The following is a 57,671-nucleotide window of genomic DNA, read 5'->3' on the forward strand; positions in this document are numbered from 1 at the left end:
TGGCTATCAAATTTGACGACAGCCAGTCCCCCAACAGGCTACTGAGCCTGACATGATGTATTCATCCGAGAAATAACCCCCTAATTGCTGCTTTGTTCCATCCATAACCTTGCTGAATATTTGTCATGCTAGACAGCAATTTTTTATTTCCTAATTATCTGATATGGGAACGCTTACGCTGAACAGGAAAACCTGCTGTGGCTGAAGATAGCGACGCGGAAAAGAGCGAGGAACCCACAGCCCACAAGCTGGAGAAGGCTCGCGAAAAAGGCCAAATACCGCGTTCGCGCGAACTGACCTCGATGCTGATGCTCGGGGCCGGTTTGGCGATCCTGTGGGTATCTGGGGAGTCGATGGCTCGCCAACTGGCGGCGATGATTGCCCAAGGACTGCATTTTGACCATGGCATTATCAGCGATGATAAGCAAATGTTGCGCCAAATAGGGACACTGCTGAGTCAAACGATGATGGCATTACTGCCCATCTTTGCCGGATTGGTGATCGTGGCGCTAGCAGTACCGATGCTGTTAGGTGGGGTGCTGTTCAGCGGAGAATCCATCAAGTTCGATTTTCAGCGGATGAGTCTGATTGCGGGCTTAAAGCGTATGTTTTCTTCTCAGGCACTGGCCGAATTGCTGAAAGCCATCCTCAAGGCCACGCTGGTCGGTTGGGTCACGGGAATATTCCTCTGGCATAACTGGCCAGATATGATGCGGTTGATGGCAGCCCCGCCAGTGGCGGCTTTAAGTGATGCTGTCCACTTGATTATTTTCTGCGGACTGGTGGTGGTATTAGGCCTGACCCCGATGGTCGGATTCGACGTGTTTTTCCAAATAACCAGCCACATTAAAAAATTACGTATGACCAAACAAGAGATACGTGATGAATTCAAAGATCAAGAAGGTGATCCACATGTGAAAGGGCGCATTCGTCAGCAGCAACGGGCTATGGCTCGTCGCCGAATGATGGCTGATGTCCCTAAAGCTGATGTAATAGTGACCAACCCAACCCACTATGCTGTTGCCTTGCAATACAACGAAGCAAAAATGAGTGCACCCAAGGTGCTGGCGAAAGGTGCTGGCGCAGTGGCACTGCGTATCCGCGAGTTAGGTGCAGAGCATCGTATTCCGTTATTAGAAGCGCCGCCGCTGGCCAGGGCACTGTTTCGGCACAGCGAGGTAGGCCAACATATTCCAGCCACCCTTTATGCCGCGGTGGCAGAAGTTCTTGCCTGGGTATACCAGTTGAAGCGTTGGAAACGGGAAGGCGGGCTAATCCCGAAAAAACCTGAACATCTGCCAGTGCCGGAAGCACTGGATTTTGCAACAGAGAGTGAGACTGACTAATGGCTAATTTGGCCGCCCTGCTACGTTTACCGGGCAATTTTAAAGATACGCAGTGGCAAATCCTTGCCGGGCCAATTCTTATCCTGATGATCTTGTCGATGATGGTGCTGCCGCTGCCGCCCTTCATCCTTGATTTGCTGTTTACCTTTAATATCGCGCTGTCCATTATGGTGCTGTTGGTTGCCATGTTTACCCAACGCACGCTGGATTTTGCCGCCTTCCCAACCATTCTGTTGTTCTCAACGCTGTTGCGTTTATCGCTAAACGTCGCCTCCACCCGTATCATTCTGATGGATGGGCATACCGGTGCGGCGGCTGCGGGCCGTGTGGTGGAAGCGTTTGGTCACTTTCTGGTTGGTGGCAACTTTGCCATCGGCATCGTGGTCTTTATTATTTTGGTCATAATCAACTTTATGGTTATCACCAAAGGGGCGGGGCGTATTGCCGAAGTGGGGGCGCGCTTTGTTCTGGATGGTATGCCCGGTAAGCAGATGGCGATCGATGCCGACTTAAATGCCGGCTTGATTGGTGAAGACGAAGCCAAAAAACGCCGTTCCGATGTTACGCAAGAAGCTGACTTCTACGGTTCAATGGATGGGGCCAGTAAATTTGTTCGTGGTGATGCGGTTGCCGGGTTACTGATCATGGTGATTAACGTGGTCGGCGGCTTACTGGTCGGGGTGCTTCAGCACGACATGGCGGTGGGCCATGCAGCAGAAACCTATACCTTGCTGACGATTGGTGACGGCTTGGTAGCACAAATCCCGGCATTGGTTATCTCGACGGCGGCGGGCGTTATCGTGACCCGCGTCAGTACCGACCAGGATGTTGGCCAGCAAATGGTCACCCAGCTATTTAATAACCCACGCGTGATGGTGCTGAGTGCCAGTGTCCTCGGGTTACTGGGGATGGTGCCTGGCATGCCTAACTTTGTCTTCCTGCTATTCACCAGCGCACTGTTGGCATTAGCCTGGCGCTTACGTGGTAAGCAAATGAAGCAACCGATGGTGGCAGAATCACCGGTGGTGCAAGACCAGCAACAAGCCACTGAAGCGACCTGGTCAGATGTTCAACTGGAAGATCCGCTGGGTATGGAGGTGGGGTATCGCCTGATTCCGATGGTGGATTTCCAGCAAAATGGTGAGCTGTTGGGGCGGATTCGCAGTATTCGTAAAAAGTTTGCTCAAGAGATGGGATACCTGCCACCGGTGGTGCATATCAGAGATAATCTGGAACTGCCGCCAGCAAACTATCGGATATTAATGAAAGGGGTCGAGATTGGCAGTGGCGAAGCTCATCCCGGCCGTTGGTTAGCCATTAACCCCGGCAATGCGGTTGGCTCGTTACCCGGTGAGGCCACCCATGATCCCGCCTTCGGATTGGCGGCGGTTTGGATTGAAAGTGCATTACGTGAGCAGGCGCAGATTCAAGGTTTTACCGTGGTTGAGGCCAGCACCGTCGTGGCGACCCATCTAAACCATCTGATTAGCCAATTTGCTAGCGAACTGTTTGGCCGCCAGGAAACCCAGCAATTGCTGGACAGAGTTGCGCAAGAGATGCCGAAGCTGACGGAAGACTTCATTCCCGGCGTCGTCACCTTAACCACGCTGCATAAAGTACTGCAAAATCTACTAATGGAGCGGGTATCCATTCGCGATATGCGCACCATTATTGAGACACTGGCTGAACATGCGCCAAACCAGACCGACCCTTACGAATTAACAGCGGTAGTTCGAGTGGCGTTAGGGCGCTCCATTGCGCAACAATGGTTCCCAGGAACCGGCGAGATTCAGGTCATCGGGCTGGATGCGGCATTAGAGCGTTTGTTACTACAGGCGCTGCAAGGTGGGGGTGGTCTGGAGCCAGGTCTGGCTGACCGTTTGTTGGATCAATCTAAACAAGCGCTGCAACGTCAGGAGATGCTGGGTGCACCGCCGGTGTTGCTGGTTAACCATGCACTGCGGGCACTTTTAGCCCGTTTCTTGCGCCGCAGTTTGCCGCAGATGGTGGTGCTGTCTAATCTGGAAATTGGCGATAATCGCCAGATCCGTATGACATCAACGATAGGAGCTGCTTGATGCTAACTCGTCTCTCCCTAATGTTGGCTACACTACTTCCGGTATGTGTATTGCCGTTGAATGCTGTCGCTTCAGGCACTTGGGTGGCGGACGATATTGGGGTTACGCAGGGTTTGCGCGGGGTAGCTACCTCGTCGGCGGTACTGCAACCACCGGTAGCGCTGGCGCAGGAAAATGCGCGCATCGTGTCGGTTGGCTGGCGCTACCAATTAATGTCGACAGCGCCAGAGGGGTTACAGGTTAAATTATGCACCCCGACCCGTTGTATGCCACTTGAGGGTGGCAGCGGACAGAGCCGGGGACTGGCGGGAGAGGCGGCAGCAACTCAACTGAGGTTTGTTTACTTTATTGCCGGTAAAGGCCGAGTCAACCCGCCGTTGCAAGTGATCAGCAATCAGGTGCTGGTCAATTATCGCTAAAACCAGACGAAGGGGTAATAGCAAGTCATACAGAAATAGACCGGATGTTCGAGCTGATTGTTGGTCTCAACGGCCTGCACTGCCTGACTCATTGACAGTGCTGCCGCCCCGCAAAAAAAACACCCCAGTAGCAGACTTACATACCTTTTTTTCATATCTCCTCCTTGAAACTAAGCACATTTGCTCAGTTTCAGCAGACTAAAACATCGGAGAAAAACAGGAAAACTCATTTTTTAAGTAGGTAGAAAGCATTGAGGGCACGAGTCAATTAACGCGGAGGAACGGTACGGATATAAGCCTCGACTGAGCGGCGGTTTATATCCGTAGGGATGAGGTTTTAAATACCGATCTTGCGGCCCAGTAGACTGGCACCTTTAGAATGACCATCTGGCCCGTATAGTGACTGGCCGTGGCGGGTATTCAATACTGCCAGCGCCTGAGTATTATGCTCAATATGCTGTTGTAGCAATAATCCATTGTGCAAATTACTGTACTGAAGGTTCTCAGCCAACTGCAAGATACGTTGCCAACGTATTGCCAACTCTTGAATCTCGCTATAAGGCGCCTGTATATTGGCCGCAATTTCGGTGGTGAGCCGGGTTTGATCCAGATAAGCCAAGGTGGCCAGTATTGAACTTTTTTGTTCCGTCACACCTTGCAGCACGACACCTTGAATCCGACCGGAGCAGAGTAATTGCTGCTCTTGTGCTACCACAGTCGTCAGTGACTCGAGAAGTTCCAGTTGCTGGTCCAAATTGGTCTGTAGTCTTTCCACCACCACGTATCCTTTTACGGTTAACGACTGTTTTGCGGTTAACGATTGTTCTAGGGTTAATGACTTTTGTTATGTTTAGCTATTTCTCAGATCATCCGCGACATTCTTTAACAGAGCATCGGCAATTTTACCGGTGTCCATCGTTAGTTGACCTGAACGGATAGCCTGTTTTAAGGTTTCTACACGTTCTACGTTGATGTCCTGGCTGCCCGGTTGCATCAGTTTTGCCTGCGCATCACTTAATTTAACCTCAGTACCACTCACCTGTGCTTTTGTTTGGGCAGAAGGCTTACGCATCTGCTGCGCAATGTCACTGGTTTCCCGTGGCTGCACTTGCGATACCGGTAATAACGGTTGAGTGCGATCAATACTCATGTTGTGTTGCTCCCTCTATAGCGGGATTGACGTTTATCGACCCGCGAGACTTTTATCTTTTAACAAAAAGAAAGGCGGGATTGTCACTGTGCTACCCGCAAATAACTGCATACCAGAGTTATCGGCAAAGGTTAAAAAAACTTTAATCACTATAACATAATCCGAATTGTGCCATCTTCGGCCACGGTGCCACTGACGATTTGGCCAGATGCCATGCGCACCCGAACGTTATCCTGTATGGCGGCGTTGTTCATCGCTTTACCATTGCTGTTAACATTAAATCCTTCTCCCTGTGCCAAAACTTGCACCTCTTGCCCTGCTTTAATGACCCATAATCGACGCAGCATATTGCGCGTCAGCGGCTGGCCGGCACTGATTTGCCGCAAGCTGACGGCACCTTGAGCAAAATGTGAATCCAGCAAGGCGCCGGGGGGGAGGGTATCCAACCGGCCTTGTTTCATCTGAATATCAGACACGGCAATTTTCTCACCAGCTGCCAGTTGGCGGCCAGCCACAGCATATTGTCCACTAACCTGCACTTGTGTCTGAATAAAACGGCGAACCCCCTCACAGCGTACGGACAAACTGATATTGCCCCACGGGCGCGCATTGGCAGGCAGCGTAATTTCTGGCACTTCGCATTGTGGCCATTGGTTCTGTGGCGTTTTGATAACCACCTTAACCTGACTCTCTTTATCCGGGTATTGCTGTTGGAAGAATTGATTTACCTGCGTTGATAAATCTGCCGCTATCGCTGAATGAGTGACGGTCTGACTCAGCAATAGCACCCCCCAAGCCAACTTTATGACGCCATTTTTATTCATTGTCATCAATCTCCTTTCTGCCGGTGTAACCAGGTAATACCAGGGCACACCTCTTTTGCACACTAGTGTACCTGTAGCGCGATGAGGTTAAGGGGACAAATAGCGACGCATTTTGCTCTTATTCTGGCGATAGGCTTTCCTATACGGCGTTTATGCTGTCGACTCCAAATTCTAACCTTGCGGGGGGACTATGCTCGACAAACTGGACGGTGCTCTGCGTTTTCAACAAGAGGCGCTTAACTTGCGTGCGCAACGACAGGAGATCCTGTCGTCCAATATTGCAAATGCGGATACACCCGGCTTTCAGGCACGTGATATTGATTTCTCCAGCCAACTGAAAAAAGTGATGGAGCAAGGCCGTGCCACAGGTACAGGGGTGTCGCTCAGTTTAACGTCAGCCCGTCATATCCCGGCAAGCACCGTTGCGCCACCTGACCTTGACCTTTTATTCCGGGTTCCAGACCAGCCGGCGATGGACGGTAACACGGTTGATATGGATCGTGAACGTACTAATTTTGCCGATAACAGCCTGAAATATCAGACCGATTTGACCGTTCTTGGCGGCCAGATCAAAGGGATGATGTCAGTGTTACAACAAGGATAAGACGTATGTCTTTACTGAATATTTTTGATATTGCCGGTTCGGCATTATCAGCCCAATCGCAACGGTTGAACGTCAGCGCCAGTAACATGGCCAACGCCGATAGCGTTACCGGCCCGGATGGTCAGCCTTATCGTGCCAAGCAAGTGGTGTTTCAGGTAGCGGCTCAACCAGGGCAGGAAACCGGCGGGGTACGTGTATCACAAATCGTTGACGATCCCGCACCGGATCGTTTGGTGTATCAGCCGGGTAATCCGCTGGCTGATGCCAAGGGTTATGTCCGCATGCCCAACGTTGATGTAACAGGGGAAATGATTAACACCATTTCGGCCTCGCGTAGCTATCAAGCCAACGTTGAAGTGCTTAATACCACTAAATCTCTGATGCTCAAGACGCTAACACTGGGTCAATAACAGGAGCTTGTATACATGGCCATTACCAATTCCCTGACCGATAGCGATTACGGTATTACCAGCACTAGCGGGACCAATTCCACCACCGGTAGCGGTAGCACCAGTCAGGATTTGCAGAACAGTTTCCTGACGTTGCTGGTTGCCCAGTTAAAGAATCAGGACCCGACTAACCCAATGCAAAACAACGAGTTGACAACGCAATTGGCGCAAATCAACACCGTAAGCGGCATTGAAAAGTTGAATACTACGCTGGGTTCCATCTCCGGGCAGATTGATAGCAGCCAGTCGCTGCAAGCCAGTAGCCTGATTGGCCACGGCGTGATGATCCCTGGCACCACGGTGTTGGCAGGCAGTAAAGATGGCACCGTCACTACTACGCCATTTGGTGTTGAGTTAGAACGTTCAGCAGACAAAGTGACGGCAACCATCAGCGACAGCAATGGTCTGGCAGTACGCACCATTGAAATCGGTGGCCTGTCAGCAGGTGTCCACTCCTTTACCTGGGATGGTTCACTGGAAGCGGGCGGTAATGCGCCAGATGGTGCTTACACCGTGACGATCGCCGCCAGCAGTGGTAGCGAATCACTGGTTGCTACTCCGCTGAGCTATGCGGTTGTTAATGGTGTGACCCGTGGCAGTGACGGTTCCAAGCTGGATCTGGGCCTGGCGGGGACTATCACCATGGATAAAGTCCGTCAGATTTTGTAGGTCAGAGATCAGTCTTAAGCAGTAACCAAACAAACACCACGGTGAGTTAACTAATTGAAAAAACTTACCTTAATTTTTAAATAGCGTTTGATATGTCATCAATGCTCAAGGTCTTTAACGGACCCCGAATCTAACGGAGAAGAAAATGGGCTTTTCTCAAGCAGTCAGCGGTTTGAACGCAGCATCCAGCAATCTGGATGTGATCGGTAACAATATCGCCAACTCGGCGACATCAGGTTTTAAAGCCGGCTCAGTTTCTTTTGCCGATATGTTCGCAGGTTCACAGACCGGTATGGGGGTTAAAGTCGCCGGGATTACTCAAGACTTTAACGACGGTACGCCAACCACCACCAACCGCCGTTTGGATTTAGCCATCAGCCAGAGTGGTTTCTTCCGCATGCAAGATAGCAGCGGCGGTGTGTACTTTGCCCGTAACGGCCAGTTCAAACTTGATGAAAACCGTAACATCGTTAACATGCAAGGGCTGAGTCTGACCGGTTATCCGGCAACAGGAACTCCTCCTACCATACAGCAAGGGGCAAACCCGGTACCCCTGTCGATTCCTCAGGATATGATTGCCGCGAAAGCCACCACCTCGGGCAATATGGTCGCTAACCTGACCTCAACCCATGATGTTATTAGCGCAACCTTTGATCCGCAAAAGCCAGATACTTACAGCTTTGTGAATAACATGACCACCTACGATAGCCTGGGTAACCGCCACGTTATCAATGTGTATTATGTGAAAACCGCTGAAGATGCCGTCAATGGTAATAGCTGGAATGTCTATACCAAGGACAGCAGCGGGACATTGGCCGATGCGACTAAACCTTTTGACCCTGCTGACCCTGCCGCTGCCTCTCTGCGCGGAACGATGGTATTTGATACCAATGGCGCACTGAAAAGCGTGAAAAATGGCGCGGGTGCTGCCAGTACCACTGACTTCAATCTGACTGTCCCTATGGCGGTGGTGAATGGTGCCCCGGCGCAAACCTTCGCGCTGAATGTGGCGGGCAGCAAGCAGCAAAATACCGGTACTGACGGTATTGTGACTCAAAACCAAACCGGCTATGCCGCAGGTGAGTTCACCGGCTTCCAGATCAACAACGATGGCTCAGTTGTCGGCACTTATTCAAACCAGCAGACCCAACTGCTTGGCCAAATTGTGCTGGTTAACTTCTCTAACCCTGAAGGTTTGTCTCCTGAAGGCGATAACGTTTGGAAAGAAACCAAATCTTCCGGTAACCCGATCCTCGGTACCGCCGGTGGTGGTGGTTTCGGCACCTTGACCAGTGGCGCGTTGGAGTCTTCTAACGTGGATTTGAGTAAAGAACTGGTGAATATGATTGTGGCGCAACGTAACTATCAGTCCAATGCGCAGACCATCAAAACTCAGGATCAGATCTTACAAACTCTGGTTAACCTGCGTTAATCGAACTGACGGGATAAGCTCATGGATCACGCAATATATACCGCGATGGGGGCTGCCAGGCAGTCGCTGGAGCAGCAAGCGGTTACGGCTAACAATCTGGCTAACGCCTCGACGCCGGGTTTCCGCGCGCAGTTGTCAGCGATGCGTGCCGTACCTATCGACGGGCCGAGCATGGCAACCCGTACCATGGTGACGGCATCGACCCCCGGTGTGGATATCAGTCAGGGGACGATGAATTATAGCGGCCGCCCATTGGATGTTGCCTTACAGCAAGATGGTTATCTGGCGGTACAACTGCCTGATGGTACCGAGGCTTATACTCGCAATGGGAATATTCAGGTTGCGGCTAACGGTCAAATGACCGTGCAGGGCTACCCGCTGATGGGCGATAACGGCCAGATTGAAGTGCCACCGCAGGCCGCAGTGACTATTGCGGCTGATGGCACCATTTCGGCGCTGAACGCCGGTGACTCACCGAATACGATTGCTCAGCTCGGCCAAATCAAACGGGTTAGGGCCAATGCGGGTGAAGTGATGCACGGTGATGACGGTTTGTTCCATTTGACTCCCGCGACGCAACAGGCGCGTGGTGCTCAGTTGGCCAATGACCCGCTGATTAAAATTATGCCGGGTGTACTGGAGGGCAGCAACGTGAAAGCGGTTGAAGCCATGACAGACATGATTGCCAATGCCCGCAGTTTCGAAATGCAGATGAAAGTCATTCACAGTGTGGATGAAAATGAACAGCGCGCTAATCAGCTGTTAGCAATGGGCTAAGCGCGCAGGCGCAGAGGAATAAACTGATGATCCGATCATTATGGATTGCCAAAACTGGTTTGGATGCACAGCAGACCAATATGGATGTCATCGCCAACAACCTGGCGAACGTCAGCACCAATGGCTTTAAGCGCCAGCGGGCGGTATTTGAAGATTTGCTCTACCAGACGATGCGCCAGCCGGGTGCGCAATCCTCCGAGCAGACAACCTTGCCATCGGGTTTACAGATTGGTACTGGTGTTCGCCCGGTAGCGACAGAGCGTTTACACAGTCAAGGCAACCTGTCCAAGACCGACAATACCAAAGATATCGCCATTAAAGGTGAAGGGTTCTTTCAGGTGCAAATGCCTGATGGTACCAACGCTTATACTCGCGATGGGTCTTTTCAGGTGGACCAAAACGGCCAGTTAGTAACATCCGGCGGTTTTCAGGTACAACCGGCAATTACCATTCCGGCCAATGCCCTGAGCATGACGGTGGGGCGCGACGGGATAGTCAGTGTCACCTTGCAGGGGCAAACTGCCACGCAGCAAGTCGGGCAACTGACATTGACCACATTTATCAATAACAGTGGCTTGGAAAGTATTGGCGAAAACCTGTATCAGGAGACCGCCAGTTCCGGTGCACCAAACGAAACCACGCCAGGTCTGAACGGCGGGGGCTTGCTGTATCAGGGCTATGTTGAAACCTCTAACGTCAATGTGGCGGAAGAGTTGGTCAATATGATCCAGACGCAACGAGCCTATGAAATCAACAGTAAAGCGGTTTCAACTTCAGACCAGATGTTGCAAAAACTGACCCAATTGTAAATCCGCTTTCAGGGGGTAATTTAGCCCCCTGACTGCAACAGAATAATGAGTAGATGAGGCCGACCGCGTGGCCTCTTACCGGTTACAGGACTGATAATCAGAGATGGACAGAAAGCCGCTGCGCAAATCAGGTGGATTGAAATGGGTCTGTATGCCGTTGACGGCGATGCTGCTCAATGGCTGCGCGTATATTCCGCATAAACCACTGGTGGATGGTACCACCTCGGCACAACCGGCACCGGCCAGTGCGCCGTTGCCGAATGGCTCTATTTTCCAGGCTGCTCAGCCAATGAACTATGGTTATCAACCTTTGTTCGAAGACCGTCGCCCACGTAATGTCGGTGACACGCTGACCATTACCTTGCAGGAAAATGTCAGTGCCAGCAAAAGCTCCTCTGCCAACGCTAGCCGTAATGGTTCAAGCAAATTTGGTGTCGCCACCGCGCCGCGTTATCTGGAAGGATTATTGGGCAATGCGCGGGCTGATATGGATATCTCAGGTGACAATACCTTTGGCGGTAAGGGCGGGGCGAATGCCAACAACACCTTCAGCGGCACGATCACCGTTACCGTCGATCGCGTGCTCGCTAACGGCAACTTGCATGTGGTCGGTGAGAAACAGATTGCAATCAACCAGGGGACTGAATTTATCCGCTTCTCTGGGGTAGTAAACCCACGCACCATCAGCGGCAGCAACACCGTGACCTCAACGCAGGTTGCAGATGCGCGCATCGAGTATGTGGGTAATGGTTATATCAATGAAGCGCAGACCATGGGCTGGTTGCAGCGGTTCTTCCTTAATATCTCACCGTACTAAGAGGCCGTCGATGCGTAAACAGTCACTTGTCACTCTATTTGTTATACAGCTTATTGCGCTGCTCACACTGGTGTCATTACCTGCCACCGCAGAGCGTATCCGTGATTTGGTGACCGTTCAGGGAGTACGTGATAACGCGTTAATCGGTTATGGCCTGGTGGTCGGCCTGGATGGTTCCGGTGACCAGACCATGCAAACGCCGTTTACCACGCAAAGCCTGAGTAACATGCTGTCGCAGTTGGGGATTACCGTACCGCCAGGTACCAATATGCAGCTCAAAAACGTAGCAGCAGTGATGGTCACGGCCAAGTTACCGGCATTCTCCCGTGCCGGGCAAACCATTGATATTGTGGTTTCTTCAATGGGTAATGCCAAAAGTATTCGCGGCGGCACCCTGCTGATGACCCCATTGAAAGGGGTGGATAATCAGGTTTATGCCCTGGCACAAGGTAACGTGCTGGTCGGCGGTGCGGGTGCGGCATCGGGTGGCAGTAGTGTACAGGTCAACCAACTGACCGGTGGGCGAATCAGCAATGGTGCCACTATCGAACGTGAGCTGCCGACGACCTTTGGTACCGATGGTGTGATTAATCTTCAATTGAATACCGAGGATTTCACCATGGCACAACAGGTGAGTGATGCCATTAACCGCCAGCGCGGTTTTGGTTCTGCCACAGCGATTGATGCTCGCACCATTCAGGTTTTGGTCCCGCGCGGCAGCAGCTCGCAAGTGCGTTTCCTGGCAGATATTCAAAATATCCCAGTGAATGTCGATGCGGGTGATGCCAAGGTGATTATCAACTCTCGTACCGGCTCGGTGGTGATGAACCGCAATGTAATGCTGGATTCTTGTGCTGTGGCGCAAGGGAATCTATCGGTGGTGATTGATAAGCAAAATACCGTCAGCCAGCCTGATACCCCATTTGGTGGTGGGCAGACCGTAGTTACCCCGAATACTCAGATTTCCGTTCAGCAACAAGGTGGGGTATTGCAACGCGTCAATGCCAGCCCGAATCTGAATAATGTGGTCCGCGCCCTGAACTCGCTGGGGGCAACCCCGATCGATTTGATGTCTATCTTGCAGGCAATGCAAAGTGCTGGCTGCTTGCGGGCTAAATTGGAAATTATCTGATGAGTGATTTGATGGCGATGTCTGGGGCGGCGTATGACGCCCAATCACTGAATACCTTAAAACGTGATGCGGCAAGAGATCCACAGGGTAACTTGAGGCAGGTTGCCCAGCAGGTAGAGGGGATGTTTGTGCAGATGATGCTGAAAAGTATGCGTTCTGCCTTGCCGCAAGATGGCGTGATGAACAGTGATCAGACCCGGCTTTATACCTCGATGTATGACCAACAAGTCGCGCAGCAAATGTCGGTCAAGGGGTTGGGTCTGGCCGATATGATGGTGGAGCAGCTTTCAGGCTCTACCTCGCCAAGTGAAACGGCAGGAACGGTGCCGATGCTGCTGGATAATGAAGTGCTGCAAACATTGCCAGCACAGGCATTGGCACAAATGGTACGTCGCGCCATGCCAACACCGCCAGCCAACAACTCAGCGTCATTGCCACAGGGCACCGGTAATTTCGTGGCGCGGATGTCTATTCCGGCGCAAATTGCCAGTCAGCAAAGTGGCATTCCTCATCAGCTGATTGTGGCTCAGGCGGCACTGGAGTCGGGCTGGGGTCAGCGCGAAATTCCGACGGCCGACGGCAAAACCAGTTACAACGTATTTGGCATCAAAGCGGGTAGCAACTGGGATGGTCCAGTCAGTGAAATTACGACTACCGAATATGAGCAAGGTGTGGCGAAGAAAACCAAAGCTCGCTTCCGGGTATATGGCTCATATGTCGAGGCCGTCAGTGATTATGTCAAATTACTGACACAAAACCCGCGCTACGCCAATGTTGCCGCAGCACAAAGCCCTGAGCAGGGGGCACATGCGCTGCAACAAGCCGGTTATGCCACCGACCCGCAATATGCGCAAAAATTAGTCAGCGTGATCCAGCAAATGAAAAATAGCGGCGAACAAGCAGTAAAGGCATACAGCAGCGACCTAAGTCAGTTGTTCTAAATAGGCTATTTTATTTTCCATTTTGGGATTGGACAGTGCTCGGTACCGTTACGTAGCCATAATTTACAAAGTCATGGTGTGCGCTGGCTGCACCCAAACTGTCTGCGACAATAACGCCTATTGGATTGGTGAGGATCGAGATTTACACCCATATTTTGACTCAAGTTTTCCAAAGTCGAGCCGATAATAATCACAGGCTGTGCGGAGGCTTAGGTCTCCTCAGGCAGTATCCCAATATTAATTAATGCAGGCGCTGCGATGCTCGTCGTCTGTGGTAAAAGGATTTCTTCATGTCCAATAGTTTAATGAATACTGCGATGAGTGGTCTGAGCGCAGCGCAATATGCCCTGAGCACCGTCAGTAATAACATCACTAATTTTCAGGTGGCGGGCTATAACCGTCAGAATACTATTTTTGCCCAAAATGGTGGAACCTTAAGTCCCGCCGGCTTTATTGGTAATGGCGTTGCAGTAACCGGTGTTAACCGCGAATATAACTCGTTTATTACCAACCAATTACGTTCTTCACAAACGCAAAGCAGTGGCTTAACTACCTACTATCAGCAAATTTCGCAAATTGATAATTTGCTCTCTAATTCGTCCAATAACCTCTCCAGCACCATGCAGGACTTTTTCAGTAACCTGCAAAATTTGGTGAGTAATGCCGGTGATGATGCGGCCCGTAAAACGGTATTGGGCAAGGCTGAAGGGTTGGTTAACCAGTTCCAGAATGCGGATAAATATCTGCGTGATATGGATACCGGCGTAAACCAGAAGATCACCGAAAGCGTTACGCAAATCAATAACTATGCTGACCAAATTGCCAAGTTAAACGATCAAATTACCCGTTTGCGCGGCAGCAGTGGCAGCGAGCCAAATGCGTTACTCGATCAGCGCGACCAATTGGTCACCGAATTGAACCAGATTGTTGGCGTGACCGTGACCCAGCAAGACGGCGATGCTTACAACGTTTCTTTTGCCAGCGGTCTGCCATTGGTGCAAGGACCGGATTCTTATAAAGTCGAAGCCATACCTTCCAGCAGTGATGCTACCCGATTAACCATTGGCTACAAATATGGTAGTGGCGATGTGCTTGAAGTGGACGAAAGCCGCCTGACCACCGGTAGCCTGGGGGGTACGCTGAAATTCCGCAGTGAGGCACTCGACAGTGCACGTAACCAACTGGGGCAATTGGCCCTGGTCATGGCAGACAGCTTCAATACTCAGCATAAAGCCGGATTTGATACCAGCGGTGATCCGGGCGTTGATTTCTTCAGCTTTGCACAACCAAATGTGTTGAAAAATGCAAGAAATCAGGGTGATGCCAGCTTGACGGTGTCCTACACCGATACTTCAAAAGTCAAAGCCAGTGATTATAGTGTGGAGTTTGATGGAACTGACTGGCAGGTGACACGGCTGTCTGATAACACCAAAGTGCCGGCTAACCCGGTAAAAGACGGCAGTGGTAACACCACTGGGCTGAGCTTTGATGGTGTCGCCGTCAGTGTTGATAACGGCACTGCCGGCGCGCAAGCCAGAGATAAATTCATCGTCAAAACCGTCTCTAACGTGGCTGCTAATTTACAGGTCGATATCACCGACTCAAGTAAGATTGCTGCTGCCGGTACCGCTGATGGTGGCGCGAGTGACAACGTTAACGCCCAGGCATTGTTAGACCTGCAAACCAAAAAACTGGTTGATGGCAAAGCCACGCTGTCTGGTGCTTATGCCGGTTTGGTCAGTAACGTCGGTAACCAAACCAGCACCGCGAAAACCAACAGCACGGCGCAAGCCAATATCGTCAAACAGTTGACCGCCGAGCAGCAGTCTATTTCCGGCGTGAACCTGGATGAAGAGTACGGCGATTTACAGCGTTTCCAGCAATATTATCTGGCGAATGCCCAGGTCATTCAGACGGCTTCGACGCTGTTTAATGCGTTGCTGAGTCTGCGCGGTTAATTTTTTGTCAGCGGCAGAGAGTCCCTGTCGCTACTTATCTTATTTAGCGGTTAGTCAGTATCCCTGTTAAGACAGATTGATTGTTGAAACGGGGTTGGCGGGCTGAACGATTACTAAAAGGAACTGGCATCATGCGCTTAAGTACCAGCATGCTGTATCAGCAAAATATGCAGGGCGTGACTAACGCCCAATCACTGTGGATGCAGTCGGGCCAACAACTCTCCACCGGCAAGCGGGTGGTTAACCCTTCCGATGACCCGATGGCCGCATCTCAAGCGGTGATGGTGTCGCAAGCCCAATCGGAAAATAGCCAATATACTTTAGCGCGCAGTTTCGCTCGCCAAAGTTCTTCGCTGGAAACCACGGTTTTGGCGCAGGCGACCAGTACCATTCAATCAATTCAGACCTTAGTCATTAGCGCGAAGAGCGATATGTTGAGTGATGATGACCGTGCCTCTTACGCCACTCAGTTACAGGGTTTGAAAGACCAACTGGTCAATCAGGCTAACACCACTGATGGTAACGGTCGTTACATCTTTGCTGGCTTCAAAAGTGACAAAGCGCCGTTTGCGGTTAGTGCTACCGGTGATGTGACTTATCAGGGCGGCGATGTCGCTATTGAGCAGAAAGTCGATGCTAACCGTTCGATTACAGTTGGACATACCGGTTCCAGTGTCTTTATGGCATTGACCAGTAATGCGAAACCTGAACCTGATGATGCCGGTGGTAATCCGGTTGCATCAGAAAGCAATATTTTCAATACCATCGATACCGTGCTGAACTCACTGAAAGTCCCGTTACAAGGGGCGACTGATGCGGTTAAAGATCAAGCTAATGCCGATATGGATAAAGGTATCCGTGGGATGTCCAACTCATTGAATAATGTGTTGTCGGTTCAAGCCGAAATCGGTACCCAACTGCAAGAGCTAGACAACCTGGATAGTTTGGGCAGTGACCGTAATTTGATTAATAAACAGCGTTTGAGTGATTTGCAGGATGTGGATTGGACCGCGGCTATCTCGTCATATGTGATGCAGCAGGCTGCGCTACAGGCTTCATATACCACATTTACCAATATGCAGGGTTTGTCCCTGTTCCAGCTTAATAAGTAATCCGTCTTCTGCCTGTGGGTCTACCCCACAGGTTCCCTCTTAAGTGTACTTAAACCGGGTGCACTTTTTGGTGTGTCATCTTTTCCCACTAAGGTTTGGGGTGACATACCATTTTTTTGCAGCGACTCAGTTTGCCAATCCGCTCAATACACCTGCTAATCGGTCAAAAACTTCCCCGAACAGATGCTCAGCAAAGGGGGGCAATAATGGCATTATCAATCCGATTGAGATGATCCCAACGGTCAAGGTCAGTGGAAAACCGATAACGAACACCGAAAGCTGTGGGGTCATTCGGTTTAGCATGCCTAATGCCATATTCAGAGTTAACAACAGCGTGATCAGCGGCAATGCCAACATCAGCCCATTCATAAAGATTAATGAGCCGGCCTGCGTCAAGGCCAGAAAGCCATTACCATTGAGCGGTTCGAACTGAATGGGTAAGGTATGAAAACTGTCGGCCAACAATGAAATCAGCCATAAATGACCATCAAAAGTGAGGAATAACAGCAGGGCCAGCAAGTTAAGTAACCGGGCTAAAACCGGCATATTCGGCCCCCCCGAGGGGTCAAAGAAGGTCGCGAACGATAATCCCATCTGTAAACCAATCACTTCACCGGCCAGCCGGATGGCAGCAAAAGCAAATTGCATGGTCAAGCCGATGGCTACCCCAATCAACACTTGTTGGGCGGCGACCCAGACTGCACCGGTTGAGACTAAGGGAATATTGACCGGGGGCAGCGAAGGGGCAATCAGAAAAGTAATTAACAGCGCCAAACCGACTTTAACTTTGCGGTTTATCTGTTTCTCACTTAACACCGGCGCGGTGGTAATCAGCGCCAGCACCCGAATTAACGGCCAGAAATACTGGCTGACCCAGAGGCTAAGTTGAGTGGTATCGAGGGAAAGCACCGTTAGCCAATCAACGTGGGCAGGCTGGTGAACAGATTACGCATATAGTCCAGTATCAGGTTCAGCATCCATGGGCCTGCGATCACCATCGTGGCGAACACGGCCAGTATTTTTGGGATGAATGACAATGTCATTTCGTTAATTTGCGTTGCTGCCTGCAACAGGCTCACGATCAGGCCGCTTATCAGGGCGGCTAATAACAAGGGAGCAGCCAGAGCAAGTGCAATCTTCATTGCCTCAACGCCGAGGGCCATTACCGATTCAGGTGTCATGATGAGTCTACCTTAGCTATAAAAACTCTGTGCCAGGGAACCCAGTAGTAGCTGCCAACCATCAACCAAGACAAATAGCATCAGCTTGAAGGGCAGTGAGATACTGGCTGGGGGAACCATCATCATCCCCAATGCCATCAGCACACTGGCTACCACCAGATCGATAATCAGGAAGGGAATAAACACGGTAAAACCGATTTGGAAGGCGGTTTTCAGCTCGCTGGTGACATAGGCAGGTAGCAGAATGCGCATCGGTACCACTTCGGGACCTTCCAATGGCGGCAGATTGGCCAGCCGGGCATACAGTGCCAGATCTGATTCTCGGGTTTGGCGCAGCATAAATTCACGTAAAGGTTGTGAGCCTTTATCCATTGCCACTTCCATGCTTATCTTGTCCTGACTGAAAGGCAGATAAGCGTCCTGATACACCTTGTCAAATACCGGCGACATAATAAAAAATGTCAGAAACAGCGCCAGACCCAACATCACCTGATTGGGTGGTGCAGAGGGGGTACCCAATGCGTTGCGCAGCAACCCGAGCACAATAATAATACGGGTAAAACTGGTCATCATCAGTAAGGCGGCTGGCAGGAAACTTAGGGTGGTGATGAAAACCAAGGTCTGAACCGGTAAAGACCAGCTCTGCCCACCATTAGCCAATGGCTGGCTGATGATACCGGGTAGTTGAGCCAGTACCGCCGGAGAGCAGAGTAAGCCTAATAGCAGTAGGGTGGTTTTATTGATGAGTGCAGCCAGAAGACGGCGCAGCAGCAACCGATAAGTGAAATCAGTGTTGGCCGCTGCGGTTGTTACGCTATTTGCTGCGGTAAGCACGGGGCGAAGAGACATCATGCCGATTTTTCCGGGTGTTTCGATTTCTTGTTAAATAGATGGTTGTTCAGTAGCTGGCGAAAATCGGCCGGTTTCGCACGGTCGGGCGACGAAGCCGCTGTGGCTTCATCAATCGCAGGACGTGTCAGAGTGTGGAGTTGTGTCACCTGCTGTGCAGTTACGCCTAACACCAGCCAGGTATTGTCTACTTCAACAATGACCACCCGTTCGCGCTGACCAACCTGACAACTGGCCTTCACATTCAATAATTTGTTGTTACGTGCCTGCGGGGCAAAACCTAAACGGCGTACCAGCCAGGCACCACATAAAATCAGCAGTAAAATACCGCCTAACACGCTGCCAACCTGCGTTAACACCGAGCCGGCAGGTATCGCTGGTGCCGTCTGTTGCACAGCAGTACCTGGGTGGCTGGCCGCAAAGCCAGTAACCGGTGCCGTAACCGTGGATGCGGCAGTATCAACCTGTGCTGCGGTCATTAGCGGCTCAGACGGCGCATACGTTCTGACGGAGTAATGATGTCAGTGATACGTACGCCATATTTATCAGCGACTACCACCACTTCACCCTGCGCAATCAGATAACCGTTAATCAAAATATCCAATGGCTCACCGGCCAGTCCATCAAGGGAGACGACCGAGCCTTGAGACAAGCGCAGTAACTCTTTGATGGTCATTTTGGTGCGACCCAGTTCAACGGTCAGCTTTACCGGGATATCCAGAATTAAATCGATATCCTGTAGGTTACCCAAGGCATCCGGCGCTTCCAGTGATTTAAATACCCCCTCGGTGGTGGCCGCTGGTTTATCCGCTGCCTGCTGCTCATTAAACGCATCAGCCCACAGATCGTCCACGGATTCCTTTCCATCATCAGACGGAAGCTTAGGGTCACTCATTGGGCTGTTCCTCATTCAGAGCATTCAAAATAGGGTTAATCAAATGTTCAACACGTAGGGCATATTGCCCGTTTAATGTCCCGTACTGACTGGTCAGTACCGGTACGCCGTCGACATGCGCAATCAGTCGATCCGGTTTATCTATGGGTAATACATCCCCTGGTTGCAGCTTGAGTATCTGCGATAGTCTCAGCGGGATATCGACAAAATTAGCCACCAGCTCCAGCTCGGAGTGCTGCACTTGCTTCACCAGTGTTTCGCGCCAGTGGCTATCTTCCTGTCGGGAATTTTCCAACGGTGGGTTGGTTAGCAGCTCACGCAATGGCTCGATCATGGCGAAGGGAATACAGATGTTGAACTCACCGCTCAACGCACCGATCTCCACATGGAAAGGGGTGGTGACCACGATATCGTTGGGGGAGGTGGTGATATTGGTGAATTTTACCTGTATTTCAGAACGGACATATTCCACATCAATTTTATAGATAGGTGCCCAGGCATCACGGTAGGCATCCAGTGCCAGCCGTAACATGCGGTTAATCACACGTTGTTCGGTGTGGGTAAACTCGCGACCTTCTACTTTGGTGGGGAAGCGACCATCACCACCGAACAGATTATCAACCGCAATAAAGACCAGGCTCGGGGCGAAAACGAATAGCGCGGTGCCGCGTAGCGGTTTGAGATGAATCAGGTTGAGATTGGTCGGTACCGGCAGATTACGGGCAAAGTCGTGGTATGGCTGAATTTTTATCGGGCCGACGGTGATATCCGGGCTGCGACGTAACAGGTTAAACAGCCCCATACGGAACTGACGAGCAAAACGTTCATTGATGATCTCCAACGCTTGCAGGCGTTCACGCACCACACGTCGCTGGGTCGTCGGATCGTAAGGTTTAACGTCTGTTTCATTACCGACGACAGCAACTGGCTCATCGCCACCGCTGTCACCGTTTAACAGTGCGTCAATCTCTGCTTGTGAAAGAATGCTATCGCCCATAATGATTATCGCAATATAAATGCGGTAAACAGCACATCGCTGACTACCTGATTAGGTTGGCCTTTAACCATTGGCGGGCTAAGTACGTTTTTAATTTCACCGACTAAACGCTGTTTGCCTTCTTCATTTGACAGGCTATCGGCGGACTGCCGAGAAAGTAGCAACAGCAAGCGGCTGCGAACTTCCGGCAGATAGTCATTGAGTTTAGCGCGAGTCGTATCGTCGGGCAGCCTTAACGTTAATCCGATATAAAGCACGCGATCCAGATTGTTATCTGGCGTGATCAGATTGACCGTAAAGGTCTCCAGCGGCATAAACACCGGAATAACAGGAACGGCTTTCGCAGCGGTAGGTTTACTCTTATGGAGTATCCACCAGCTATAACCGCCACCTGCAGATGCTGCCACAGCAATCAGCACTAGCAGGATCACCCAGATCGAACTCTTACGCTTGGCCGGGAAGGTATTATCAGACATGGAGAAGACAAATTCCTGTTTCGGTATCAAACCGGTGAATCACGACAATAACCTGGGGTATCTCATTGCTGGATGGCACAAACCGCTGACCACCGACAAATAACCCCATGCTATCCGAATTATTACTGATGATTATCCCGCGTATCTTTAATGCCAATAGGCAGAATAGGTGGCGAAAAACGGCCTAACTTGTCCGTTTGTCACCTTTTGCTGAAATTAACACCCGTTTTAGGCGAAAATATCAACACCACCATTACCATTAGCCAGTGATTGCAACGCCGCAGGTGTCACTAGCGGTGTGCTGTTCGGTACATCACCCGATGCGCTGCTACCGTAAGCGGGTTGGCCGTGTGATGCGAAACTCTGCTGATTTTGTTGGCTCTGTTGTTGTGCCTGTTGCCACTGTCCTTCACTGCCGACACTGCTTTGGCCCAACTGGATACCACTTTCAGCCAATGCCGAGCGTAAACTTGGCATCGCCGCTTCAATAGCTGCCCGAACCTGGCTGTGAGCTGAAGCAAAGTGCAACTGAGCTTGGTTATCTTCCATTTTCAGGCTGATTTGCAATGCCCCCAACTCTTGCGGATGTAGCCGCAGTTCAGCATTTTGTTGGCCGTTACGGCTGAACATCACCACTTGCTGACCCAGCGATTGTTGCCATTCCTGGCTACCTAACTGAGCACTTAAATGGCCACTGACTGGCACGCTAACCGCACCACTGGCCGTCGCTGGCAGGACCGGGCTGGAAACCGGAGGGAGTGATGGTGTTACCGTGGCTGAACTCACGGCTATTTTATCCACGGCGGCTGTGGCAATAGTTTTGTCAGCCTGTACTGCTACAGGAACTGCTTTCGCGCTGAGACTGCTATCTGCATCCTGTGCTGCTGTTAGGCGCACCAATTTATCTTGAGCTGTGGTGGTTTTTGTCTTACCGGGGGTGGCCGCTGGCAGTGCGTTGTTGCTGGCATTGTCACTTTTCGCAGTGCCGATTGTGCCGCCGATCAATGCCGCCAAACCTTTATCTTGTGAGGTCAGACTGGTCAGAGTGGCTAAGTCCTGCTTAGCGCTGGTTTTGTCGCTGGTCAGGCCATTGCCGTCAGTCAACTGCGTTTTCTGCCCATTGTTGGCGCTGCCCAGCGTGGTAGCAACCTGGTGGGGTAACATGGCTAATAACGACTGCAACGCACTGGATTCGGCCAACGCGGTGGTTTTATCCAGCGTGCTGTCATCATCTAAGGTGGTTTTCTTCACATTAGCCGCGTCTCCAGTCTGTCCTGCGTGGGTCAGGCCTGCAGGCAACGTGGCACTGATATCACCTAAGGCGGCCAATAACTGATTCAATTTACTGTTACCACTGATTGACTTTCCTCCATCCACATCGGCAGTGATATCAGTGGTTGCAGCCAGCGATGATTTCAGGGTCGAGGCATCCATAACCGTCAGCTCTTTACCCAGTTGGTCACCCAATAATTTGGCAAAATCAGCCGGTAGCCCCGCGTCTGTAAACAGCGCAGCAATCGATGAAGAGGATGATGCGCCCTCAGTTTCACTGGCAGTTGCAGTGGCAGGCAATAGGGACAGATTCATGAATTAAGACTCCTTTGTGAGGCGCGCTGTGCGAACTCATCCATCAATTTTTGATCCAAACGGCTTTCTTGCAGACGCAGGGTGGTTTCAGCCCGCTCATTCAAGGTTTCAAATGCATTTAACCGCTGCTGCTTTTCTTGCCAATGCTTAACTGCCTGTTCAACTTTGACATTCCACTGAGCCAACTGATTACGATGTTGGTCAATAGCTTGCTCCAGCGTCTGAATAAATTGCTGATAGTTTTGCCAACTGGAGGAGGCCATCCCGTTACTCAGTGTGTCATTCAACCGCACCCGGTATTCATCCTGATAAGTCAGCAACATCGTGAGTTGCTGCTCAGCATTCTGATAGGACAGGCGAACCTGACCCAGTTGCGTGCTTGCCTGTTCGACGGCTTTCTGGGCCAGATCGCGCAGGGTGATGAGAGGTGACTGACTTTTCATCGTATTCCTTATACCCTCCGTACTTGAAGCCGCAGGGTTGTTGGCTACGTTCACTTACCCAAATTACTTGACTGTGTAAGCTCATTGGGGTTAATGAGGCTCATCCTACGGGCTAGCATAAATGCTGTTCAAATCGGTTCCCGACCGATTTGTCATTCACTTGCCGCCTACCTGCCACGCCAATTTCTTTGGGTATACGACAGGGGCGGTGGCTTGAGTCACTGGCTATCAACCCGGAAACAGACTCTTCAGATGCTGGCATGCATCGTCGTAACTGCTGCGTTCGAACATGCCTTGCTGTAAGAAGATTTCCATTTGCGGGTAAAGAGCAATGGCCTTATCCAATAGCGGATCACTACCGGCGGCATAGGCACCCACACTGACCAAGTCTCGGTTACGCTGATAACTGGCAAGTAGTTGTTTAAACTGGCGAACTTGACTGTAATGGTTCTCATCGATCAGTGATGTCATGGCACGACTGATCGATGCTTCAATATCGATGGCCGGATAGTGGCCAGATTCAGCCAGACGACGTGATAACACCACATGGCCGTCGAGAATGGCGCGTGCCGAGTCTGCAATCGGGTCTTGCTGGTCATCGCCTTCGGTTAATACGGTATAAAATGCAGTAATCGAGCCACCGCCGGTGACACCGTTACCCGCACGCTCCACCAGCGCCGGTAATTTAGCGAATACGGAGGGTGGATAACCCTTGGTTGCCGGTGGTTCGCCGATGGCCAACGCAATTTCACGTTGCGCCATGGCATAGCGAGTCAGCGAGTCCATAATCAGCAATACGTGCTGACCACGGTCACGGAAATCTTCTGCAATGCGAGTTGCATAAGCGGCACCTTGCATACGCAGTAATGGCGATACGTCGGCAGGAGCGGCTATCACTACCGAACGAGCACGGCCTTCCGGCCCTAAAATATTCTCGATAAAGTCTTTTACTTCACGGCCACGTTCGCCAATCAGACCCACCACAATGACATCTGCTTGGGTATAACGCGCCATCATGCCGAGCAGCACACTTTTACCTACCCCAGAGCCGGCGAACAGACCCATACGTTGTCCACGGCCAACGGTCAGTAGGGCATTAATCGTCCGCACACCGACATCGAGTACCTGCACAATCGCGGTACGTTGCAATGGATTGATTGGCGGGGTGATCAGTGGGGCGCGATAACTGGTTTCTGGTGCAGGTAGACCATCAAGCGGTTTGGCACTGCCATCCAATACTCGCCCCAGGAGTTCCGGGCCGAGTGGCAGTTGTTTACTGGCTGAAGCACCACCGGTGGTCACCCGGGCATAGACTCTGGCTCCTGGCACAATGCCTTCGACTTCTTCCAACGGCATCAGAAACAGGCGATGGCCGTTAAAACCGACCACTTCACTTTCAACTTCCTGCACTTCGCCGTTATCGTGGCGCTCAATCAGACAAGTTGCGCCCAATGGCAGTTGTAACCCTGTGGCTTCCAAGACTAAACCGGTGGCGCGAGTCAACCGTCCGTAGCGGCGGATAGTGGTTGACTGGCTGATGCGCTCTTCGAATTTATCTAAAGAGGCGAGCCAACGACCAAGGCGCGCGGTCATCATAATTCTCCCGGCGCGGCGAGGCGGCACAACTCATGCCAGCGGGTCGCCAAACTGGCATCCAGATCACCTTCTTCGGCGCTGACTTTGCAGCCACCCGGATGAATTTGACTATCACCCAGCAAGCGCCAGCCATGCAGACTTAAGGTGCTGCCTAAGCGTTGCTCGACGACAGCCAGATCATCGGGATTAACCCGCAGTTGTGGCTTACCGGTGAACATCGGTTCCTGCTGAATCAGTTGTTGGATTTGGGCCAATAATGCCGTGCCATCGCAGATTGCAGGTTGCCCGAGAATTTGTTTCGCGGCGGCCAGGGCCATTTGCATTAACCGCGAGGCTATCACGCTGTCGAGTGCATCAAGGGTACTTTGGAAGTCGTTCACCATCAGTTGCCAGTGGGCAGTCATCGGGGCCAATTGCTTTTGAGCATCGGCCAGTGCCTGTTGATGACCTTCCTCCAGACCGGTCTGGTAACCTTTATCCAACCCTTCTTGTAACCCTTTAGCGAACCCTTGTTGGCGGCCCTGCTTCTCGGCTTCGAGTTGCAGATTTACCAGCGCTTGCTGCTCACTGACCCCGGTTGATTCACTATCGCTACCCGTATCCGGTTCATCAGTAAACAGCATACTGATATCCGGCGCAGCCACTGGCGGAGTAGTATCCGATGTAGTGGCAAAGTCGTTGAGTGACCAAGGTTGCCAGGGCAGGGCATTTATCCTGTCAGACATAGATATCCTCGCCACCACCAATGACTATCTCGCCGCTTTCCGCCAGACGACGGACGATAAGCAAGATGGCTTTCTGTTCGTTTTCGACCAGTGACATACGTACCGGTCCACGGGTTGCCAGATCGTCGCGCAAGATTTCTGCTGCACGCAATGACATGTTGCTGAGGAAACGCTCGCGCAATGCTTGATCGGCACCTTTCAGGGCGATCAACAGTGATTCGTTGTCTATCTCTTGCAGTAAACGCTGAATGCTGCGGTCGTCGACACTGACCAAATTCTCGAACAGGAACATTTCGTCGATAATTTTTTGAGCCAATTCGCCGTCGTATTCGCGCACTGCATCCATGACCGTCTCTTCCTGTTGTGTTTTCATCAGGTTGATAATCTCGGCCGCTGTGCGGATACCGCCCATTTTGCTGCGTTTGAGGTTCTGGCCATCGAGCAGGTTGTTCAATACTTCGGTCAACTCAGCCAATGCGGCGGGCTGGACACCACCAAAGGTGGCGATACGCAACATCACATCGTTGCGCAGGCGCTCGTCGAACAGCGCCAGTATATCGGCGGCCTGAGCGCGTTTCAGATGGACCAGGATGGTGGCGATAATCTGCGGATGTTCGTCGCGGATCAGGTCGGCCGCCATCTGCGGCTCCATAAAGTTGAGCGTTTCCATGCCACTGGTGGTTTCGCGCGATTCCAGAATATCTTCCAACAAGCTGGATGCGCGCTCTTCCCCCAGGGCTTTTATCAGCACACTGCGCAGGTAATCACTGGCGTTCACGCTCAGTGCGGCATATTGCTCGGCATCGTCTTCAAATTCAGCCAATACATCAATCAGTTGCTGGTGAGAAACCTGACGCATACTGGCCATGGTGGTACTGAGTTGCTGCACTTCGCGCGAGGAGAGGTGTTTAAACACCTCGGCGGCATGGTCTTCACCCAGAGTCATCAGCATGATGGCGCTTTTTTCAGTTCCGGTCAGGCTCATTGGTCATTACTCATCCATTGACGGATAACCAGCGCGACAACACGTGGGTCTTTATCCGCAAGTTCGCGTATACGCTGGGCCTGAACTTCAGCACTCACTCGCTGCTGATTTTTCTTACGTAAGGCCAGCTCTTCTTTACTCTGTTTGGCATTTTCAGACGCTACCGCAGTCTGGACAATGTTATTGACCGATGCCGCAGCCTTATCAGCAACTTGTTTCTTAGCGACCATAGGGCGCACTAATTTGCGCCATAAGATCCATGCCACCAGCAAGATAAGCAGATAACGACCAGCATTTAACATCTGATCAAAGAACGATTGTTGTTGCCAGAAGGGCAGTGTGTTACCGCTGGCATCATCGGTGGCGTTAAATGGTGTATTCACCACATTTAATGTGTCGCCACGATCAGTAGAGAAGCCCATCGCCTCGCGTGTCAGGGATTCCACTTGTGCCAATTGATCTTTGGTCAGCGCAACTGGCTTGCCCGCCTTATCACTGCCGTAATTAACAACAACGGCAACCGAGAGGCGCTGCACCATGCCAGCTTGTTGCTGGGTATGACGGATTGTGCGGTCAACTTCAAAGTTAGTGGTTTGGTCGTGGCGGCTGTTGCTTGATGTCGCTGTCGATTTAGCGGCAGTGGCCGGACGATTAGCCGCGTTGGCATTGTTGGCCGTGGCACCAGCAGCACCAGCAGCACCGGCAGCAGGCGTCGCTGCTGGGGTTTCAATCGGTGCGACCGGTGTGGCAGATGGCTGATTGGATAATGCCCCCGGAACACCACCGACATTGGTTCCCCCCAGCTGTTCACTGGTGCTAACTTGCTGTGAGCGGACCGCGCCTTTGTCGGCGGCCTGATTAGGCTTATACTCTTCATCGGTCTGTTCACGGCTGGCAAAATCAACTTGAGCCGTGACCTGCGCATGCACATTACCGTTACCGACCATCGGGGCGAGTATGGTTTCAATGCGACGTTGGAAGCGATTTTCAACTTCGTTAGTAAATTTGAGTTGTGCGGCGTTTAAATCACGGCCCGCACTGTCGGATTGCGTCAACAAACGGCCGGTTTGGTCAACGACAGTCACGTTACCCGGCGGTAAACCGGCCACGCTGCTGGAGACCATATATACGATGGCGTTAATCTGGCCATCATCAAGGGCACGACCTGGTTGCAATGCGAGTGTTACAGAGGCGGTGGGAGACTTTTGTTCCCGAACAAAGAGAGAAGGTTTTGGCATTGCCAAGTGAACACGCACATTCATCACTGGCCCGAGGGTGCCAATAGTGCGCGCCAGTTCACCTTCCAATGCCCGTTGATAGTTAACTTGTTCACTGAACTGGCTGATGCCAAACTTTTCCTGATCCAGCAGTTCAAAACCTACCGCACCGCCTTTAGGCAAGCCTTGTTGGGCCAGACGCAGACGGGTTTCATGCACCTTATCTGCCGGGACCAACAACGCGCCACCATTATCCGCGAAGCGATAAGGGATATTCAGTTGTGTCAGTTGCGTAACGATATCACCACCGTCACGATCATTCAGGTTGCTATAAAGGACGCGATAATCCGGGCTTTTAGCCCATAACATCAGCGCGACAATAATAGCGACGGCCGCAGCCGCAGCAATCAGCAGTGGGATTTTTGGATTCGCGCGTAGGCGTGCCAGTGTTGTCGTAAAAACATTTTCACGATTTTCACCGCCAGTTATCGAGGCATTCATACACGTCCTTGGCCAAGCTGAACAACGTTTGAGTTAGTATTTTTTATGTAACTAATGTGTCGAAACAAAACAGACTCCCAAGTGCTGTGAGCGATAAAGCATCAATAGCTGATCTCCCCTTTTATGGGCATGCCATTATTTGCTGTAAGTGATGAATTCGATGGCTCAATAAGCCGGTATTTTTGTGTCTAATTAGCGGCTTTAGTCCAAAAATGATGTGTTAGGGTGTCATCCTGAAAATAGTGACACGTGGCGAATGGTGAATAACTGCATTTACGGACTCACTTTCCATGTTGTTATTTGACCCATTACATCGTTTGAGGATGAGCATGTCTGTTCAAGGTATTGAAGGGGTTTTACAGCAGTTGCAGGTCACTGCATTGCAGGCATCCGGTTCGGCAAAGATGTTGCCAGCAGAGGCCGGTTTCGCCAGTGAGTTGAAAGCGGCCATCGGCAAAATCAGTGAAAACCAACAGCATGCCCGCACTCAGGCACAGAATTTTGAATTGGGTGTGCCCGGTGTTGGCCTGAATGATGTGATGGTAGATATGCAAAAATCATCAGTATCTTTACAACTGGGCATTCAAGTTCGTAATAAGTTAGTTGCGGCTTATCAAGATGTAATGAATATGGGGGTGTGAGGCTACTTATACCGTCTCATGTGACAGTGCCCATAGATAGAGGGATGCCGTTGTTCCATAGGGTGTGTAACGGCGGCGGTAACGCTCAAAGCGTTCTCGTGGCAGCGTTTTATGGCCATATAGATTCATCATGCCGCGCCGGATCGCTAAATCTCCCCAACTGACGACATCGGGTCGTGCAAGTGAGGAGATCAATAACATTTCTGCGGTCCAGATGCCAACACCGTTGAGGTTTGATAGCTGTGCAATAACGTCGTTATCGGGCAGCAGAGAAATAGCAGATAAATCCAGCGTGCCATTAAGTGCAGCATCTGCAGCACCTTTAATGTATCCCGCTTTCCTCATCGTCATACCACACCCTTGAATAGCCTCTACCGTTGCAGTTGCGACAGTTATTGGCGTCACGACCCCGAGCAATGCGACCAACCGTGAGTTGACCGTTAGTGCCGCCTTGACCGAAATTTGTTGGTCAACGATATTTCTGATCAATGCAGCAAATAAATCAGGGGATAGCGGGCGAGTTATCATCCCCAGCCGTTCGATGGCTGCGGCCATCTTTTTATCACGCCGTTTGAGATGGTTAATTTCTGTTTCACCGTAATGATAGAACATGCCCGACAGCCCCCTGTTATCTAAGTAATAAAATATATAAGTAGAAAGTTAAAAATCATAGCGCTAATTCTAGCTGCTGCACACTCTGTTTGTTGCTGATGTTTTTTTACAATTGAGAATTATCTGACCACTATCACTGCTATATTTATTATTCATCTATTTAAAAAAGAATGCTTCATTTAGGTACATATCACCTATTAGCATAATGAGGATTAGATAATGAGTGAAGAAAATAGAAAGACAAACAGTGATCCCTCATCGAAAACGGGTGAGAAAGCTTTTCCGACAAAGGTAGGTTATATAATCGGGATTGTTATTTTATTTATTGCTGTAAGTTATATGTTTATGTATTGGTAATTAGCTGAAAAAAGAATGGGTTATGCCTTATAAATCTAATGAATTACTACCAGACTCAGTGAGGAGTGTTCTCCCCGCCCATGCGCAAGATATATATCGTGCGGCATTTAACAGTGCATGGGATCAATATCAGGACAGTGATGAACGACGCGGACATGACTCGCATGAAGAGACTGCCCATAAAGTCGCCTGGAGTGCGGTAAAACAAAGCTATCGTAAAAATGAGAGCGGTGAATGGATTAAAAATAACACTCACCACTCAGGAAAATAACACGCCTTGTCGTTATCCTGTCTTTGCCAATGAGATATTCTGGTGGCCAATTTTTTGCAATAATACAGGAATATCAATTGGATCAATTTTATCTGCTTGTAGATAAGCAACGGCATATTCGTGCCAGATACCCGATTGCAGGAACAAAATAAACAGTTCCCGGTCCAGATGATTCTCATTCACCATGTTGACCATGATATTGAGGGCTTCAGACAACAACTTCCCTGGTTTATAAGGTCGATCGGCAGCCGTCAGAGCCTCAAATACGTCAGCTATGGCCATCATCCTCACCGGAATACTCATCTGTTTATAGGTGAGCTGATAAGGATACCCTTTACCGTCCATACGTTCATGATGCCCACCCGCAATCACTGGGACATTTGCCATGGTTCGTGGGAAGGGGAGTTTATTTAACATCACGATGGTCTGCATGATGTGTTCGTTTATTTTATAACGATCCTCGTCTGTCAGGGTGCCACGGCGAATACTGAGGTTATAAATTTCGCCACGGTTATAGAGGAACCTCGGTTCTTGTACTTTGAAATCAAAATATTCCGGGCGTTTATTTTTATTATCACGGAAAATAATATGTTCATCTTTATCCGCCAGCATCGGCTCCTGTACCGGCAGTGGAGCGGCGGGTTGTCTGGCTTTACGCACTCGCTCTTCTTGGGCGATACCTGCATTATCATCTAATGTGCGAGTCCAATGGTAAGCGGCAATTTGCTGGATACGCGCGATAGCTTCGTCAGACATATACTCGCCACCCACATTGCAGTTGGCAATAAAGTAAAAATCTTCATCTAATTGGCGTAATTCCTCAGCTAACAACTGTTGCTCAGCTTCACTGGCGCTCATCGCACCATATTGGCGTAAGAAGGCGATTTCTTTCTCACGTTTTAAGACTTCAAACCGCATGCGTATTTCATGGATGCGATCATAAATTAGCTCCAGTTTTGTTGATTTATCGACTACAAATTCCGGCGTGGTAATCTTGCCACAGTCATGTAACCAGCAGGCTGTATGTAACTCTTCCCACTCATTCTCTGATAACGTAAAGTTGGCGAAAGGCCCCTCTTTAATATTGACTGCGGCACGGGCGAGCATTTTAGTTATTTCAGGTACACGCTGACAATGCCCACCGGTATAGGCACTTTTGGCATCGATAGCTCCGGCAATAAGCTCAATAAATGCGTTGAGCAGGTTTTTTTGTTCTTGCAATAATCGCTGTGTTTCTACTGAAACTGATAAACTGCCCACCAGGGCATTAACTAATTGAATTTTTGAGCGTTCACGCTCAGCATTTAGCTCATAAGGGTTAAATAACAGTAGGAATCCGAGCAATTGGTTATCATGGGTCTTCATCGGTACGGCAACAAAGCGGAGGGGCAAATAAGGTTGTAGGAAGTCATGTAATTGGCTAAAGATATTATCTTTATTGAGCGTTCCTACAATGGTTTTCCCTTCGAGTACCGGCAGGAAAGTCGTGAGATTGTCTTCTTTAATTTGTAATGAGGACATTTCTGCTACCGGGATATTTTCACCATTCCAGCGAAATGCCGTTGGTGTGAAGGTTCCCTCATCTTTATCTGACAGAAAAATAATCCCTCCGGTCATGGCAGCAATTTCTGTGGTTTCACTTAATAGCCCTTGCATCTGCCGGAAGAAATTACTTTCTGCTGTCAGCATATTTCCCATCGAAATAAACTGCTTCAGTGTTGATTTCATTTTTGACATTGATTTGTGGAGTTCGTCAACTTCCTCAATCACAGAGCGTTCTAATTCGCGCTCTTCGAAATGGAGATTGCTGATGGAATCCGCGTCCTGGCGTAGACGAATAAGGGGTTTGGATATTTTTCTGGAGAAATACCAAACTAACGGCAAGCTGAGCATTAACAGAATAAATGCAATAAAGGTTGAGTGATTACGAATAGAATTTGCATCGGCTGTCAGATAGCTGGCGGGTGTCGCAATAATCAACTGATAGGCATTTCCGTTGCTATTAATCTCAACAACTGAGCCGAACCAGCGCTGATTTTGTGCTTCAAACATGATACTACGATTAGCATTGTTTACCGGTGAGTTGCTAGCTGTCAGACTATTCTTTTGACTATTGAGCAAAACTTGCAATACAGGGATTTGCCGGTCTGCATTGGTGTTATCTGCCGCCTTATCTTTAGGTTTTGGCAGGCTAGCGATAACTTCACCATGGGAATTAATAATAATGGCCTGGCTACCTGGCGGTAGATTTTGTTTTATTAAAAATTGCGAAAGTGAAGCTAGGGAAACGTCCAATCCAATGATTGTCTGTTTATTCTCAGCTTGACGGCTATAAGTAAAACCGACTTCTCCGGTGCCTTTAAAAATATAAATAGGAGAGGTGATCAGCATAGGACTTGCGGCGGCCAGAATAAACCAATCCCGCCGCCGTGGATCGTAGTTATCATTTTCACGCGGCATAACAGCAATCACTCGCTGCTGCTTATTAAGATAAATAAAACGTTTCTCCGGTAAACTATCAAGAAAACGATTACTTTGAACCATCCATTCGGCATCTTCAGGGGCATGGAATAATGTACGGTTAGCTTCCGTTAAACGCCGCAGCATAAAAAAATCACCATTAGCATAGGCGCTATACACGGCACTGGCATAACTATTCTGCTTCAGAATTTCAATAAATTTATCGACAAAGGCCATTCGTTGTTCAAGGGTTGATAGTTCTGTGATTTGCATACTGGCAAGAATGTTAACCGACATTATCATTGGTCGTGTTACGGCATCCAATTCAGCGGCAATCGCCTCTCCGGTTTTTTGATACTGCCGATTGGTGCTGATTTCAGTCAATTTAGTCAGTTGGCTATGACCAAAAATAATAATGACGGTACCTATTGAGACGATCAACAAGGTGAAGAGAGCGGCAATCTGGATATGCAAAGGATAGCGGTTTTTTAGCCCGAATAGATTACTTAGCATCATAGCCATCCCGGAAGTTTATTATTTAATTACTTATAATCATAGAATGTACTGACATAATCAGCATATTCCCCTATCTTTCAGTAGGTTGTATGTAATTGCATGATTGTAAAAGCTTTGTTTTATATTGCATCGGAATTGTTGGATGAAAAAACCAATCACAGTCAGAAAAAAAATGTTTTAACGTGCAGAATATCTAAAAGCAGTATTTAGCAGCCCGATTTTTAGGCGGTTAAAAGGACTTGATGAGTCGAATGGGATGCAGCGAATTTACTGACCAGCATTAAACAGGCCATATCGGAAATTATTAAAAGTATCACCTCAATAGGCTCATATTGGCCCTAAATCAGACGCATGCAGACCTAAATAGCGATGATAGTTGTCAGGGGGTGGATCATTATCTGTCGGATGTAAGCGATGGTGCCCACGGATGGCGGTAGGGGCAAAGCCAAAACGTTTGCGAAAACGTTCAGCAAAACGTGATGCACTCTCGTAACCCACTTGGCTGGCTATTAATGATATTGGCCAATCAGTACCTTGCAATAAACGCAATGCACTGGTCATGCGGACATCAATCATTAAGTCACGTAATAGTATTTTTTCGGCAGCTAATTTTCGGCGTAATACAACTTCGCTCATCGCCATATGGTCTGCAACTTCTGATGCCGACCATATTTTGTATGGATCTGTCGCCAAACAACGGCGCACTCTCTCACTTAACGAATCACTTTCATTTAATATAAATTTAACGCCACGCTGAGCCAACCAAAGTAACAATTCAAGCATGCGGTGTCTGACGATAGTTGGCGGAATATCACCAATGTCAGATATTGCTTTAAACGTATTGCCGAATGTATTGATGAATTCAGGTGCTAAATTACGTACCGGCATAACGCCTGGAACATACCCAAGACCAGCGGATGCTGGATGATTGGCAAAGGTAGCAATCAAACGGGGATCACAGCGAAGTTGGTGGCTAAAAAATAGTCCGTCGTCAGATAAGCCATTAATTACATCAACTGTTTGACCACTACTCACTGCGACTATTTCACCGGCTTGTATAATACATTCCTGATTATCCCAGCGAATGATTTTGTACCCACGGTTAACCATAATGAGCAATGGATGCTCAATATAGACGGAGGTGAGTAGTAGCTCTGTGTGTTGAATAACATGTGCCGAGCTACCCACACCGGGGCAAAAATTAATTGTACGTTCCATCGATATTCATTTCACAATTTTAGCCTGAGAATATCTTTACGCTTTGAGTGGCAGAGTAGCAACTCATTTTAATAGAAAATTTACAGCAACTGGCTATTTTAGCGAAAAATATTAAGGGTGAGAATAATAGCCAGCTCGATATGAGTGATTGTTACTGTCAATATAATCCCATGTTAAAAACAATGACAATAAAAATTACTTCCCATGTTAATAATTACAGTGGCATGTAATTGCTTTGCAACAAAGGTATAATCATTTTCGATAACGGGCCGCTACTGTGTTTCACCCAGCAGCAATGCATGGTCAGGAAATTGACCATAAGTATTATTAACCACTTGTTGTCGAGTGGATTGTCCAACTAACTCACTGAGTGCATCGAGACGTAGCTGTAATAAACGCTTTATTTCTACTTCATTATCCAAAATAGCTCTTAGTTTATCCCGTAATAACTCTTGTAATGCCTGAGATGAGCATGAGGATATGGTGATATTAGCAGTGCTTTCTACAGCTTTAAGGTAAGTCATTTCGAGATCAACCAGCGCATCCCAATTCCCCTCGATAGCCAGCATTAACATTTGCTCACTGAGAGTCAGGATTTGTTGATATTCGGACAAAAGATGCTGGTGACGTTCCATTAAATGGGGTCCTAGTTGGGTTGATAATTGGGGCCGATCTGCCGCCAGGCATCCGCAATATTCTCAAGCAAAGCAGCTACTTCATTTATTGCTTGCTCGTCATTATGCAAATTGGCATGCAGCAAACGCCGTGACATATAATCGTACAAGGCTGACAAATTCTCAGCCATTTCACCGCCTTTTTCTAAATCGAGCCCTGCATTTAAACCATTGTTAATAATATCAATCGCTTTGGATAGAGCGTTACCTTTGCCAGGAATATCTCCTTGATTCATCAGGATGCGGGCTCGAACCAGGGCGCTTTGCGCCCCGTCGAATAGCATCACGATCAATTGGTGTGGGCTGGCACTCATTACACCACTTTCCAGTCCTACCTTGGCGTAGGCCTGGCTCCCTGATCGGTTGTACATGTCCTATCCCTTATGAGGAGAATTGCTGAGTTAAGAAACTGGCGGTATTGTTTAACGAACTAACGAGTTTATCGAGTTGTGTAAACTGTGTTTTATACCGTTCGATCGTGGCAGTGATACTCTCCGTTGTTGCCGTGACCTGTTTATCCAGATTTTTTAACGTTTTGTTGATGCCATCAGTCACTGTTTTCAGTGTGCCTTTGGTGGTATCGAGCGCAGTATTTAGCAAAGTGTCCGTCTGAGTGGCGAAACCGGTGGTTTTACCGTCACCGACAAAAAATGCAGTAACACTGTTTGGTTTATCTTTTAGTGCGGCATCAAGCTTGGTTGAGTCGATGACTAATTTACCGTCGAGATCTTGCGTAATCCCCATGCTAGCCAAGGTTTTTAAATCCCCCGCTTGTGAAGAGGCCAATTGACTTTTTAGCTGTGTCTGAATATTACGCAATACACCATCGCCAACCAACGCACCGTTACCAGCCGCCTGGTCTTTACCCGCCTCTACCGCGGTATATTTAGTTAAAGAACCAAAAGTCGATTGCAACGAGTTATAGGCGTCAACAAAGCTTTGTATGGCGGCTTTAGTGGCTGAACTATCACGGGAAATAACCAGTTGTTCCGGCTCGTTGGTTTTCGTGAGTGCTTTTATATTAATGGTGACGCCCTGTGGCGCGTCAGTGATCGTGTTACTTTGGCGAGTAATATCGACGCCATTGACGGTTAATTTGGCATCTTCGGCTTTGACTTTCTGTGTCATTGCGCCGCTACCACCAGTGCTACTTGGCGTATAGTTCAGGAAATCATTTAAAGTATCATCGCCAGTCACGCTGATGGTCATTTCTGACTCAGTACCGGTGTCTTTGGCGGTTAACGCTAAATAATAGGTATTGTCATCCGCTTTCATGATACTGGCACTGACACTGCCTTCTTTTTTATTGATGGCATCGCGTATATCAGTCAGTGAAGTCTGCTGGTTAGTCAATGTCACTTCCAGCGGCGTTTCTTTCCCAGGCTGGCTAATGGTAATGGTACGAGTACTATTATCATTGCCTAATTTATCTGTTGCATTCGGGACATCTCCAGACAATAACGACTGCGCTTTTGCAATATTGGTGACGGCAACCGTATAGTTGCCCGCGGTCGCTTTGCTATCGGTCGTCGCACTGAATGCGGTGTTAGAACTACTGACTGCCGTGGTGCTGAGCGTATCTGCTTTCATTAATGCTGCAGAGGCCGTTTCCAGTTTTGCCAACGAACTTTGTAACACACCGTAAGCCGTGAGTTTGCCTTTATAACTGGTCTGCTGGCTGGTTAGCGGAGTTAAACGAGTCTGCTCTGCTGCCGTTAGCTTATCCAGCAAAGAGCTTAAATCCATATTTGACCCGATACCCAGCGTACTGATACTTGCCATGTCTAATCCTTAATATTCAAGTGTCGTTACGGGGTTATCGGCCAGGGAAAGGAAAAGTTTACACATAAAATAGAATTTATGATGGCTGGAATAACGGGGGATAACAGGGGGCTATTTGCCCTATTGAATAGAGCAGTAATTAGAGAAGAGATAAAGAATAATTTTTAGCGAAATTTAAAATTATTTCGCAGAATGGCTAAAGGTTCCTTAAAGAGCGCCGATACAAGTTGTGACGGTGATGAAGCCGTGGGCAGTAAGCCCAAATCATAACCCAATTGCATTTAAGGAATTCACTATGTCAGTAATTAATACTAACATCCTGTCTCTGAATACTCAGAACAACATGACTAAATCTCAGACAGCTTTAGGCTCCGCCATTGAGCGTCTGTCTTCTGGTCTGCGTATTAACAGTGCCAAAGACGATGCTGCGGGTCAGGCAATCGCTAACCGTTTCACTTCTAACATCAAAGGCCTGACTCAGGCAGCACGTAACGCTAACGACGGTATCTCTGTTGCACAGACTACTGAAGGCGCGCTGAACGAAATCAACAACAACTTACAACGTGTTCGTGAGCTGACTGTTCAGGCATCTACCGGCAGCAACTCTACCAGCGACTTGTCTTCAATCCAAGACGAAATTCAATTGCGTCTGGACGAAATCGACCGTGTATCTGCTCAAACCCAGTTCAACGGCGTGAAAGTTCTGAGCCAAGACACCAAAATGTCTATCCAGGTTGGTGCTAACGATAACGAAACTATCGATATCAGCCTGAAAGAAGTAACGTCTAAAACCTTGAATCTGGAAGGCTTCAACGTAACTGGTCCTAAAGGTGGCACTGCAACGACCGCTTTAGCCACCGCTGATTTCCAGAAAGCCTTTGGTTCAACCACCAGTGTTACGGGTGCAACTTCAGCAGAGAAAACCCCTGGTGATTTGGCAAGCCGCTTGGGCTTAGCTTCTGGTAGCGTAGCTGTTGCTGCTAAGCCAACTAAAGATAGCGCAGGTAACTGGTTCACTAAAGTAGATATCACTGCAGCCTCAGCGACTGAAGCTAATAACCTGAAAGCTAATGGTTTTGATATTGCTAGTGGTGATACTAAATCCTTCTATATCGCTGTTGATCCACAAACAGCAAACACCGCTACAGCGGGCACCGCAGCGGTTACCATTGATACCTCTACGCTGAGCCTGAAAAAACTGACCACTGGCGCGACCAGCGATCCGTTGAAAGCACTGGATGCCGCAATTTCAGATATCGACGTTCAACGTAGCTCCCTGGGTGCGGTACAAAACCGTTTCCAATCTACAGTAACTAACCTGAACAACACTGTTAACAACCTGACTGCTGCACAAAGCCGTATCCAGGATGCTGACTATGCAACTGAAGTGTCTAACATGAGCCGTGCTCAGATCCTGCAACAAGCAGGTACTTCAGTATTGGCACAGGCAAACCAGGTTCCACAAACTGTTCTGTCTCTGCTGCGTTAATATCGATTATCGCACTGTATATTCAACCCGGCTTATGCCGGGTTTTTTGCTTTTAGGGGCATATCTGGCGTCTTTTCTGCCGTTAATTAATAGCGGCCCTATGTTAATTTGCCCCATTACTTTTTTTAGCGTCTGAGCGTTATTTAAGGACACCCTCCATGCCGAATGTTTTGATAACCACCCACCAACTTCTTAATTTGCAAAGTGAAGCGCTAGTCACGCTTGAGTTGATTGAATACTTCATTTCAAAGGGCTGGCAAGTGGATGTCACAGCACAATCTTACGGCGGGGATTGTCAAAAAGAATTAGAAAAGCGGCACTATGGCAATCAGCTCATTATTTCCGACCAGCAAGATTATGAATGGAGTAATGATTACCAGATTATCTGGATACAAAATTCGGTCTTGAGTTCCAGCCTCCTCACATGCCTGGAACAACAAGGGACGGACGCTTTTATCGTTTGGAGCCATACAGCGGCAGGCACCGATTTACCGGTCAATGTCGCCATGGAAAATCGTCTGGCAGACCTAATTTTGGCCCGCACACCTCAGCATAGGGTGACACTCAGTCAAACGGGTCTCAACGCTGAAAAATTGGGTTTCGGCCATTGGGTACCACAACGCTATTGCTCACCATTATGTCATGAGCTTAACAACTCTCTTTCCCGTGTATTGGTACTTTCTCAGCAGCTACCTGACGATATCGGCGTGTTTTTAGATGCGTTGTCAGCGGCAGGAATCGATTGTGATGCTATGGAGTACCGCCAATTAACGCCAGAAATTGTAGCGTCTTTTGATGTGGTTATTACCGCGGCAGAAGGGGCCACACTAGCGCTTTGCATGGGAATTCCGGTATTTATTTATGGTGAGCGGGGCGGAAACGGCTATGTTGACCATGCCAATATGGCATCACTTATCGATGAGGGTTTTTTAGGCGTTAATGGTGGCAAAACATTTGAGTTGTCTGAGATTATTGCCGCTCTGCGTGAGGGATACTCAGCCGCCCAACTGTTTTCTGCATCGCAGCAGCCGCTATTTATCGATAAATATGGGTTTGAATCGCAGTCGGTTAGATGGCTCTCGACTACCAATTCCACACAACGAAAACAGATTAGTGAGCAGGAAGCCAGCCAACTCAGGTTGCATAGCAGAGTGCTTAATACCGAGATTACTCCGGTAGAGACGATGACTAAATGGCAGCAAGAGAGAATTCCCTCGCTTACGCGCACCGCGCTGCTACGCGGGTTGTTAGAAAATAATGGCAGTGCCGGGCGTATTGCGGTGGTGATAATTGACAGTGAAGGTGATAGTGGGGCGATCAGCGCTTCGTTGAGTAGTTTGCGTCAACAGTCTTATCTCGCCAGCCAGATATTGATCGTTTCATCAACACAAAATGAAGTAGATTCAAGTGATAGCGATATTGTAACAATCACATATTCGGATCATTGGGTTGACGCAATTAATCCATTAATGGCCACAATGGATGAGGGTTATGTGTTGTTATCTAATGCCGGTGATACCTTCGAGCCGCAAACATTACTCCTGTTAGCCACTCATCGTGTCTGTCACCCAGAATCTTTAGTTTGCTACACTGACGAAGATATTATTTCTGATGGCGAACCTACGCTGTTGGTATTAAAACCTGATTGTAATATTGATTTGTTACGGAGTTTTCCTTTTATTGGCCGGGCTATGGCGATTAATCCCCACGGTATCAATCAATTAGGGGGGCTAAATAGCGATTATCGTGACCTTTGCCTATTGGATATCGTGTGGCGTTGTATTGAGCATGCCGGGCCATTATCAATAGGCCATATTACCGAAGTGCTACTCCATGCTAAAACACCCTTGATCGAATGGTTGCAAAAAGCAGATACGATTGAGCTTGCTGCTACTGCGGTACAGGCTCACTTGCAGCGCTTAGGTTCTAATGCAACGTTACAATTGGGCAGTGTATCAGGCACTCTGCGTATCGATTATCAACATCAAACCCAACCACTGGTCTCGATTATTATTCCAACCCGTGATCATTTAGATTTCTTGCGCAAATGCATCGACAGTTTGATGGAGAAAACCCAATATTCTCGTTATGAAGTGCTGATTGTCGATAATAACTCACAAGACCTGGCCGCTTGTCAGTTCCTTACGCAATTAGAGGAACTTAGACTTGAGCAAATTCGTGTCTTACGCTGGCCTGCCGCCTTTAATTATTCTGCAATAAATAATTTTGCTGTGGAACAAGCTCGCGGCGAACTACTCCTGTTTTTGAATAACGATATAGAAATTGTGCAAGGCGATTGGTTGACTGTAATGGTTAATCACGCGATGCGCCCTGAAGTTGGCGCGGTAGGGGCCAAGTTAGTGTTCCCGGATGGTCGTATCCAGCATGCAGGATATATTTTGGGGGTAGACAACAGTGTAGGGGCGGCTTTCCAAGGTGAGCAGGGCCGTGAGGGGGGTTACATGAATCGGTTGCAGGTCACCCATAATGTTTCGGCGGTGAGTGCGGCCTGCATGATGATGCGCCGCGAGGTATTTGCTGAAGTGGGGGGATTTAATGAACAGGCTTTCCCTGTCTATTTTGGCGATGTTGATCTGGCACTAAAAGTCAGGCAACAAGGCTATCTCACCGTATGGACACCTGACGCTGTTGTTCGACATTATGGTGGTGCCACACGGTTGTTAAGTGATCGCTTTGCTGTGGCACCGAAACCTGATGAGAGTCATATAAAACCACTCTACCAACATTGGTTACCTCAGCTTGCCAATGATCCGGCTTATCACCCCGCATTTAGCCGCGAAAAACCGGGATTTGAGCTTAATATCATGCAATCCCGTATTCAGCAACCGTTGCCAGGGCGACCACTGCCAGTAGTATTGGCTTGCCATGCAGACTGGTTTGGATGTGGGCACTATCGAGTCATTCAGCCATTTCAAGCACTGGAACAGCATGGTGGTATTGAGGGGGGACTTCACCTCAGACTCATGGATAATATGACTGAGGTTGCGCGTCTTTCTCCTGATGTCATTGTCCTTCAGGGGATTACCGGGGAGCGAATTCCACAGGTTATGCAGCATTATCGTGAACATGTGGGGAGCAAAATTGTACTCGAATATGATGATTATCTGCCTAACATACCGGTAGCCAGTTCTTATCGTCGCCAGATTCCGCAGGATGTTATCAAGCGTATCCGGCGGGCCATTGAGAGTGCTGATTGGCTGGTGGTTTCCACGGCGGCACTTGCTCGGGAATATGCGCCTTTCCATTCAGATATTCGTATTGCACAAAATACCCTTTCCCCTACGTGGTGGAGTAATCTCACCAGCCACCGTCGAACGGGCAAGAAAGCACGAGTAGGTTGGGCCGGCGGCTCAAGTCATGCGGGTGACCTTGCTATTATAAAATCCGTGGTCAAGGCGCTGGAAAATGAAGTTGAATGGGTCTTTATGGGGATGAAACCTGAGGGGGTTAATTGTGAGTTTCATGGCGGAGTGCCAATTGAACTCTACCCTGAAAAATTAGCCAGTTTAAATTTAGATCTGGCGGTAGTTCCTTTAGAACAGAACCAATTCAATGTGAGTAAAAGTAACTTACGACTATTGGAAATGGGGGCTTGTGGAATACCCGTGATTTGTACCGATATTGAACCATATCATGGTGATCTACCGGCGACTCGAATAAATAATCGTTTTAAAGATTGGGTTGATGCGATTCGCATGCATTTGGATGATATGGAGACGACAGCCCGTATTGGTGATGAGCTACGAAGCGCTGTCCGGCAAAAATGGATGCTTGAAGGTGACAACCTAAACGCGTGGTTGCAGGCTTGGCTGCCTAAGCCGTAAAAGATCGGTTATTCGCATAGTAATAGTCCTATTGGCGATAGGGGCTCCATCACCAATAGGACATTCACACACCTGTTCCACACTGAAATTTCCTCTGTTTTGGTCATGATTTTTTATGCCTGTTAATCCCAAGAACAGAGGTACTAAATGGCCTCTAAATCAGGATTAAAAAAGGGATTATCTACGACATACTTATTGGCCATAGGGTTATGTTCGATAGTGTTTATAAAGCAGACATCCCTCACTCATTGAGCAGTATTTATCTCTGAAAGCGTGTTAAACGTAATCGCAAAGTTAGTTTTATGGCGAAAAATACCCAATTCTATCAATGCAGTATCTCAACTAATGCAGCTTTCCATTGAGTAATAACATCATGATTCCAGTCACTCAGCCCTATTTGCCCGCACGTGAAAAATTAGAAAAATATATTGACGGTATTTATCAGCGAAAGTGGCTAACAAATTCGGGGCCATTAGTTGAAGAATTAACACAGAGATTAAAAAAATATCTTGGTGTTGAGCACTTATTGCTGGTCGCCAACGGTACTCTTGCCTTGCAAATGGCATACCGTGCTTTGGGAATCGAAAAAACCATTAATGGAAAACCGGCGGAAGCCATCACCACACCATTCAGTTTTGTGGCGACGGCCAGTACATTGAAATGGGAAAATATTACGCCAGTATTTTGTGATATTGATGCAGAGACTTGGTGTCTTGACCCCACTTGCATTGAAGCTTCAATTACACCTCAAACTAAGGCCATCGTCCCTGTCCATGTATTTGGTAATGCATGTGATGTTGAGGCTATTAAGGCAATTGCTGACAAGTATCAGTTGAAAGTTATTTATGATGCCGCTCATGCGTTTGGTGTTAAGCATAACGGAGATAGTTTATTACAGTGGGGCGATGCCGCTACTTTGAGTTTCCATGCCACCAAGGTATTTCACACCATAGAAGGTGGAGCTATCATCTTTAAAGATAAAGAATCTCTTGATAAAGCTAAAGAACTTATTAATTTTGGTATTGAAGGCCCGGAGAGAATTGTAGCATTAGGCATTAATGCCAAAATGAATGAATTTAATGCGGCGATGGGACTGTGTGTTTTGGACGAAATAGAGCTGAATTTAGCTCAACGTAGTCAAATTTGGCATAATTATGCTGATAATCTTGGTGAACTCATTTCATTTCAGCAGCGCAATAATAATATAAATAATAACTATGCCTATGTTCCGGTTGTGTTTGACACGGAACAGAAAATGTTACAAGTAAAAGACGCTTTAATGGTTGCTGGGATAATGGCGAGAAGATATTTTTATCCAAGTCTCGATAGCCTGGAGTTCCTTAATGATAAATCACCCTGTCACGTCTCACGAAATATTTCAGCCAGAATACTCTGCTTACCCATTTTCTCCGCTTTGAATTCAGAGTGTCTTGATTTAATCATTAAAACTATAAAGGTTTCTTATGAAAAAAATTCTCTTTCTCGGCGCAGCACCTACACAAATTCCGCCTATCAAATATGCCCTTGAACAAGGACATCACGTTATTACCTGTGATTATCTACCCGATAATCCCGGGCATTGTATAGCACATGAGTCATATAACGTATCCACAACGGATAAAGATGCTGTCTTAGCGTTGGCAAAAACGTTAAAGATTGATGCTATCGTCGCTTATGCGTCGGACCCTGCGGCACCGACGGCAGCCTATGTTGCTGAACAATTAGGTCTTCCTGGCAATCCTTATGCCTCAGTCGAGATTTTGGCACGCAAAGATTTATTTCGTGCATTTCTAAAACAACATAATTTTAATGTTCCGCGTTCAGCTTCTTTTTATGATAAAGAATTGGCACGACAATGGCTGATGGATATCAAATTGCCGGCGTTTATTAAACCGGTAGATTCATCAGGCAGTAAAGGTGTAACCCGACTTGAGTCACTAGATGATTTTGATATAGCTTTTGCGCATGCTTTAACATTTTCTCGAGAGAAAAAAGTTGTTATAGAAGAGCAGATTGTTAAAGCCAGTTACCAGGTTGCAGGAGATGGATTTATTGTTGATGGGCAACTGGTTTTCCGCTGCTGGGCAGATGAGCATTTCGATAAGCTTTGTAATGGCTTAGTCCCCATCGGGCAGTCGTTCCCGACTTCACATGCCAATCATTTACTGGACATAGCACATCAAGAGTCTCAGCGGCTGCTCACACTCCTTGGTATGACAATGGGGGCTCTTAATTTTGATTTTGTATTCTCTCAAGAGGGGGAATTCTTTTTCCTTGAGCTTGGCCCAAGAAATGGCGGTTGCCAGATCCCTGAAGTAATACGTTATTCCACACAAGTCGACCTAATAAAATATACCGTTGATGCTGCATTGGGTCTGGATTGTTCTAGTTTGGCTATGTTGCCAACACAAGGCTATTGGTCAAGTTATATGATTCATGCCCTTGACAATGGATCTTTTGAGTCTCTTTGGCTTTCCGAACGCGCTAAGCAGTATATTGTTGAATTAGATCTATGGGTGAAACCAGGCGATAAAGTCAGAGCGTTTAGTGGTTCTCACGATACATTAGGCTGTATTATTCTTCATTATCCAACGTTAGATATTATGTTGGAAATGATTGATAATATGGAAAAAGATATTCTTGTCTGTGTGAATTAGTCGCTAATATTGTGTTACACAAACCTATGATATCCATCATTATCTTAATTAGAGGTTAATATGGCATTTCTGACAGCAAACGAGTTAGCCCAGATGGGGTTTAAAAAAATAGGGGAAAACGTTAAAGTCAGTAGCCGAGCCTCTATCTATAGACCTTATGAAATAGAAATAGGCGATAATACCCGGATTGATGATTTCTGCCTGATCTCAGGAAGAGTTATTATAGGCAGGAATGTGCATATTGCCGCATTTTCTAATATATGTGCCGGGGAGTGTAGTATTACGTTTGAGGATTTCTCCGGCCTAGCCTATGGATGCCATATTTTTACCGGCAGCGATGACTATAGCGGGAAGTTTTTAACTAACCCGACTATTCCAATAGAACTTAAAGGGCTGGTTGAGGCGGATGTTGTACTCAGGAAACATGTTATCGTAGGTACTAATTCTATTGTGTTCCCAGGTGTTATCATTGCTGAAGGATGTGCTATTGGTGCCATGACATTAGTGACGAAAAGTACTGACCCGTGGGGTATTTATTTTGGCATCCCAGCGAAAAGATTAAAAAACCGGAAAAAAGACTTACTGGAATTAGAGAAAAAATATCTTTCTGATTATGTTTAACCTGACTTTATTCACCTGAAATAAATCGTCACTATTTAATCTGTTGCGGGAAGCTTACTATGCTTGGTACCAAAAATCATCCTTACTTTATTATTGCACCAGATTATAAAGAATCGTCCTCAGGAATTCAGGTTATGCATCGGCTTTGCCACTTAATTAATGAGTGTGGTGGCACTGCATATATTACAGGTTGCTCTGAGGTTAATCCAAATTGGAACACCCCACTGCTGAGCGAAGAAGTATATGAGCAGCATGTGAATAACTGCATTGGCGTATATCCTGATGTTGTTTCTGGTAATCCGCTGTCGGCACCCGTTTGTGTTAGGTATATGCTTAACCGTGAAGGTGTTATCAACGGCAATCCTATCTTGGAAAATAGTGATGACCTCTTTTTTTTCTATCGAGGTGAATTTGCAGACCAGGAAGTCGGTCATGACTTATTAACATTACCTGTAATTGATTTAAATTTATTCTGTGATGAGGGTTATGTCCGGGATATGACATTACTCAATCTGAATCGTATTCCATTGAGCTGTATAGATTTCTCCCTTTTGCCGAAAGATATTCATATCTTATCCAGTGCTAACCCAGTACCTTTAAGCGAATTAGCGGAAATTCTGAAACGTGGGAAGGTACTTTACTCCTTTGAAGCATCGGGAACATGTGCGCTGGCCGCTCTTTGTGGCTGCCCGGTAGTTGCGAAAGTTGTGGCCGGTTATGAACATTTCGCCATGTCAGAAAAAACACTCGCAGATATGGGGAATGCTGGAATTAGCTGGCATGACGATGAAGAATCTTTAACTAAAGTGAGCAGTGAATTATATAAAGTTCGGGATTTTGTTAAAAATATCGAACTTGATTTCCAAAAGGAGTTTTGTGTTTTCCTCGAGAAAACACAAAATTATGCAAGTCAGAAATTGAGTAATAAAGTCGGTGATGTGAGAGATTGGTTGGAAAATAAAAAGCCACCAATGTCAGCGTTAAATAAAATACAAGAAAATTATGGGAATGATGTGGGTTATCCTCATTTTCATATTTTTATTATTGATGTGATTGGTGACGGTGAAGCAATCACTAAAACGCTAGAGTCGATAGTGGTCGCAAGAAATAAATATCCCAATATAGAGATTACGGTTATTTCGCCGGTAAGTTTTTCCCTGGCAGTAACACCAAATTGGATTAAAACAGTTTGTGCCGATGATGTCGTTTCAGAAATAAACTCAGTGACCAATGCCACCGATGTTGATTGGATTCAAATGGTTTCGGCCGGTTGTCTCTTTAACGAATATGGAATGGTTAAACTTGGGCTATCTTTGTGCAATGACAATGAGTCGGTTGCGGTTTATTGTGATGAGTTAATTTTTGATGAGCAAGGTAATTGGGGTGGGGCGTTCTTGCCTGAAATTAATCTGGAATTACTGCTTTCGGTACCTGAGTATTTTGCTAAAAGATGGCTGTATCGGAGAGAAATATTTTTGGGGCTAGGAGGGCTAGATAATAATCTGGCTTATGCTTATGAACTGGATTTAATCGTTAGAATAGTATGTGAGAAAGGGACTGAAGCTATCAAGCATGTTCCTGACCCACTGCTATCGGCCGCTATTCCTGTTTTAGAAAGCAGTACAGAGATCATGTCGGTATTGGAACGGTATTTACAGTTATCAGGTTATAGTGATAGCCAGGTGCATTCACCTCTGCCTGGTTGTTATCGATTGATCTATAACCATCCGTCTAATCCGCTTGTGAGTATTTTAATTGTAGCTAATGAGCAGCTAGTTGCATTACAAAAATGTATAACATCTATTTTAGAAAAAACACGTTATAGTCACTATGAACTGATTATTCTTGATAATAATAACACCGATAAACAGATGTCGAATTGGTTAGAGGGTCTGAAGGTTATCGATGCTGAGAAAATTAGAGTAATCCGTTCAGATACAACGTTAAATTACCCATCAGCAAATAATAGAGCAGTTAGCGAGGCCAAAGGAGAATACCTGCAATTACTTGATGTTCATACATTAATCATTCAAGAAAATTGGCTAGATAATTTATTAAATCAGGCTCTGCGCAGTGATATTGGAATGGTTGGCCCAAAAATAATTTCACGAGAGGGGCGGGTTCTATCCGCTGGCTATATTTTGGGGCTTAACGGATTAGCTGATAGTCCTTTTACGCATGAGCGATATGATGCTGTAGGTTATATGCAGCGATTGCAGGTTGAACAACGTGTTAGCGCACTTCCTATGCAATGCTTGCTTATTCGAAAATCTATTTATACACAGTTAAATGGATGTGATGTTCACATCATTGACCCACAAATTAACTCAGTTGAGATGAGTTTACGTTTAACCGATATAGGATATAGGGCTATTTGGACGCCACATGCTACCGTTGTTTTAGATAACTACGATTCATTAAATGTTGAGAAAAACACAGAAAACGCTCAATCAGAAACTGCAATAATAATTAAGGAAAATAAAAATACACTATACCAAAAATGGTGGCCAATTATTGCTTGCGACCCACAACACAATATTAATCTTTCGATATTTGGGGGCGGTTTTAATATTGAATGGAATAGTGGCCTAACATACCAATCTGTTTATGATAGCTCACAGCCTGTTATTATGGCGCTATACCCGTATAAAAAAAATTCGTATGAAGATCGCCATTCGCGAGTCGAAACCTCATATGTTGAGTTAGCGTCTGCTGGCGCGATTAGTGGGCTAATGGTAGAGACATTGCCTTCGTTGGTTGAATTACTACGATATAGACCTGATACGCTTTCAGTAGCACTACCGTTTAAGGTTGAGAGCAGTGATAGTATTCGCAAGTTAAGAGATATTGCTAAAACCTTTATTTTGGCTGACGCCGATGCTTTGGCAATGTATTGTACCTCAGCCAGCTCACTTCAAAATTTACCAATAGAGATTATTAATAATATTTCTGTTGCTGACCGGTTAGTGGTGACATCTCCTCTATTATGTGAAATATTAAAAACAGTGCATCCAGATGTCGTCTCTGTAAATAGTTATCTCCCTACGTCTTGGCAATATCTCGTGCAAATTGAGACGGAACATAGCAAACCACGTATTGGATGCATTGCTCTAGACTTAATACCAGAAGATATTGATATCCTGCTTGGCGTAATGGAAAATACTTTTCTCGATGTTGATTGGGTCTTCTACGGCGCTTATCCCAAAATTTTAAAACCTTACATCCGTGAGTTTCACCGCAGAGTGCCTAAGGAACAATATGCTGAAAAGCTATTGTCATTGCGACTCGATTTGGCTGTTGTACCACGAGCAGACCTATTCAGGAATCGATGTGGTAATAATATGAGAATCTTAGAACATGGTGCTTGCGGAGTACCTGTAATTTGCAGTGATATCGTGAGCCATCGATGTAATTTACCGATTACGTTAGTGAAGAATAAAAAGAATGCATGGATTGAAAGTATTCGTTCTCACTGTGAGAATAAAATTAATTGCAGAACTAAAGGATCGCAATTACAGCATAAAATACAGAGTGAGTGGATCTTGACAGGTAGCAATCTTGAACAATGGCTCAATATCTATTTACCTTATGCTTGATAAGTAAAATCGGGGTTACTCCCCGATTTTAAATATTATAATTTCAAGTATAAAGTGTCGCCAGAAACGAAGTGATACTTCACCCGATGATGCTTTTTAAGTCTATCACCGGCAAGTTTTGGTCCATCACCGAATGCCCAATTATAGTCATCAATTAACACCCAGCCGCCATCATTCATCAAGGGTAACCATAAGTTTATATCTTGTTGTACTTCTTCAAACTTATGGTTGCCATCGATATGTAGGATAGAAATTTTACCAGAGATAGACACGGACCCTAACTCTGGGCTAACTATCTCTTTCTGTCGTGCACAGGCTTGGTAGGTTGCACATGCAATCGCTGATGGCTGGCGTAAATAGTTAATATTATTTAAGCCCGAAACTGAAGCAATAAACCCGGAGAATATTTCATGCCAACGAGCCTGGTCAGCCGATTCATTAACTAAAGTGGCAGATACCCCTTGGTCTTGTGCCGACTTATCATGCCAAGGATCAACACAAATTATATTACCCAACTGATGTTTTTGCGCCAACCAAGCTAATGCATATGCGGAGCGGCCAAAGAATGTGCCTATTTCGACGATATCACCCGGCACCGCACTCCTGGCAATTTCAGCCAGAACCATGAGTTTATGCTCATCACTTTGGCCAGGGATATCTAAATAATTCAGGTATAAATTCGCATAGTAGTTCTGTGGCAGGGGGGCTGATTTTTCTGGTAGGTCGCAAATATGACTTTTTAAACAGGCCTCAGCCCATATAAAAGCTTGTTCAAATCGTCGGTAACTGGCTTCGAGTGGCGCATCATTACATATTTCAAATTTATATTGCGGTGCTAACTCCTCTTTTAGTTTATGTAAATAATGCCAGATGACGGGGTGGGGGGTAAACACATAACCTATGGATTCTTTTACTAACAGGCTGACAAAATGATCTTTAAAACTTAAATTAGTAATATAAGGTAACTGATGGCTGCCTTTGCTTATATTTTCGTCTTGTTCTGATGTGGCGTTTATAACATGTAAGCCTAAACGTTCCGCTGTCAGTGAGAACGTTCTTGATTCAGGCATGTTACTGGGGAAAATAAGTAAACTTTTATTCATTTTAATAGCCTTAGCGATAACTTTTAATATTATTTAGTTTCATTATCACAGAGGCTTTTTACTACCTTGCATAATGATTTTTTCCAGTCCGATCTTTCTATTCCCAGATTGAGCAACTTACTGCAATCCAGTAATGAGTACTGCGGACGTTTAGCCGGTGTAGGGTATTCAGACGTTGTTATTTTCTCGATGCAGGGTCTGGTCAGTAGCCAATTATCACTCACTGCAATATCGAAGATTAACTCTGAAAATTCATACCAAGATACATCACTTGCGCCACAGTAATTATAAATACCTTGGGCTTGTGGGTGGTTTTGAATCAGCTCAATAATGGTTTGAGCCAGATCACCAGCGTAAGTTGGGCATCCTCGTTGGTCATGAATGATAGTCAAATGCTGTCTCTCTTGGCCAAGCTTCAGCATGGTTTTGACAAAGTTATTGCCATATTCACTGAATACCCAAGACGTTCTGATGATTACTGCATTAGTTAAGATAGACTCGATGGCTTGTTCACCTGCGAGTTTTGTCTTACCGTAAACATTAACTGGCGTGGGAATATCGACTTCACTATAGGGCGTTGATTGAGAACCATCAAAAATATAATCCGTTGAGATATGGATTAAGCGTGCCTGGTGCTCTTTTGCGGCTAAGGCTAAGAATTTCGCACCCTGAGCGTTAACTTTCTCAGCCTGTAGCGATTCATTTTCTGCTTTGTCGACGGCGGTGTAGGCGGCGGCATTAATAATTATGTCGGGTGAACATTGAGCAACCCTCTGCATGACTTGTTGTTTATCTGTAATATCCAGTAACCCTGAATCCATCACATCGAGATGCCATTCTTGAGGAATGCGATCTTGTATACAGCGGCCGAGTTGTCCGTTTGCCCCAGTGAGTAGGATTTTCATTAGAACAATGCCTGCAAACAATGGCCATTCTTGTCTTTCTCGGATAACAAGGGATTGCTTATTGGCCAGTCAATATTAATAGTATGGTCATTCCAGAGTAGGCATCCTTCATCTTGGGGGGTGTAATAATCGGTACATTTGTATTCCAGGTCCGCTATATCTGAGAGAACTGCGAATCCATGAGCAAGGCCTGGCGGTATCCACAACTGAGATTTATTATCTTCAGATAAAATAATACCTTCCCACTGGCCAAATGTGGGAGAAGCAGGACGAATATCAACGGCTACATCAAAAACCTCGCCGCGAACAACTCTGACAAGTTTTCCTTGTGGATTTGTTTTTTGGAAATGAAGTCCTCGCAGTACCCCTTTTCCTGAGCGTGAATAATTATCCTGTACAAACTCAAGGTCTATATCCAGCATTTCCCTGTAGCGATTCTTCTCAAACGTTTCCAGAAAAAAACCACGCGGATCCCCAAAAACAGTTGGTGTAATTATTTTGACATCATGAATTTTTGTATTGGTTACTTTCATATTTCACCATTGCTTTGATGTGCTGTGGTAACACAATTTTCCCCGTTGAGGTAACGCAGCATTGTTATGCATTTGTATCTATTAAGGTTAAATAGGAAAAGCTTATTGGGAAATAGTAGCCCTCATGGATAATTTTAGCATATTAGCAATGCGATATTATTCATACCAATCAGTGGAATAAGAGTAAGAATAGGGTCTATTTAGGCGATTAAGAATGATGAGTAATGTGTAACATTAAGTTGCTATAACGCAGTAGTGGTATTCCACGCTAAAAATAAATACATAAATCAAATAACACCTCTTTTCTGCTCCTATTCCGGCGATTGGTTATTCACTATCACCGGATAATAGATACGATAACATTCTCATTGTAGGTATTTGTCACTGTGAGCGATCTGTATACCGCTGAAGGCATCATCGACAAAAATTCCCTCTGGCAACGCTATGTTCCTTTGGTTCGCCATGAGGCACTGCGTTTGCAGGTTCGCCTGCCGGCCAGCGTGGAGTTGGATGATTTGTTGCAGGCTGGAGGTATTGGTCTGCTGAATGCTGTCGAGCGTTATGACGCTTTGCAAGGGACTGCGTTTACCACTTATGCGGTACAGCGTATACGGGGTGCCATGCTAGATGAACTGCGTAGCCGAGATTGGGCTCCACGCAGTGTGCGGCGTAATGCACGTGAAGTTGCCAGTGCCATGCAAAAGGTTGAACAACGGGTGGGGCGCCCTGCAACTGAGCAGGAAGTAGCGCAAATTCTTGATATTGATTTGGCGGAATACCGCCAGATTTTGTTGGATACCAACAATAGCCAGCTTTTCTCCTATGACGAATGGCGGGAAGAGCATGGTGAAAGTGTCGAACCCCTGCTGGAAGGGCATGAGGATGCCAATCCATTGCAACATTTGTTGGAAGGAAATCTACGTCAACGCGTGATTGAAGCGATCGAGGCATTGCCGGAGCGTGAAAAGATGGTGCTGACGTTGTATTACCAGGAAGAGCTGAACCTGAAAGAAATCGGAGCCGTGCTTGAAGTCGGGGAATCCCGTGTCAGTCAGCTTCATAGCCAGGCGATAAAACGCTTACGCGCCCGCTTGAATAACGACTCTTAATTCACTTCCGCTCACTGATATCACCGTTTCTATTTTATTAATGTAGGTCTTCTTATGCCAGGACTTCAGTTAAAAAAACGGCCACTGAGCCGTTATTTAAAAGATTATAAACACGGCCAAACCCATTGTTCACATTGTCATAAAGAACTTGACCGTATGGCGTTGGTTTTCCGTGGACAAATCATTAATAAAGAAGCTATCTCCGGTATGGATCAGCCCATTGACGATCAAGTATGGTCAAAGCTTCAGCATGAGTTGACTGCATTATGTCGTTTTTGCAGCGAAATATATTGTAATAGCACGCCCGGTTATTTCGATATTATGGCGTTCAAGCAATATTTATTTGAACAAACTGAGATGAGCCATAGTACTGTTCGCGAATATGTTGTGCGCCTACGTCGTCTGGATGAAATGTTGGTTGCCACTAATTATCCGGCTGAAAAGTTTGCCAGTGAGACCATGCATCAGCGCATTATTGATGAGTTGCCTAATGCGGCGCATAACAATTATCGTATTGCCTTGCGTAAATATGATCAGTATCTGGAATGGCAAAAAAATTACTGAGACTGGTACGTGCATTCAGGCAGTTGAGAAAACTCTGTATTTTCGCTAACAGCGTCGCGAGTGTAACGCGAAACCCTTCAGTCATTATTTTACGCCCGGCAAGGTTCCCCGTGCCGGGTTAATACCCTTCATTCTGTACCCTGTAGAGGTGTTAGCTACCCTCGTTCCCTCGAATGACTGACTTGATTAAGCTGAGTAGTGCCGCCCTCTATAGCTTGAAATCGCTGAGTATCGTCTATTTATTCCGCATATTACGTTATTCCCCTGCGCTATCGTCAACGACATCTATAATAAAAATAAGTGATTATTGGTGTTACATCTGATAAATCTATATTTCCTCTTGGTACTTGCAGCCGCAGGGGTTAGTTACATTGACTTATCCGTACCTACCTACACGCCAAGTTCGTTGGGCAACAGTTGACTTATTAATTCCCTGGGGGATCCGTGACGTTTCAACACAAACTGGCGCAATTTCCGCGTCTAGATCTGGTCGGCAATCCGACGCCATTGGAAAAACTATCTCGACTCTCCGATTATCTGGGGCGTGAAATTTATATCAAACGTGATGATGTAACACCTCTGGCATTAGGGGGGAACAAATTGCGTAAGTTAGAGTTTTTGGCAGCAGATGCGTTAAGTCAGGGCGCGGATACGCTGGTTACCGCGGGCGCTATTCAGTCTAATCATGTCCGCCAAACAGCAGCAGTTGCGGCGAAATTGGGGCTGCGTTGTGTCGCATTGCTTGAAAACCCGATTGGCACGGCACAGGAAAATTATCTGACTAACGGCAATCGGTTGCTATTGGATCTATTTAACGTAGAAGTAGTGATGTGCGACGGGTTACATGACCCGAACCAACAATTGGCTAAGCTGGCAACCCGTCTGGAGGCTCAGGGCTTTCGGCCGTATGTGGTGCCGGTTGGTGGTTCTAATGCCTTAGGCGCTTTAGGTTATGTGCAATGTGCATTAGAGATTGCGGCTCAGTCGGCTGGGAATGTCACTTTTAGCTCGGTGGTGGTGGCATCGGGTAGTGCGGGCACCCACGCAGGTCTGGCAGTAGGGTTGCAACAATTATTGCCTAATGCCGAGTTGATTGGGGTGACCGTATCGCGTAAAGCCGATGAGCAACGCCCTAAAGTGGCGCATATTCAGCAAGAGTTAGCTGCGTCCCTGGGGATTACTGGGGAGCAGGCAGAAATTATCTTGTGGGATGATTATTTCGCCCCGCAATATGGCATGCCGAACGATGAAGGGTTGGCAGCTATTGGGCTGTTGGCAAGGCTTGAAGGTGTACTGCTCGATCCGGTGTATACCGGCAAGGCGATGGCGGGTTTACTGGATGGTCTTGCGCAGAAAAAGTTTCGCGATGAGGGTCCAATTCTGTTTATCCACACCGGTGGTGCACCCGCATTGTTTGCTTATCATCCACGGGTGTAACCTTTAGTTATTGCTTATTCCGTTTATAGCTATCGTTATTAGTTTATATTCCTTTATTCCATTAACAGCACTGATAAAGTGCTGAATATCAAAAAATAAACATGACAGTCGGGGTATTTATGGGTTTTTCAATTGTTCGTCGCCGGTTAGTTCTGGGCATGGTGGCAGTCGCACTGGCAACAGGCTTGAATGTGAAGTCTTATGCTGCAGGTGATTTGCTGAGTCAGGTCAAAGATCGAGGAACTCTGATTGTTGGGCTAGAGGGCACTTATCCGCCGTTCAGTTTCCAAGGTGAAGATGGGAAACTCACTGGGTTTGAAGTGGATTTTGCTAATGCATTAGCAGAACACATGGGCGTTAAGGCCAAAATCACCCCGACTAAATGGGATGGCATGTTGGCTTCATTGGAGTCCAAGCGTATTGATGTGGCGATTAACCAAGTCACCATTTCTGAAGAGCGTAAGAAAAAATATGATTTCTCAACGCCTTATACCATTTCTGGTATTCAGGTGCTGACTAAGAAAGGTAACGAAGGTAACTTCACTAAACCTGAAGATTTGCAAGGCAAGAAAGTCGGTGTTGGCTTGGGTAGTAACTACGAACAATGGTTACGTGACAACCTGAAAGGTGTTGATATTCGTACCTATGATGATGACCCAACTAAATATCAGGATCTGCGTGTAGGCCGTACGGACGCCATTTTGGTTGACCGTTTAGCTGCATTGGATCTGGTAAAGAAAACCAATGGTACTCTTGCTGTTGCAGGCCCGGCGTTTGCTCGTCAGGAGTCTGGCGTAGCATTGCGTAAGAACAACCCAGAGTTGTTAGCGGCAATCAATCAGGCGATCACTGAGATGCAAAAAGATGGCACGTTGGCCAAAATCTCTGAGAAATATTTTGGTGCGGACGTAACTAAATAATGCAAGAAAGTATTCAATTGGTGCTGGATTCAGCACCATTTTTATTGAAAGGTGCCTGGTTTACCCTCCAGCTCAGTCTGGGGGGGATGTTTTTTGGTCTGGCATTAGGTTTTATGTTGGCCATGATGCGGTTATCTCGTTTCTTGCCGTTATCACTCCTTTCTCGTTTCTATGTCTCCATTTTCCGTGGTACTCCATTAATAGCTCAGCTATTTATGATCTATTATGGTCTGCCACAGTTCGGCATTGAACTGGATCCGATGCCTGCTGCATTGATCGGTCTATCACTTAATACCGCCGCTTATACATCTGAGACATTGCGTGCTGCTATTTCGTCAATTGAGAAAGGGCAGTGGGAAGCTGCGGCCAGTATCGGTATGACACGTTGGCAGACACTTTATCGGGTGATATTGCCGCAAGCCGGGCGCACCGCATTACCTCCGCTAGGGAACAGTTTTATCGGTCTGGTAAAAGATACCTCTTTGGCGGCGACTATCCAGGTTCCTGAACTTTTCCGTCAGGCGCAATTGGTCACTTCTCGTACATTGGAAGTTTTCACTATGTATCTGGCGGCCTCGTTGATTTATTGGGTCATGGCGACATTGTTGTCAGCATTACAAAATCGGCTGGAAGCCCATGTTAATCGTCAGGATCAGGAGTAGCCATGAGTGCCATAGACATTAAACAACTGACCAAACAGTTTAAAGGTCAGCAGGTGCTGCACGGTATCTCACTTGAAGTAAATAGCGGTGAAGTGGTGGCGATCATCGGGCCGAGTGGATCAGGTAAAACGACTTTATTGCGCAGTATTAATCTACTGGAGGTCCCTGATTCAGGGATTATTCGTGTCGGTGACATTGAGATTGATGGCAGCATCCCTATCAGCAAGCAGCAACGTCAGGTGCGTGCACTGCGCCAACAGGTCGGGTTTGTGTTTCAGAGCTTCAATTTGTTTCCACACCGTTCGGTGCTGGAGAATATTATTGAAGGGCCGGTTATTGTTAAAGGCGAAAAGCGAGCCTCTGCGGAGAAACGTGCTCGTGAACTGCTGGCAAAAGTAGGGCTAAGTGGGAAAGAAGATGCTTACCCACGCCGTTTATCCGGTGGTCAGCAGCAGCGGGTTGCCATAGCACGAGCATTAGCGATGCAACCACAGGTTATTCTGTTTGATGAACCGACGTCAGCGTTAGATCCTGAACTGGTGGGGGAGGTTCTCAACACTATCCGCGCACTGGCTGAGGAAAAACGCACCATGGTGATTGTGACGCATGAAATGAGCTTTGCCCGCGATGTGGCTGACAGGGCTATTTTTATGGATCACGGACGGATTGTTGAGCAAGGTCCAGCAAAAGAGTTATTTGCTCATCCGCAGCATGAGCGTACTCGGTTATTCCTTGATAAGTTCCTGAACAATCACTGAGTCATTTACTGTGAAGCTGATAGCCAAATTCAGCGAAATAGGGGGCACTTTTGGGCCCCCAGTTTTATCAAATCATCTTACAAAAAGGCTTCCAGCTTAAGGCGAAGCGCGGTAGCTTTAACTTCTTTCATCTGCCCATGGCCCGGTAATACTTTTTGTTCGACGGTGACCAACCCTGCTTTTTTCAAAATAGCCACATCGCGGGTGACGGCACTGCGATCCCTTTTTAAACGGGTTGAAAGGGAGGTGATAGAGCCAGGGTGCATTTTTACCGCCCGCAGCAGAACAATGCGCGCAGCACTTAATATCCGCACCATCACTAATGGGTCTTCAAAGGTAATAGTGTGTTCTTCAGGTAAGGCTTTCCCTGCATCTGCCAGAACCGCGAGTTGTTTGCCTCGTTTGAAAAAATCATCTTCCGTTGCTGTTTTGATGACCAGTTTGTCCATTAACTTCTCCTTAATGAAGTCCAATCCTTCTGAAAGCAATCCTCTATCTGTTCAAAGCTGACAAAATCAACTGCTTCAATGCCACCTAAGTAATGGCGATGGTGAAAACCATGCGCATTGTCGTAACCTATTACGCAACCATTATCACCCAGTGATAAATGGTGATTGATATAGGCTAAGTTATAACGGGTGATAGTACCGGCCCGATCAGCCCATATTTCACGGCGTAATTGACCATTACCCCGCCGGTTAGCAATTTGATGAGTCTCATCGACAATCTTTTTATCAGACATGAATATTATTATCACTCCTGAGGAGGGTTGTACATAAGATCTTCACTAAGAAGAAAGCTAGGGGCGTATACAGTTCCGTCATTTGTCTGAATTTATAATGAGTTAATTACCAGGGAAGGCTCAACAGAGTGATGTGAAATATGCGAGAGGCTACCAGAGGAAAATAGTTTCATACCCGTTTTACATCGGGGAATGCGGCACATATCGAATAATAACCCGTCAGTTGCGAC

Annotated in this window: 57 protein-coding genes; 29 read left to right on the forward strand and 28 right to left on the reverse strand. The window is 47.3% G+C overall.

Annotated features, from left to right (window positions below; all coding sequences use genetic code 11):
- The first annotated feature begins 197 nt into the window (after positions 1–197).
- Genes flhB through Q2T72_RS09105 form a run of 3 tightly spaced genes read left to right on the forward strand, consistent with a single transcriptional unit; the run spans position 198 to position 3,843 of the window.
- Positions 198–1,346, forward strand: a complete 1,149-nt coding sequence (gene flhB / locus Q2T72_RS09095) for a flagellar biosynthesis protein FlhB (protein WP_083159166.1) — start codon at positions 198–200, stop codon at positions 1,344–1,346.
- Positions 1,346–3,424 (forward strand): flagellar biosynthesis protein FlhA, encoded by a 2,079-nt coding sequence (gene flhA, locus Q2T72_RS09100; protein ID WP_083159165.1) that lies wholly within the window; start codon positions 1,346–1,348, stop codon positions 3,422–3,424. Before flhB ends, flhA begins: the two co-directional genes overlap by 1 nt.
- A complete protein-coding gene (locus tag Q2T72_RS09105; protein WP_083159164.1) occupies positions 3,424–3,843 on the forward strand; it encodes a flagellar protein FlhE in 420 nt (139 codons plus the stop codon). Before flhA ends, Q2T72_RS09105 begins: the two co-directional genes overlap by 1 nt.
- Here the strand turns inward: Q2T72_RS09105 and Q2T72_RS09110 are convergent.
- From Q2T72_RS09110 to flgA, 4 genes are all read right to left on the reverse strand, one after another.
- Positions 3,840–3,998 (reverse strand): hypothetical protein, encoded by a 159-nt coding sequence (locus tag Q2T72_RS09110; protein ID WP_193784676.1) that lies wholly within the window; start codon positions 3,996–3,998, stop codon positions 3,840–3,842. The two genes, Q2T72_RS09105 and Q2T72_RS09110, sit on opposite strands and share 4 nt — an antisense overlap.
- 182 nt (positions 3,999–4,180) lie before the next feature.
- Positions 4,181–4,621, reverse strand: coding sequence for a flagella synthesis protein FlgN (locus Q2T72_RS09115; RefSeq protein WP_083159163.1), 441 nt, complete (start codon positions 4,619–4,621; stop codon positions 4,181–4,183).
- A 72-nt stretch (positions 4,622–4,693) separates the two neighbouring features.
- Complete coding sequence (flgM, locus tag Q2T72_RS09120; RefSeq protein WP_083159162.1) at positions 4,694–4,993, reverse strand: flagellar biosynthesis anti-sigma factor FlgM; 300 nt, start codon at positions 4,991–4,993, stop codon at positions 4,694–4,696.
- A gap of 149 nt (positions 4,994–5,142) precedes the next feature.
- Entirely contained in the window at positions 5,143–5,823 is a 681-nt protein-coding gene (flgA, locus tag Q2T72_RS09125; RefSeq protein WP_372569017.1) for a flagellar basal body P-ring formation chaperone FlgA, read from the reverse strand.
- Between the two features lie 184 nt (positions 5,824–6,007).
- Between flgA and flgB the strand changes: the two genes are divergently transcribed.
- The 11 genes from flgB (at position 6,008) to flgL (ending at position 16,517) form a co-directional block, all read left to right on the forward strand.
- Positions 6,008–6,421, forward strand: a complete 414-nt coding sequence (gene flgB, locus Q2T72_RS09130) for a flagellar basal body rod protein FlgB (protein WP_083159160.1) — start codon at positions 6,008–6,010, stop codon at positions 6,419–6,421.
- 5 nt (positions 6,422–6,426) lie between these two features.
- Positions 6,427–6,831, forward strand: a complete 405-nt coding sequence (flgC, locus tag Q2T72_RS09135) for a flagellar basal body rod protein FlgC (RefSeq protein ID WP_005189321.1) — start codon at positions 6,427–6,429, stop codon at positions 6,829–6,831.
- Positions 6,832–6,846: 15 nt separating this feature from the next.
- On the forward strand, positions 6,847–7,539 hold the full coding sequence (gene flgD, locus Q2T72_RS09140) for a flagellar hook assembly protein FlgD (protein WP_083159159.1): 693 nt from the start codon (positions 6,847–6,849) through the stop codon (positions 7,537–7,539).
- Positions 7,540–7,684: 145 nt separating this feature from the next.
- Positions 7,685–8,971 carry a flagellar hook protein FlgE gene (flgE, locus tag Q2T72_RS09145; RefSeq protein WP_372569018.1) on the forward strand — a complete coding sequence of 429 codons (1,287 nt, stop codon included), beginning with the start codon at positions 7,685–7,687 and terminating at the stop codon, positions 8,969–8,971.
- Positions 8,972–8,992: 21 nt separating this feature from the next.
- Positions 8,993–9,748 (forward strand): flagellar basal body rod protein FlgF, encoded by a 756-nt coding sequence (locus tag Q2T72_RS09150; RefSeq protein ID WP_372569019.1) that lies wholly within the window; start codon positions 8,993–8,995, stop codon positions 9,746–9,748.
- A gap of 26 nt (positions 9,749–9,774) precedes the next feature.
- A complete protein-coding gene (gene flgG / locus Q2T72_RS09155) occupies positions 9,775–10,557 on the forward strand; it encodes a flagellar basal-body rod protein FlgG (protein ID WP_005189344.1) in 783 nt (260 codons plus the stop codon).
- A 103-nt stretch (positions 10,558–10,660) separates the two neighbouring features.
- Positions 10,661–11,374, forward strand: a complete 714-nt coding sequence (flgH, locus tag Q2T72_RS09160; RefSeq protein WP_102970433.1) for a flagellar basal body L-ring protein FlgH — start codon at positions 10,661–10,663, stop codon at positions 11,372–11,374.
- A gap of 10 nt (positions 11,375–11,384) precedes the next feature.
- Positions 11,385–12,506, forward strand: coding sequence for a flagellar basal body P-ring protein FlgI (locus Q2T72_RS09165; RefSeq protein WP_372558672.1), 1,122 nt, complete (start codon positions 11,385–11,387; stop codon positions 12,504–12,506).
- Positions 12,506–13,447 carry a flagellar assembly peptidoglycan hydrolase FlgJ gene (flgJ, locus tag Q2T72_RS09170; RefSeq protein ID WP_102970432.1) on the forward strand — a complete coding sequence of 314 codons (942 nt, stop codon included), beginning with the start codon at positions 12,506–12,508 and terminating at the stop codon, positions 13,445–13,447. The genes Q2T72_RS09165 and flgJ overlap by 1 nt, the downstream gene beginning before the upstream one ends.
- 290 nt (positions 13,448–13,737) lie before the next feature.
- A complete protein-coding gene (gene flgK, locus Q2T72_RS09175) occupies positions 13,738–15,405 on the forward strand; it encodes a flagellar hook-associated protein FlgK (RefSeq protein WP_083159156.1) in 1,668 nt (555 codons plus the stop codon).
- Positions 15,406–15,536: 131 nt separating this feature from the next.
- Positions 15,537–16,517, forward strand: coding sequence for a flagellar hook-associated protein FlgL (gene flgL, locus Q2T72_RS09180; protein WP_083159155.1), 981 nt, complete (start codon positions 15,537–15,539; stop codon positions 16,515–16,517).
- Positions 16,518–16,643: 126 nt separating this feature from the next.
- On the opposite strand, the gene fliR is transcribed toward flgL, so the two are convergent.
- The 13 genes from fliR to fliF form a co-directional block, all read right to left on the reverse strand.
- Positions 16,644–17,426 (reverse strand): flagellar biosynthetic protein FliR, encoded by a 783-nt coding sequence (fliR, locus tag Q2T72_RS09185; RefSeq protein ID WP_102970431.1) that lies wholly within the window; start codon positions 17,424–17,426, stop codon positions 16,644–16,646.
- Between the two features lie 2 nt (positions 17,427–17,428).
- Positions 17,429–17,698: a flagellar biosynthesis protein FliQ gene (gene fliQ / locus Q2T72_RS09190; RefSeq protein ID WP_083159154.1), complete on the reverse strand. Its 270-nt coding sequence runs from the start codon at positions 17,696–17,698 to the stop codon at positions 17,429–17,431.
- 12 nt (positions 17,699–17,710) lie between these two features.
- Entirely contained in the window at positions 17,711–18,466 is a 756-nt protein-coding gene (fliP, locus tag Q2T72_RS09195) for a flagellar type III secretion system pore protein FliP (RefSeq protein WP_372559879.1), read from the reverse strand.
- Between the two features lie 80 nt (positions 18,467–18,546).
- Positions 18,547–19,026 carry a flagellar biosynthetic protein FliO gene (gene fliO, locus Q2T72_RS09200; RefSeq protein WP_372569020.1) on the reverse strand — a complete coding sequence of 160 codons (480 nt, stop codon included), beginning with the start codon at positions 19,024–19,026 and terminating at the stop codon, positions 18,547–18,549.
- Complete coding sequence (gene fliN, locus Q2T72_RS09205) at positions 19,026–19,442, reverse strand: flagellar motor switch protein FliN (RefSeq protein ID WP_025377918.1); 417 nt, start codon at positions 19,440–19,442, stop codon at positions 19,026–19,028. The genes fliO and fliN overlap by 1 nt, the downstream gene beginning before the upstream one ends.
- The gene (gene fliM, locus Q2T72_RS09210; protein ID WP_083159152.1) at positions 19,435–20,439 is read right to left on the reverse strand and encodes a flagellar motor switch protein FliM; all 1,005 of its coding nucleotides are present in this window, start codon (positions 20,437–20,439) and stop codon (positions 19,435–19,437) included. The genes fliN and fliM overlap by 8 nt, the downstream gene beginning before the upstream one ends.
- Positions 20,440–20,444: 5 nt before the next feature.
- Positions 20,445–20,915 (reverse strand): flagellar basal body-associated protein FliL, encoded by a 471-nt coding sequence (gene fliL / locus Q2T72_RS09215; RefSeq protein WP_083159151.1) that lies wholly within the window; start codon positions 20,913–20,915, stop codon positions 20,445–20,447.
- 228 nt (positions 20,916–21,143) lie between these two features.
- A complete protein-coding gene (locus Q2T72_RS09220; RefSeq protein ID WP_193784675.1) occupies positions 21,144–22,502 on the reverse strand; it encodes a flagellar hook-length control protein FliK in 1,359 nt (452 codons plus the stop codon).
- Complete coding sequence (gene fliJ, locus Q2T72_RS09225) at positions 22,499–22,945, reverse strand: flagellar export protein FliJ (protein ID WP_372569021.1); 447 nt, start codon at positions 22,943–22,945, stop codon at positions 22,499–22,501. Before fliJ ends, Q2T72_RS09220 begins: the two co-directional genes overlap by 4 nt.
- Before the next feature lie 228 nt (positions 22,946–23,173).
- Positions 23,174–24,538, reverse strand: a complete 1,365-nt coding sequence (fliI, locus tag Q2T72_RS09230; RefSeq protein ID WP_083159149.1) for a flagellar protein export ATPase FliI — start codon at positions 24,536–24,538, stop codon at positions 23,174–23,176.
- On the reverse strand, positions 24,538–25,266 hold the full coding sequence (gene fliH, locus Q2T72_RS09235) for a flagellar assembly protein FliH (protein WP_372569022.1): 729 nt from the start codon (positions 25,264–25,266) through the stop codon (positions 24,538–24,540). The genes fliI and fliH overlap by 1 nt, the downstream gene beginning before the upstream one ends.
- Complete coding sequence (gene fliG / locus Q2T72_RS09240; protein ID WP_083159147.1) at positions 25,259–26,251, reverse strand: flagellar motor switch protein FliG; 993 nt, start codon at positions 26,249–26,251, stop codon at positions 25,259–25,261. Before fliG ends, fliH begins: the two co-directional genes overlap by 8 nt.
- Positions 26,248–27,969 (reverse strand): flagellar basal-body MS-ring/collar protein FliF, encoded by a 1,722-nt coding sequence (gene fliF / locus Q2T72_RS09245; protein WP_372569023.1) that lies wholly within the window; start codon positions 27,967–27,969, stop codon positions 26,248–26,250. Before fliF ends, fliG begins: the two co-directional genes overlap by 4 nt.
- Positions 27,970–28,298: 329 nt before the next feature.
- Between fliF and fliE the strand changes: the two genes are divergently transcribed.
- Entirely contained in the window at positions 28,299–28,610 is a 312-nt protein-coding gene (fliE, locus tag Q2T72_RS09250; protein ID WP_005189374.1) for a flagellar hook-basal body complex protein FliE, read from the forward strand.
- Positions 28,611–28,616: 6 nt separating this feature from the next.
- Here the strand turns inward: fliE and Q2T72_RS09255 are convergent, their stop codons facing one another.
- On the reverse strand, positions 28,617–29,222 hold the full coding sequence (locus Q2T72_RS09255; protein ID WP_083159144.1) for a DNA-3-methyladenine glycosylase: 606 nt from the start codon (positions 29,220–29,222) through the stop codon (positions 28,617–28,619).
- Positions 29,223–29,441: 219 nt separating this feature from the next.
- Between Q2T72_RS09255 and Q2T72_RS09260 the strand changes: the two genes are divergently transcribed.
- A complete protein-coding gene (locus Q2T72_RS09260) occupies positions 29,442–29,579 on the forward strand; it encodes a hypothetical protein (protein ID WP_372569024.1) in 138 nt (45 codons plus the stop codon).
- A 22-nt stretch (positions 29,580–29,601) separates the two neighbouring features.
- Positions 29,602–29,850, forward strand: coding sequence for a ChaB family protein (locus Q2T72_RS09265; RefSeq protein ID WP_372569025.1), 249 nt, complete (start codon positions 29,602–29,604; stop codon positions 29,848–29,850).
- Positions 29,851–29,862: 12 nt separating this feature from the next.
- On the opposite strand, the gene Q2T72_RS09270 is transcribed toward Q2T72_RS09265, so the two are convergent.
- The 5 genes from Q2T72_RS09270 to fliD form a co-directional block, all read right to left on the reverse strand.
- On the reverse strand, positions 29,863–32,823 hold the full coding sequence (locus Q2T72_RS09270) for an HD domain-containing phosphohydrolase (RefSeq protein WP_372569875.1): 2,961 nt from the start codon (positions 32,821–32,823) through the stop codon (positions 29,863–29,865).
- Positions 32,824–33,153: 330 nt separating this feature from the next.
- A complete protein-coding gene (locus tag Q2T72_RS09275; RefSeq protein WP_083159142.1) occupies positions 33,154–34,044 on the reverse strand; it encodes a helix-turn-helix transcriptional regulator in 891 nt (296 codons plus the stop codon).
- Between the two features lie 272 nt (positions 34,045–34,316).
- On the reverse strand, positions 34,317–34,679 hold the full coding sequence (fliT, locus tag Q2T72_RS09280) for a flagella biosynthesis regulatory protein FliT (protein ID WP_372569027.1): 363 nt from the start codon (positions 34,677–34,679) through the stop codon (positions 34,317–34,319).
- Positions 34,680–34,690: 11 nt separating this feature from the next.
- Positions 34,691–35,089, reverse strand: a complete 399-nt coding sequence (gene fliS, locus Q2T72_RS09285; protein WP_372569028.1) for a flagellar export chaperone FliS — start codon at positions 35,087–35,089, stop codon at positions 34,691–34,693.
- Positions 35,090–35,099: 10 nt separating this feature from the next.
- Positions 35,100–36,500 (reverse strand): flagellar filament capping protein FliD, encoded by a 1,401-nt coding sequence (fliD, locus tag Q2T72_RS09290; RefSeq protein WP_372569029.1) that lies wholly within the window; start codon positions 36,498–36,500, stop codon positions 35,100–35,102.
- A gap of 295 nt (positions 36,501–36,795) precedes the next feature.
- Here fliD and Q2T72_RS09295 point away from each other — a divergent pair, with 295 nt between their 5' ends.
- The 6 genes from Q2T72_RS09295 (at position 36,796) to Q2T72_RS09320 (ending at position 48,708) form a co-directional block, all read left to right on the forward strand.
- The gene (locus tag Q2T72_RS09295) at positions 36,796–37,989 is read left to right on the forward strand and encodes a FliC/FljB family flagellin (RefSeq protein WP_372569030.1); all 1,194 of its coding nucleotides are present in this window, start codon (positions 36,796–36,798) and stop codon (positions 37,987–37,989) included.
- Positions 37,990–38,147: 158 nt separating this feature from the next.
- Positions 38,148–41,834 (forward strand): glycosyltransferase, encoded by a 3,687-nt coding sequence (locus Q2T72_RS09300; RefSeq protein ID WP_372569031.1) that lies wholly within the window; start codon positions 38,148–38,150, stop codon positions 41,832–41,834.
- A 373-nt stretch (positions 41,835–42,207) separates the two neighbouring features.
- Positions 42,208–43,362 carry a DegT/DnrJ/EryC1/StrS family aminotransferase gene (locus Q2T72_RS09305; protein WP_372569032.1) on the forward strand — a complete coding sequence of 385 codons (1,155 nt, stop codon included), beginning with the start codon at positions 42,208–42,210 and terminating at the stop codon, positions 43,360–43,362.
- Positions 43,298–44,491, forward strand: coding sequence for a hypothetical protein (locus Q2T72_RS09310; protein WP_372569034.1), 1,194 nt, complete (start codon positions 43,298–43,300; stop codon positions 44,489–44,491). Before Q2T72_RS09305 ends, Q2T72_RS09310 begins: the two co-directional genes overlap by 65 nt.
- 60 nt (positions 44,492–44,551) lie before the next feature.
- Positions 44,552–45,112 carry an acyltransferase gene (locus Q2T72_RS09315; protein ID WP_372569035.1) on the forward strand — a complete coding sequence of 187 codons (561 nt, stop codon included), beginning with the start codon at positions 44,552–44,554 and terminating at the stop codon, positions 45,110–45,112.
- 59 nt (positions 45,113–45,171) lie between these two features.
- On the forward strand, positions 45,172–48,708 hold the full coding sequence (locus Q2T72_RS09320; RefSeq protein WP_372569036.1) for a glycosyltransferase: 3,537 nt from the start codon (positions 45,172–45,174) through the stop codon (positions 48,706–48,708).
- Positions 48,709–48,743: 35 nt separating this feature from the next.
- Here Q2T72_RS09320 and Q2T72_RS09325 read toward each other — a convergent pair whose 3' ends face one another.
- Genes Q2T72_RS09325 through rfbC form a run of 3 tightly spaced genes read right to left on the reverse strand, consistent with a single transcriptional unit; the run spans position 48,744 to position 51,249 of the window.
- Positions 48,744–49,811 carry a class I SAM-dependent methyltransferase gene (locus Q2T72_RS09325; RefSeq protein WP_372569037.1) on the reverse strand — a complete coding sequence of 356 codons (1,068 nt, stop codon included), beginning with the start codon at positions 49,809–49,811 and terminating at the stop codon, positions 48,744–48,746.
- 29 nt (positions 49,812–49,840) lie between these two features.
- A complete protein-coding gene (gene rfbD / locus Q2T72_RS09330) occupies positions 49,841–50,716 on the reverse strand; it encodes a dTDP-4-dehydrorhamnose reductase (protein WP_372569038.1) in 876 nt (291 codons plus the stop codon).
- Positions 50,716–51,249: a dTDP-4-dehydrorhamnose 3,5-epimerase gene (rfbC, locus tag Q2T72_RS09335; RefSeq protein ID WP_372569039.1), complete on the reverse strand. Its 534-nt coding sequence runs from the start codon at positions 51,247–51,249 to the stop codon at positions 50,716–50,718. Before rfbC ends, rfbD begins: the two co-directional genes overlap by 1 nt.
- A gap of 386 nt (positions 51,250–51,635) precedes the next feature.
- On the opposite strand from rfbC, the gene Q2T72_RS09340 reads away from it, so the two are divergent.
- The 6 genes from Q2T72_RS09340 (at position 51,636) to tcyN (ending at position 56,699) form a co-directional block, all read left to right on the forward strand.
- Entirely contained in the window at positions 51,636–52,358 is a 723-nt protein-coding gene (locus Q2T72_RS09340) for an RNA polymerase sigma factor FliA (RefSeq protein ID WP_372569040.1), read from the forward strand.
- A 54-nt stretch (positions 52,359–52,412) separates the two neighbouring features.
- Positions 52,413–52,922: a flagella biosynthesis regulatory protein FliZ gene (gene fliZ / locus Q2T72_RS09345; protein WP_005189397.1), complete on the forward strand. Its 510-nt coding sequence runs from the start codon at positions 52,413–52,415 to the stop codon at positions 52,920–52,922.
- Positions 52,923–53,366: 444 nt separating this feature from the next.
- Entirely contained in the window at positions 53,367–54,359 is a 993-nt protein-coding gene (locus Q2T72_RS09350) for a D-cysteine desulfhydrase (RefSeq protein ID WP_372569041.1), read from the forward strand.
- A gap of 119 nt (positions 54,360–54,478) precedes the next feature.
- Entirely contained in the window at positions 54,479–55,279 is an 801-nt protein-coding gene (tcyJ, locus tag Q2T72_RS09355) for a cystine ABC transporter substrate-binding protein (protein WP_083159137.1), read from the forward strand.
- Positions 55,279–55,941, forward strand: a complete 663-nt coding sequence (tcyL, locus tag Q2T72_RS09360) for a cystine ABC transporter permease (protein WP_083159136.1) — start codon at positions 55,279–55,281, stop codon at positions 55,939–55,941. The genes tcyJ and tcyL overlap by 1 nt, the downstream gene beginning before the upstream one ends.
- A gap of 2 nt (positions 55,942–55,943) precedes the next feature.
- Positions 55,944–56,699, forward strand: coding sequence for an L-cystine ABC transporter ATP-binding protein TcyN (gene tcyN / locus Q2T72_RS09365; RefSeq protein ID WP_005189402.1), 756 nt, complete (start codon positions 55,944–55,946; stop codon positions 56,697–56,699).
- 77 nt (positions 56,700–56,776) lie between these two features.
- Here the strand turns inward: tcyN and Q2T72_RS09370 are convergent, their stop codons facing one another.
- On the reverse strand, positions 56,777–57,148 hold the full coding sequence (locus Q2T72_RS09370; protein WP_372569042.1) for a MarR family transcriptional regulator: 372 nt from the start codon (positions 57,146–57,148) through the stop codon (positions 56,777–56,779).
- A complete protein-coding gene (locus Q2T72_RS09375; RefSeq protein WP_083159133.1) occupies positions 57,148–57,441 on the reverse strand; it encodes a DUF6516 family protein in 294 nt (97 codons plus the stop codon). The genes Q2T72_RS09370 and Q2T72_RS09375 overlap by 1 nt, the downstream gene beginning before the upstream one ends.
- Positions 57,442–57,671 lie beyond the last annotated feature (230 nt).

The organism is Yersinia sp. 2466 StPb PI (assembly GCF_041538325.1).
Classification (GTDB): Bacteria; Pseudomonadota; Gammaproteobacteria; order Enterobacterales; family Enterobacteriaceae; genus Yersinia; species Yersinia enterocolitica_E.

Excerpts from the sequence above, each read along its gene's own strand:
- flhA (WP_083159165.1), top strand. The coding sequence starts at position 1,346 with ATGGCTAATTTGGCCGCCCTGCTACGTTTACCGGGCAATTTTAAAGAT.
- Q2T72_RS09105 (WP_083159164.1), top strand. The coding sequence starts at position 3,424 with ATGCTAACTCGTCTCTCCCTAATGTTGGCTACACTACTTCCGGTATGT.
- Q2T72_RS09110 (WP_193784676.1), bottom strand. The coding sequence starts at position 3,998 with ATGAAAAAAAGGTATGTAAGTCTGCTACTGGGGTGTTTTTTTTGCGGG.
- flgM (WP_083159162.1), bottom strand. The coding sequence starts at position 4,993 with ATGAGTATTGATCGCACTCAACCGTTATTACCGGTATCGCAAGTGCAG.
- flgA (WP_372569017.1), bottom strand. The coding sequence starts at position 5,823 with ATGACAATGAATAAAAATGGCGTCATAAAGTTGGCTTGGGGGGTGCTA.
- flgB (WP_083159160.1), top strand. The coding sequence starts at position 6,008 with ATGCTCGACAAACTGGACGGTGCTCTGCGTTTTCAACAAGAGGCGCTT.
- flgC (WP_005189321.1), top strand. The coding sequence starts at position 6,427 with ATGTCTTTACTGAATATTTTTGATATTGCCGGTTCGGCATTATCAGCC.
- flgD (WP_083159159.1), top strand. The coding sequence starts at position 6,847 with ATGGCCATTACCAATTCCCTGACCGATAGCGATTACGGTATTACCAGC.
- flgE (WP_372569018.1), top strand. The coding sequence starts at position 7,685 with ATGGGCTTTTCTCAAGCAGTCAGCGGTTTGAACGCAGCATCCAGCAAT.
- Q2T72_RS09150 (WP_372569019.1), top strand. The coding sequence starts at position 8,993 with ATGGATCACGCAATATATACCGCGATGGGGGCTGCCAGGCAGTCGCTG.
- flgG (WP_005189344.1), top strand. The coding sequence starts at position 9,775 with ATGATCCGATCATTATGGATTGCCAAAACTGGTTTGGATGCACAGCAG.
- flgH (WP_102970433.1), top strand. The coding sequence starts at position 10,661 with ATGGACAGAAAGCCGCTGCGCAAATCAGGTGGATTGAAATGGGTCTGT.
- Q2T72_RS09165 (WP_372558672.1), top strand. The coding sequence starts at position 11,385 with ATGCGTAAACAGTCACTTGTCACTCTATTTGTTATACAGCTTATTGCG.
- flgJ (WP_102970432.1), top strand. The coding sequence starts at position 12,506 with ATGAGTGATTTGATGGCGATGTCTGGGGCGGCGTATGACGCCCAATCA.
- flgK (WP_083159156.1), top strand. The coding sequence starts at position 13,738 with ATGTCCAATAGTTTAATGAATACTGCGATGAGTGGTCTGAGCGCAGCG.
- flgL (WP_083159155.1), top strand. The coding sequence starts at position 15,537 with ATGCGCTTAAGTACCAGCATGCTGTATCAGCAAAATATGCAGGGCGTG.
- fliQ (WP_083159154.1), bottom strand. The coding sequence starts at position 17,698 with ATGACACCTGAATCGGTAATGGCCCTCGGCGTTGAGGCAATGAAGATT.
- fliO (WP_372569020.1), bottom strand. The coding sequence starts at position 19,026 with ATGACCGCAGCACAGGTTGATACTGCCGCATCCACGGTTACGGCACCG.
- fliN (WP_025377918.1), bottom strand. The coding sequence starts at position 19,442 with ATGAGTGACCCTAAGCTTCCGTCTGATGATGGAAAGGAATCCGTGGAC.
- fliM (WP_083159152.1), bottom strand. The coding sequence starts at position 20,439 with ATGGGCGATAGCATTCTTTCACAAGCAGAGATTGACGCACTGTTAAAC.
- fliL (WP_083159151.1), bottom strand. The coding sequence starts at position 20,915 with ATGTCTGATAATACCTTCCCGGCCAAGCGTAAGAGTTCGATCTGGGTG.
- Q2T72_RS09220 (WP_193784675.1), bottom strand. The coding sequence starts at position 22,502 with ATGAATCTGTCCCTATTGCCTGCCACTGCAACTGCCAGTGAAACTGAG.
- fliJ (WP_372569021.1), bottom strand. The coding sequence starts at position 22,945 with ATGAAAAGTCAGTCACCTCTCATCACCCTGCGCGATCTGGCCCAGAAA.
- fliI (WP_083159149.1), bottom strand. The coding sequence starts at position 24,538 with ATGACCGCGCGCCTTGGTCGTTGGCTCGCCTCTTTAGATAAATTCGAA.
- fliH (WP_372569022.1), bottom strand. The coding sequence starts at position 25,266 with ATGTCTGACAGGATAAATGCCCTGCCCTGGCAACCTTGGTCACTCAAC.
- fliG (WP_083159147.1), bottom strand. The coding sequence starts at position 26,251 with ATGAGCCTGACCGGAACTGAAAAAAGCGCCATCATGCTGATGACTCTG.
- fliF (WP_372569023.1), bottom strand. The coding sequence starts at position 27,969 with ATGAATGCCTCGATAACTGGCGGTGAAAATCGTGAAAATGTTTTTACG.
- fliE (WP_005189374.1), top strand. The coding sequence starts at position 28,299 with ATGTCTGTTCAAGGTATTGAAGGGGTTTTACAGCAGTTGCAGGTCACT.
- Q2T72_RS09255 (WP_083159144.1), bottom strand. The coding sequence starts at position 29,222 with ATGTTCTATCATTACGGTGAAACAGAAATTAACCATCTCAAACGGCGT.
- Q2T72_RS09260 (WP_372569024.1), top strand. The coding sequence starts at position 29,442 with ATGAGTGAAGAAAATAGAAAGACAAACAGTGATCCCTCATCGAAAACG.
- Q2T72_RS09265 (WP_372569025.1), top strand. The coding sequence starts at position 29,602 with ATGCCTTATAAATCTAATGAATTACTACCAGACTCAGTGAGGAGTGTT.
- Q2T72_RS09270 (WP_372569875.1), bottom strand. The coding sequence starts at position 32,823 with ATGCTAAGTAATCTATTCGGGCTAAAAAACCGCTATCCTTTGCATATC.
- Q2T72_RS09275 (WP_083159142.1), bottom strand. The coding sequence starts at position 34,044 with ATGGAACGTACAATTAATTTTTGCCCCGGTGTGGGTAGCTCGGCACAT.
- fliT (WP_372569027.1), bottom strand. The coding sequence starts at position 34,679 with ATGGAACGTCACCAGCATCTTTTGTCCGAATATCAACAAATCCTGACT.
- fliS (WP_372569028.1), bottom strand. The coding sequence starts at position 35,089 with ATGTACAACCGATCAGGGAGCCAGGCCTACGCCAAGGTAGGACTGGAA.
- fliD (WP_372569029.1), bottom strand. The coding sequence starts at position 36,500 with ATGGCAAGTATCAGTACGCTGGGTATCGGGTCAAATATGGATTTAAGC.
- Q2T72_RS09295 (WP_372569030.1), top strand. The coding sequence starts at position 36,796 with ATGTCAGTAATTAATACTAACATCCTGTCTCTGAATACTCAGAACAAC.
- Q2T72_RS09300 (WP_372569031.1), top strand. The coding sequence starts at position 38,148 with ATGCCGAATGTTTTGATAACCACCCACCAACTTCTTAATTTGCAAAGT.
- Q2T72_RS09305 (WP_372569032.1), top strand. The coding sequence starts at position 42,208 with ATGATTCCAGTCACTCAGCCCTATTTGCCCGCACGTGAAAAATTAGAA.
- Q2T72_RS09310 (WP_372569034.1), top strand. The coding sequence starts at position 43,298 with ATGAAAAAAATTCTCTTTCTCGGCGCAGCACCTACACAAATTCCGCCT.
- Q2T72_RS09315 (WP_372569035.1), top strand. The coding sequence starts at position 44,552 with ATGGCATTTCTGACAGCAAACGAGTTAGCCCAGATGGGGTTTAAAAAA.
- Q2T72_RS09320 (WP_372569036.1), top strand. The coding sequence starts at position 45,172 with ATGCTTGGTACCAAAAATCATCCTTACTTTATTATTGCACCAGATTAT.
- Q2T72_RS09325 (WP_372569037.1), bottom strand. The coding sequence starts at position 49,811 with ATGAATAAAAGTTTACTTATTTTCCCCAGTAACATGCCTGAATCAAGA.
- rfbD (WP_372569038.1), bottom strand. The coding sequence starts at position 50,716 with ATGAAAATCCTACTCACTGGGGCAAACGGACAACTCGGCCGCTGTATA.
- rfbC (WP_372569039.1), bottom strand. The coding sequence starts at position 51,249 with ATGAAAGTAACCAATACAAAAATTCATGATGTCAAAATAATTACACCA.
- fliZ (WP_005189397.1), top strand. The coding sequence starts at position 52,413 with ATGCCAGGACTTCAGTTAAAAAAACGGCCACTGAGCCGTTATTTAAAA.
- tcyJ (WP_083159137.1), top strand. The coding sequence starts at position 54,479 with ATGGGTTTTTCAATTGTTCGTCGCCGGTTAGTTCTGGGCATGGTGGCA.
- tcyL (WP_083159136.1), top strand. The coding sequence starts at position 55,279 with ATGCAAGAAAGTATTCAATTGGTGCTGGATTCAGCACCATTTTTATTG.
- tcyN (WP_005189402.1), top strand. The coding sequence starts at position 55,944 with ATGAGTGCCATAGACATTAAACAACTGACCAAACAGTTTAAAGGTCAG.
- Q2T72_RS09370 (WP_372569042.1), bottom strand. The coding sequence starts at position 57,148 with ATGGACAAACTGGTCATCAAAACAGCAACGGAAGATGATTTTTTCAAA.
- Q2T72_RS09375 (WP_083159133.1), bottom strand. The coding sequence starts at position 57,441 with ATGTCTGATAAAAAGATTGTCGATGAGACTCATCAAATTGCTAACCGG.